Below are 54,013 nucleotides of genomic sequence, written 5' to 3' on the forward strand. Positions count from 1 at the left end.
CCCTCACCGCACCACCTTGATCCCGAAGTGCCCCCCGAACTCCTGCCCCAGCCCGAAGCCGATCGCCGAGTGCATGTGTGCGTACATCTCCATGCCCCGGGCGCAGACCAGCGGGCCCAGGTCGAGGACGTCCGTCCAGCCGTACGCCTTCAGTAGGTCGGTGACCTGCTGCTTCGCCTCGGTGTCGTCGCCCGCGACGAACATCGTGTGGTCGCCGCCGCCGACCGCGGCGGGGTTGACGACGGTGCTCTGCTCCTGCGTGACGAAGCTCTTGACCACCTTCGTGTCGGGCAGGGCGCGCTGGATCTGCTCGCCGAGGCTGTCCGTGTCGCAGGGGTCGAGCTTCGGCATGACGCCCCACGGCGTGGGCCACGGGTGCTCGATGTCGGGGTTGTAGACGAACGGGACGGCGTAGTCGACCAGCGTCTTGCCGGCGAGCCGGTCCGCGATGGCGGAGAGGGCGGCGACCGCGTTGTGGCCGTCGATGCCGTTGACGACCAGGTCGTCGGCGGCGGCCGCAGCGTCGCCGAAGGTCAGCAGGGTGATGCCGGGGTGGTCGGCGAGCCACCGGCCGTACGGGGCGTTGCCCATCATGTCGGGCTCGGTGCGGGCGAGCGTCGCCTCGGGGTCGCGGGTGCCGACGTACACCTCGTGCCCGAGTTCGACCAGCTTCGCCGCGTGCTCGCGCGCGCCGCCGCCCGTACCCAGAATTGCGATTTTCATGGTGGTTCCTTCTGGTTTGTCTGCAATGGACGAGTCCACGGTAGGTCCCTTTCAGGACAGGGGATGTCCTTTGACCAGGCCATAGTGGAGAGCATGACGAGCGACATGACCGGCCGGATGCTGCGCCTGCTGTCCCTGCTCCAGACGCGCCGCGAGTGGTCCGGGGCCGAGCTCGCCGGGCGGTTGCAGGTCACCGTGCGTACTGTCCGACGGGACATCGACCGGCTGCGCGAGCTGGGGTATCCGGTGGACAGTGCGCGCGGGCACGCCGGTGGGTACCGGCTGGCTTCGGGTTCCGATCTGCCGCCGCTGCTGCTCGACGACGAGGAGGCGGTGGCCATCGCCGTGGCGCTGCGGACCGCGGCCGGCGGGCTGACGGGCATCGAGGAGACCGCGCTGCGGGCCCTGGCCAAGCTCGAGCAGGTGCTGCCCCGCCGGCTGCGCGGCCAGGTCACGGCGTTGCAGTCCGCGGTCGCCGGGATCACGTGGGAGTCGCGCGGGCCGCGTGCCGACCCCGCCCTGTTCTCGCCGCTGGCCGTCGCCTGCCGGGACCGCGAGGTCGTCACCTTCGACTACACCACCCGTACGGGCGAGGCCGCCCCGCGCCGGGTCGAGCCGCAGCACCTGGTCGCCTCGAACGCCCTCTGGTACCTGCTGGCCCATGACACCGAGCGGGACGACTGGCGCATCTTCCGCCTCGACCGCATCACCGGCCTCACGCTCACCGGCCGGCGGGTCCCCGTCCGCCGCCTGCCCGGCGGCGATCCGGCGGCGTTCGTGGCGGCCCGCCTCGCCGCCGCGCCGACCCGCCACCGGGCCGTGGCCACCGTGCACGCACCGGCGGACGAGGTACGCGCCCTCTCCCCCGGCCTGGGCACCCGGCTCCGCCCGGTCGACGCGAGCAGTTGCCTCGTCGACGCCTCGGACGACTCCCTCCCCCGCATCGCCCGGATGCTGGCCACCCTTCCCGCCGACTACGGCCTCGACGCGGATCCGGCGGTCCTCGCCCACCTCCGCGCCGCCGCCCGCCGCACCCTCCGCGCATGCGGTGACTGACGGCGGACGGTGCGTCACCTCCGTTGTCAGTGGGGCCGGGCAGAATTTCCGCAGGCGCAATCGAGTACGACGGAACGGCTGGGCAGGGGTGGACATGGACGGCGTGTACACGCTGCGGAACGCGGCGAGCGGGCTGGTGCTGGCGACGGAGGGCGGCCGCAGCGGCAGTGGTGCCCGGCTGCGGCTGGTGCCGGAGTCGGAGACCGAGCAGCGGTGGCAGGTCGTCCCGGTGCACCCGGGCGCGGGGATGTTCCACATCGTGCATCCGGACAGCGGCAAGCGCTTCGACGTCGCCGGCGCGTCCACGGAGGGCGGAGCGCGGGTCCAGCTGTGGTCGGCGAACGGTTACGGCGCGCAGGAGTGGCTGGTCGAGGAGCACGTGGACCAGCCGGGGGTGGTGACGCTGGTCGCCTGCATCAGCGGCCTGCCGCTGGACGTGGACGAGGAGGGGCGGGCCCGGCAGTGGGAGGAGACGGACTCGCCGACGCAGGGGTGGCGCCTGGAGCGGGCGGCGGGCCGGGGAAAGTAGGGGGCGAGGGACGCGGGTGCCGCGCGCGGCGGACAGCGAAATTCCCTTTCACCGCCCCGAAGCGGCAGGTCAGGGCACGTTTCAGCGGAAGATTCGATTCAGCACCGCGCGGCGGGATCGGCTCGTACGATCACGTGCCGAGTACAGCCATCTACGCCACAGTCACAACGGAGGGGAAGACATGTCAGGCATTTCACGGCGCTCACTACTGGGTTACTCGGGCACGGCCGCGGCCGGGGCCGCCCTCGGCAGCGCCGGATCCGCGCAGGCGGCGGAGGGCGAGGCCGCCGAGGCGAGCCAGGCGGCGGCGCAGGCGAGCGCGTCCGGGTCGGCGGCCCAGAGCACGACCACGTTCCCGCCCAACACGCAGTTCAAGGGCCGGACTTCGCTGCCGAGCTTCGAGGGCGAGCTGACGATCACGTTCAGCGTCGCCATGGTGGACGCGCCGAGCCAGCACAGCGTCCCGCCGATCGAGATAGCCAACGCGCTGAACGAGCTGGCGCAGCAGCGCGGCTGGAACCCCATCACGTTCTACGGCACTCCCGCCCCGGTTCCGCTCACCTCCTGAGCAGTTACCGGGGCCCCGGCCGGACCTCAGGTCCTGCCGGGGCTCCGGTGCGAGTGCGGCCCAGCCGCCGCTGACGTACGCCCCCGGGTCGAGCCGCGCCGGCTCCCCGCAGCACGGGCACGCGGGCACGGGCATAGCGTTCACCTTCACTTCGTTGCAACGAACCATGCCCCGCGCGTTGCGTTAAACCTGAAACCGTTGCAACGATTTCAAGCCTTTCACCTGCACAAACAGTCCGGCAGCGCAATAAATGAGTTGCCGAGACTTTGAATGCAACGTAGCGTTTCCATCATCAGAAAGAACGTGGAGTGAGCGATCAGGGGGGTCCGATCATGGAGACTGCGCAGAACACGCAGCAGCAGGCCGCGACCGGCGCCTTCGCTTCCTTCGCCCGCTTCGTGGTCTGCGGCGGCGGGGTGGGGGTCGCCTCCAGCTTCGCCGTCGTGGCGCTCGCCGCGTGGATGCCCTGGGGCCTGGCCAACGCCCTGATCACCGTGGCCTCCACGCTCCTCGCCACCGAGCTGCACGCCCGCTTCACCTTCGGCGCAGGCGGGCGCGCGACCTGGCGCCAGCACGCTCAGTCGGCCGGGTCCGCGGCGGCCGGATACGTGGTCACCTGCGCGGCGGTGTTCGTGCTGCACCTGCTGGTGGCAGCGCCCGGCGCGGTCCTGGAGCAGGTCGTCTACCTGTCCGCCTCCGCCCTCACCGGCGTCGCCCGCTTCGTGGTCCTCCGCCTGGTCGTCTTCGCCCGCAACCGCGGCCAGTCCCCGGCCACCCCGGCGGCCTCGGCCGCCCCGGCCGCCCCGGCCGCCACCGTGGTCACGCTGCACCCCGCCACGACCCGCCCCGCCGAACTCTGCCGCGCCGCCTGATCCAGCCCGATCCGGCCCGACCCACGGTCCGCCCGCGACGGGCTCCCGTACGCACCCCGCACCCCACCCCGTATGGGTTCCGTCAAAGCCCGCCCCCGCCCCGTATGGACGGCGTCAAGATCCGCCGCCACCCCCGCGCCCGTGCGGTGAGATCGGTCCAGGCCACCCGGGCCGAAAAGAACCTCCCCAGCATCGGACCGAACGGATCATGGGACGCGGAAAGCTTCGGATCTACCTCGGCGCGGCACCGGGCGTCGGCAAGACGTACGCGATGCTGTCCGAGGCCCACCGCCGCATCGAGCGCGGCACGGACTGCGTCGTCGGCTTCGTGGAGCACCACGGGCGGCCGCGGACCGAGGTGATGCTGCACGGCCTGGAGACGACCCCGCGGCGCACGATCGAGTACCGCGGTACGTCGTTCACGGAAATGGACGTCGACGCGCTGCTCGCCCGCCGTCCGGCCGTGGCCCTGGTGGACGAGCTGGCGCACACCAACGTGCCCGGCTCCCGGAACACCAAGCGCTGGCAGGACGTGGAGGAACTGCTGCAGGCCGGCATCGACGTGGTCTCCACCGTCAACATCCAGCACCTGGAGTCCCTGGGCGACGTCGTCGAGACCATCACCGGCGTCCGGCAGCGCGAGACCGTGCCCGACGAGGTGGTGCGGCGGGCCGACCAGATCGAGCTGGTCGACATGTCCCCGCAGGCCCTGCGCCGCCGGATGGCGCACGGCAACATCTACCAGCCCGACAAGGTCGACGCGGCCTTGTCCAACTACTTCCGCCCCGGCAACCTCACCGCCCTGCGCGAACTCGCCCTGCTGTGGGTCGCCGACCGGGTGGACGAATACCTCCAGCAGTACCGCGGCGAGCACAACATCCGTACCACCTGGCAGGCCCGCGAGCGGATCGTCGTCGGGCTCACCGGCGGACCGGAGGGCCGTACGCTCATCCGGCGCGCGGCGCGGCTGGCCGAGAAGGGCGCCGGCGGTGAGGTGCTGGCCGTGTACATCGCGGCCGGGGACGGTCTGACGTCCGCCTCCCCCAAGGAGCTGGCCGTCCAGCGGACCCTGGTCGAGGACCTGGGGGGAACGTTCCACCACGTCATAGGCGACGACGTGCCCAACGCCCTGCTGGAGTTCGCCCGCGGGGTGAACGCCACCCAGATCGTGCTCGGCGTCAGCCGGCGCAAGCCGTGGCAGTACGTGCTGGGGCCCGGGGTGAGTGCCACCGTGGCGCGCGACTCCGGGCCGGACATCGACGTCCACCTCGTCACGCACGACGCCGTCGCCAAGGGCCGCGGCCTGCCGATGGCGCACGGGGCGCGGCTGGGCCGGACACGGATCGTGTGGGGGTGGCTGACCGGCATCGTCGGCCCGGCGCTGCTGACGCTGCTGCTCAGCCAGGTCGTTCCCGACCTGGGGCTCGCGAACGACATGCTGCTGTTCCTCACGTTCACGGTCGCGGCCGCGCTGCTGGGCGGGCTGGTGCCGGCGCTGGCGTCGGCGGCGTTCGGGTCGCTGCTGCTGAACTACTTCTTCACGCCTCCGCTGTACCAGCTGACGGTCTCCGACCCGCGGAACATCGTCGCCATCTCCATCTTCGTGGGCGTGGCCGTGTCCGTGGCGTCGGTGGTGGACCTGGCGGCCCGCCGCACCCACCAGGCGGCGCGGCTGCGGGCCGAGTCGGAGACGCTGGCGTTCCTCGCCGGCAGCGTGCTGCGCGGCGAGGACTCGCTCCAGGAGCTGCTGGACCGGCTGCGCGAGACGTTCGCGATGGACTGGGCGGCCCTGCTGGAGCGGGCGAGCGAGGTGGACGCCTGGACCACGGCGGCGGCCGTCGGCTCCGGTCCGGTGACCCGCCCGGAGGACGCCGATGTCGACATGCCGATAAGTGACCACATGGCACTGGCCCTGTCGGGGCGGGTGCTGCCGGCCGAGGACCGGCGGGTGCTGGGGGCGTTCGCCGCGCAGGCCGCGGTGGTGCTCGACCGGCAGCGGCTGGTGGACGCGGCCGGCAGGGCGCGCGAGCTGGAGGAGGCGGGACGGATCCGTACGGCGCTGCTCGCCGCCGTCAGCCACGATCTGCGGACGCCACTCGCCGGCATCAAGGCCTCCGTCACTTCGCTGCGGTCCGACGACGTCGAATGGTCCGAGGAGGACCGGGCCGAACTCCTCGAAGGGATCGAGGAGGGCGCCGACCGACTCGCCCACCTCATCGGCAACCTCCTCGACATGTCCCGCCTCAACACCGGCACGGTCGTCCCCCTCATCCGCGAGACCGACCTCGACGAAGTGGTGCCGATGGCGCTGGGCGGCGTACCCGAGGACAGCGTCGAGCTGGACATCCCCGAGGTCCTGCCCATGGTCGCCGTCGACCGCGGGCTCCTCGAACGGGCCGTCGCCAACATCGTCGAGAACGCCGTCAAGTACAGCCCCGAGCACACGCGCGTCCTCATCACCGCGAGCGCCCTGCACGACCGGGTCGAACTCCGGGTCGTCGACCGCGGCCCCGGCGTCCCCGACGAGGCGAAGGAACGCATCTTCGAGCCGTTCCAGCGGCACGGCGACGCCCCGCGCGGCGCCGGAGTGGGCCTCGGCCTGGCCGTCGCCCGCGGGTTCACCACCGCGCTCGCCGGCACCCTCGCCGCCGAGGACACCCCCGGCGGCGGCCTGACCATGGTCCTGACCCTCCCGGTCGCCGACGCGCCGGCCCAGGTCCGCCGGGGGAAGTAGCGGGCGACGACTCGTACGACGTCGTCTTCCGCCGGGAGGCCGGAACGACGTCAGCCGACGCTGCCGCGTCGGCAGCGGGTGGCCCAGTTGCCCGGGTGGCGCACGCGGGTTCCGCCGGCGCGGGTGACGACGAGGGCCGTCTCCTCGAACGCGAGCCGGTCGCCCGGCAGGAGCAGGACCGGGGAGACGAGCTCGAAGGCGTGGCCGTCGTCCGTCACCAGGTCGTCGGCCCACACCGGCTTCGTGAGCGGAGTCGTGCCGCCGGCCATCAGGTGCATGACCTGATGCTCGCACGTCGGTAGGCTGCGCGGCATGATCAACTCAGGGGGTTCTGTGGGTGCTTACGGGGATGCCGAGGTCGCGATAGCGGGGGCGCGGGCCGGGGCGGACGTGGTGCGCGGGCTGTACGGGCAGCGGCTGGAGCGGATCGAGAAGGGCGGCGGGGACTTCGCGACCGCCGCCGACGTGGCCGCCGAGAAGGCGATCCTCGCGGTCATCCGGGACGCGCGGCCCGACGACGCGGTCCTCGGCGAGGAGGGCGGGCAGCAGGGTGCGGCCGCCGCCGTGCGCCAGTGGCTGGTGGATCCGCTGTGCGGGACGCTCAACTACGCCGTCGGGAACATGCTGGTGGCCGTCAACGTGGCGCTGCGCGAGGGTCCGGCGGCGGTGGCGGACCCGTTCGGCGACGAGGTCTTCTACACCGACGGCACGACCGCCCGGCTCCGGCAGGACGGCGTCGCCGACACACCGCTGACGCCCACGCCTGCCACGCGGCTGGTGGACGTCAACCTGGACCCGCCGTTCCCGAGCGCGCCCGGCTTCCGTGCCGTGGACCTGCTGGCGCACCCCGAGTTCGTGGCACGGTTCCGGCCGCGGGTCGTGTCCACGACGCTGGCGCTGGCCTGGGTCGCCGCCGGCCGGCGCGCCGCGTACGTCACCGACGGCGGCGACCTGTCCGCCAGCGTGCACTTCGCGGCCGGCATCGCCCTGTGCCAGGCCGCCGGCTGCGTGGTCACCGGCATCGACGGTGCCCCGCTGGGCGAGACGGGCCGCGGGCTCGTGGCCGCCGCGGACGAGGAGACGCACGACCTGCTGATGTCGATGATCCGCGGGCGGGGGTAGGGCCGCGGCGGGGGTAGGGCCGCGGCGCGGGCACGTCCGTGCAGCGCCTTCATGGTTGACGGGGGAACCGAACCCGCGCGGCCCGAACACACCGCCCCCGCCCGTTGGTTGAAGCCGACACCAGCCGCCGCCGCGCCGGATGCAGTCCCGCCACCGCGGTGGTTCAGTGGAAGGAGAAGGCCGCCGGAACCGGCGCTCGGGGGCGAGGGAGACCATCGAACGGAGGCCGTGATCATGAACGGCTTCAAGCTCGGCGAACCGCTGGACCAGACCCTGGACGGCTTCGCCAAGACCGCCCCGCCCGTGGTGTTCAGCACCCAGGCGACCGGATTCATCGAGCTGAAGACCCCGGAGGAGCTGCGGGCCTGGGAGGTGGCGCTCCGGACCACCACCGGCCTGGAGATCTCCGCCGAGACCCTGGCCGGGCACGCCTGTGAGACCGGGTGCGGGCCGAACTGCTGTTCCGACATGTGCGACGCGGCATGATCCTGGCCCTGTCGTTCCGGGAGGACCTGCACGCCATCGCCGTCCGGCGCGCCGTCCGCGCCCGCGGTGTGGACTGCCACATCGTGGAGTGCGACGCGGTGAGCGGCCGGCCGGGCCTGAGCTGGCAGCTGACCGGGGCGCCGGACGGATCCGGCGCCCCCGCGGCCGTACCGACGTCGGAGGGCCGTACGGTGGCGCCCGCGGAGGCGGAGGTGCTGTGGTGGCGCCGCGCCCGGGCGGACCAGCAGCTCACCATGGCCGCGATGGCCACCGCCCGCACCACGGCGTCCACAAGGTCCGCCGCGTCCGCCGCCTCCGCCACGTCCGCCGCCTCCACCGCGTCCACCGCCTCCACCGCGTCGTCGGACGGCGAGGGCCTCGGCGCGCAGCAGGTCAGCCTGGTCAACAACGACTGCCGGGGCGCGCTGGCGGGCATCCTGGCCGCCTCGTTCCACGGCACCTGGATCTCGCCGCCGGCGGCGACCGACCGGGCGTCGGACAAGATCTACCAGCTGTGGGTGGCCCGGCAGGCCGGCTTCCGGGTACCGAGGACGCTGATCACGCAGTCCCGCGACGAGGTGCTCGACTTCGTCCGCGAGGTGGGGCGGGTCATCGTGAAGCCCGTCGTGGGCGCGCCCGGGCCGTCCTTGCTCACCCGGTGGATCGAGAACCCGCTGGCCCTGCCCGCGGAGTCGTACGCGGTGTGTCCGGCGACGTACCAGGAGTACGTGCCGGGCCGGCACCACATCCGGCTCAACTGCTTCGGCGAGCGGATGTTCGCCGCGCGGATCGAGACCGACGAACTGGACTGGCGCCCCGACCTGCGCGTCCCGATCACCCGCTGGCCGGTCCCCGCTGACCTGGCCCGCCTGGTCCGCACGACCCTCGACCGCCTGGGCCTGCCGATGGGCGTGATCGACCTCAAACTCACTCCGTCGGGCGAACCCGTCTGGCTGGAGGTGAACCCCCAGGGCCAGTTCCTCTTCCTCGAACCGATCACCGGCGAACCCCTGACGGAACACTTCGCCGACTACCTGATCAGCGCGACGACCGCGGGGACGGACGCAGGCGTGGTGACGCCGGCCCTTCGGGGCGCTTAGGCCCTGCGGCGGGCCGTCAGAACGGGTACCCGATCTCCTCGAGGTCGTCCGCCAGACCGGTGAAGGGCAGGTCCGGGTTGAGGACGGCGGCGACCTCCGGGGTGAGGGGGAGGCCGGCCAGGACGTGGCGTACGGCGGCGACGTCGACCGGGGTCTCGTAGTACTCGCTCGCCCACCGCGCGTACGCCTCGGGCGAGCGGTCGACGAGGAGCTCGAAGAGGACCTCGGCGCCGTCCGGGTCGCCGTCGCCCTCGGTGGGGAAGCCGATGGAGCGGCCGGTGCGCCAGGCGGGGTCGGCGTCGGTGCGGCGCCACAGGCAGCAGGTCACGACGGGTACGCCGTCCGGGGCGCAGAAGGCCGGCTCCGTCACGTACGGACGGAACACCTCCGGTACGTCGTCCAGTACGCCGGGCCACACCACCGGCACGTCCATGCGGGCCCAGGGGCTCATCAGCGACTCGTGGTCGAAGCCGCGGACGTACGCGCCTGCGGCCGAGAAGACGATCGCGTAGTCCGACCCCATCCCGTCCCGCATCGACGCCATCTGCTCCCCCCGCCCGACGTCCCAGCGCGCGTCGTACGAGTGGAAGCGCGCGTCCCACTCCGGACTGAGCACGGCGTCCAGCATCGCGAGCCCACGGCAGTGCTCACGCAGTTCCTCAACACCCGGCAACGCACGGGCCACGTCATGTGCGGTCACCGGGCCATTTCAGCGCATGCGGCGGGCGAGCGGGAGGTCGGGTGTGCCGACGGGGTGGGCGGGGCCGTACGCGCCGGGCCGGTGCGTGGCCCGGGAGGCCGGTCCGTGACGCGTACGTGACAGGATGTCCCCCGTTGACCCGTAGGGCCCCGCCCCCGCGGCCACGGGCCCCCGCGCCGGGTCGGGATGTCGGGATGTCGGGATGTCGGAATGCGGAACTTCGGGAGATGCCGGGACGTGGTTGCCTTCTACTCCTCCGCGCTCGACGGGATCGGCGCCAATCCGGCGCTGCCCGCCCCGCTGCTGCTGCGGCTGGTCGCGTTCGACGACGCGGGCGGGGGGCCGCCGTTCCAGGTGCTGCACCGGCCGGGGCTGCCGGAGGCGGCGGTGGCGGTGGTCATCGCCCACCCGTCGCGGGACGCCCGGGTGAACTTCGCGTCGAGCGGTCAGGCGGAGCCCGAGCAGCGGGCCCGGCTCGCGGACGATCCCGCGCCCGAGGTGCGGGCGGCCGTCGCCCACGGGCCGGAATTCACGCACGACCGCCGCAGGACGGTCCGGCCGCTGCCGGACGCCGTGTGCCGGCGGCTCCTCGACGACCCCGAACCCTCCGTACGCGATGCCCTCCTGTACTCGCCGTACCTGTCCGCGTCCTTCCGCGCCTCCCTCGCGGACCACCCCGACCCGGCCGCCCGGCGCACCGCCCTGCACGTCTGGGACGAGCTGCCGCCCGCCGCCCGTACCGCCCTCCTGGCCGATCCGGACCCGGACGTCCGGCGCTCCGCCGCGCTGTGCGCGTGCCCCGGGGACGCGCGGCTCACCGCGCGGCTGCTCGACGACCCCGCCGCCCTGCCGGAGGCGCTGCGCCGGGGGCTCCTGGACCGTGCGGAGGCCGAACGCCGGCTCACCGCCGGTATCCACCTGGACGCCCTCGCCGCCAACCCCGCCCTGCCCGCCGACCTCGTGGACCGGCTGGCCGCCGACCGCGACGACGCCGTCCGGATGGCCGTCTCGCTGCGGCCGGAGCTGAGCCCGGCCCGGCGCGCGGCCATCGACGTGACCGTGGCGCCGTGGGCACGCGTCGCCGTGGACTGGGTGGACGCCGGCCTCGCCGATCAGGACGTCCTGCGCCGGGCGGTGACCTCGGGCCATCCCCTGCTGCGCCGGGCGGCGGCCTGCAGCCCGCACCTGCCGCCCGACCTGCTGCGGCTGCTGGCCGCCGACCCGGACGACGTCGTGCGCACCCACCTGGCGATCCACCACCCGGACACCCCCGAGGAGGTGCTGATGAGCGTCTACGCACGGCTCGGCGGAACGTTCTCCGCCTGGATGGCGACCGGCCACCCCCGCTTCCCGCGCGAGGGTCTCGCGGCCCGGTTCGCGGACCATCCGGAAGCGATCTACCGGCAGCTGGCCGTCCGCGACCCCGCCGCCTCCCCGGCCCTGATCGAGCGCCTCAGCCACGACCCGGACGTCCACACCCGCCAGGCCGCCTGCGCCGACCCCCGCCTCCCCCTCCCCCGCCTCCTCGACGCCCTCACCACCCCCGAACTGGCCCGCACCGCAGGCGCCAACCCGGCCCTGCCACACGGGGACATGGCCCGGGTGATGGACGAGGCGGGAGTTCCGACGTAGCGGAGCCGCTGCGCATCGAGCGGTCAGTGAAACCAGACGACCAGGCGGACGTTCTCCCCGCCGTGGAGCGTGGCGAGGGTGCGCATGACGCTCCAGACCGGCCCCCAGCGCGTTTCGGGTCCTGCCGCCGAGGCGCGGGTGCGCGTGCCGGTGGCGTCCGTCTCCCGCCAGTCGGTGGCGGCTACGTCGGACCAGGTCAGCCAGGTGGTGCTGTGCACGTACCGTGGGCCGCCGCAGGCCTCGAACTCGCGGCGCACCGCCTCCGACGCGTCATCCGGGAAGCCGCGGCCCTCGGCCAGTGGCCGGAAGCCGAAGTGGTTGCGGACTCCGAAGAGGCAGGCCAGCCCGTCGTACGCGTTGCCACCGTTCAGGAGGCCGAGGTCGATGCCCGGTTCCCACACGGTGTCCTCGTCGTCGAGGCCCCACAGGCGGGCCCCCGGCCGGCATTCGATCATTCCCGTCACTTCGGTGGACATACGGGGATGATGCCGGGCCGGGCCCGGCGCCGGCATCTGCTTCAGGCCGCCCCCGCCGGCCAGCCGTACTCCACGCCCGTAAGCCGCTCCGAGAGGGTCCACAGGGCCTCGGCCGTGGTGGTGTCGTGGAGGGCGCGTTCGGCGGTGCGGAGCACCGGTTCGCCGCGGAGTTGGAGGGGGCCGTGCGGGACGACGTAGCTGCCTCCGCGCAGGTCGGGGACGGTTGCCGCGTACAGGGAGGTCTTGGCGCCCTCGGGCGTCGGGCGGAACGCGGTGCGTTGGAGGAGGCGTACGAGTGCGCCGTACGCGCGGCCGCGGCGGGCGGCACCCGCCAGGACGTTGGTACGGGTCAGCCCGGGCGCGACGGCCATGCTGCGCAAGGGCAGACGGGCGGCGTCGGCCCGCCGCTGGAGCTCGGCGGCGAAATACAGGTTCGCCCGCTTCGACTGCACGTACGCGAACGCAGCCCGGTAACCGCGCTCGGCGTTGAGGTTGGCCAGGTCGAAGCGGGCGAAGCGCTGGCCTTCGCTGCTGACGGTGACCACGCGCGGATCCGGCGCAGCCAGCAGGGACGGCAGGAGGAGCCCGGTCAGCGCGAACGTGCCGAGGTGGTTGACACCGAACTGCGACTCGAACCCGTCGGCCGTCCGGGCGAACGGCACCATGGCGATGCCGGCGTTGTTGACCAGGAGGTCGAGCCGGCCGTGGTCCCATTGCGCCGCGAACCTGCGTACGGACCGCAGATCGGCCAGGTCGAGGATCCGCAACTCGGCCCGGGCGTAGGTGACTTCGGACTTCAGGAGGGCCAACGCCTCCGCACCACGGCCCTGGTCGCGGCAGGCGAGTACGACATCGGCACCGTGGCGGGCGAGTTCGCGGGCGGTGACGTACCCGATGCCGCTGTTGGCGCCGGTGACCACGACCCGGCGCCCGGACTGGGCGGGGATGCCGTCCGGCCGCCAACGGCCCTTCAATAAAGGGACGTTGGGAGCGACGAACGTCGACGTCGATTGGTGACGATCCACAGCGGGACCTCACTTCCGTGAGCGCGGCAAAGGGCGAGAGGATCGGGGGACGGCACCAGAGCCACCACATCGCAACTCCGAGTCGCGATAACGTGATGCTGCCGCACTCGCCGCCGATAACGCAACCAGGAGTTGCAATGGAGTCTGTTACGTCGTCGACCGCCCACCGGGGCCCCGCCGTCGGCCGCGGCGCCAAGATGCGCGCCGCCGTGCTGGCGGCGACCGTCGCCGAGCTCACCGAGACCGGGTACGCGGCCCTGACCGTCGAGGGCGTCGCCCAGCGCGCCGGTGTGCACAAGACGACGATCTACCGGAACTGGAAGACCCCCGACGCCCTCGTCATCGACGCGCTGACCGGCCACTTCGCCACCGACATCCCGATCCCCGACACCGGCGCGGTGGACGACGACCTGCGCGTGCTGGCCCGTTCCCTGATCGCCACCATGACCACCCCCGCGGGACGCGCCCTGCTGACCACCGTCCTCTCGGACGCCGTCCGCCTGCCCGCACTCGCCGCGATGAAGAGCGCGCTGTTCGAGGACCGCTTCCGCCGCGCGGCCCCCGTCGTCACCCGGGCCGTCGCGCGCGGCGAACTCCCCGCCGCCACCGACCCCGCCGAGTTCCTCACCACCCTCGCCGCCCCGATCTACTTCCGCCTCGTCTTCACCGCCGAGCCGGTCGACGAGGCCACCGCGGACCGCGCCGTCGCCGTAGCCCTGGCGGCAGCGAGGGCGGGCACGCTGACCGCGTTGTGACGGGTACGAGTTGGTGACGGGTGCGGCCGGACGCGCGCGTCGCCCTCCTCCAGGGCGGCGACGCCCAGAGCACGTGGCGCCGCCTCCTCAAAGGGCACCCCGAGTTCGACGCACCCCAGTTCCTTCGAGGTGGAGGGACGTCGGCGACCACCGGTCGGCATGGCGGTTCTCGCATGAATCAGAGACCTCCGGTACGCCGGTAACAGGGCCGTACGGGGCCTCGGTGCAGGGTTCGGGCGCCCGGGGGCAGGGGTGTGCGCCTGCCGGCCAAGCAGGCGGTGGTGGACGGGCAGGAGAGCGCTCGGCGCTTCGCCTCACGGCCTCTGACCTGGCGCTTTATGCGAAAACGCCTACGCTTTGGGGGTCTGCTGGAGCTGTCGGAGGGGGACTTCGTGAGTGAGGACCGTGCCGGGTACGACGCGACGCACATCGAGCTGCTGGGAGAGGCGGAGGCCGTTCGGCTGCGGCCCGGGATGTGGCTCGGGTCGGTGGGTGAACGCGGCTTGCACCAGGCGGTGTTCGGGGTGGTCGAGTGGGCGGTTAACGAGGTGCTCGGCGGCCGGGGCGAGCGCCTCGCCGTGACGTTGCACGGCGGCGGCTCGGTAAGGGTGGCCGTCAGCGGGGCGTCCGGGGTGCCGTGTGCGGATGACGGGACCGGGCTGGAGGAACTGCTTACCTCGCACCACCCGGGTGCCCGCCGCTGTGACCGGCGCAGGGTGGGTGTCGGGGTATTCGGCAACGGCCCGTTCCTCACCAACGCCCTGTCGAGCCGGCTGACGGCAGAGGTGCGGCGCGGTGGCACCGGCTGGGTGCGCACGTTCGAGCGCGGTGTCGCGGTCGGGGAGCGTGCGCCGGTGACGGGCACGGACGGGGGCGGGGACGCGACCGTCATCGACTTCCGGCCCGACGGCGACATCTTCGAGACCGTCGTGTGTTCCTACGACGCACTGGCCGAGCGCTTCCGGGAGCTGGCCTTCCTCTACGGCGGCCTCGACCTCACCCTCACCGATGCACGCCGGCCGGACGCACCCCGCTCCAACCGGTTCCACTTCCCCGCCGGAGCGGCGGACTTCGTCGCCTTCCTCGCCGGGACGGCAACCGCCCCGGCTCCCTTCCACTTCGTGCACGACGACCCCCGCATGAACGGCTCCGTGGAAGTGGCCCTCAAGTGGCGCCACGCTCCGGGCGGCGACCACATCCGTACGTTCGTCAACGGCTGGGCGACCACCGACGGCGGCGCCCACCTGACCGGATTCCACGAGGGCCTGCGAACCGCCGTCGCAGCGCTCGCCGACGAGCACCGGTTCACGCCCGCCGTCACCGCCGTCGTCTCCGTCAAGCTCGACCACCCCGACCTGACCGGCGCCACCCGCCGCACCTTGTCCGGCCCCGCCGTCCACACCTGTGTCGCCGACGCAGTGGCCGAACACCTCCGGTCATGGGACGGTCCCGGTCAGGACCAGGGCCGAGGTCAGCGGGATGCGTAGGGAAGGAGGGCCATTTCTCGGGCGTTCTTGATGGCGGTGGCGAGGGCGCGCTGCTGCTGGGAGGTGACGCGGGTGGTGCGGCGGCTGCGGATCTTGCCGCGGTCCGAGACGAACTTCCGGAGCAGGTCCGTGTCCTTGTAGTCGATGTACGTGATGCCGGCCGCGTCGAGGGGGTTGGGGCGGGGCTTGACCGGCTTGCCGGGGGCGGGGCGTCGGGGCATGGCGGGGGACTCCTTGGGGGTATGGGGGTCGGAACAGTGGCCGGGTCGTCCGTCAGGGGTTACGTCACGTCGGGTCGAGGAGGGTGTCGAAGGCGGGCGGGAGGTGCTGCCAGGCCTCGGGGCCCGGGGTGTACTCCTCGTCGGTCAGGAGGCAGGAGTCGAGGAGGTGTTCCAGGCCTTCGCGGTCGAGGCCCGGGGACGTGAAGACGAGGTGCTGGCAGCAGTCGCCGTGCTCGGGGTGCCAGTCGAGGGCGGCCGCGGCCCGGCGCACGGGCGGGACGAGGTCCCAGGCAGCGTCGGGGAGTGCGGCCAGCCAGGGGCCGGCGCTCTCCATGCACAGGGCACCGCCGGCCGCGTCCCAGGACAGCAGCGTGTCGGGCCGGTCGGCGAGCCAGAACCGGCCGCGGCTGCGGGCGGCGGCGCACGACAGGTCCTCCAGTGCCCGGTAGAGGCGTTCGGGGTGGAAGGGCCGGCGGCGGTGCCAGACGAGGGTGGCGACGCCGGCCTCCTCGGCGTCGTGGGGCAGGAGTGCGCACGCGGGGTGCTGGGCGGCCGCGGCGGCCTCGACGTCGAAGCCGGCGAAGGCGGCCCGGACGAGGTCGGGTGAACCGGCCGGCACCCGGCGGGCGGTGGGGTGCAGCTGGGCGAGCAGGGCGTGGTCCGACGCGTCGGCCTCGTGGCTGTCGACGACCGCGAGGACGGGCGCGTACTCCAGCTGCCGGGCCCAGGTGTCGCCGACCGTCCGCCCGTCGGTGGGGGCGGCCGCGAGGCCGACGTCGGCCAGGTCGTCGCCGTTGGCGAGGCACGGCAGGACGAGTGCGGGGTCCACGGCGGTGATCACCCCGGTCAGGTCGAGGCGGCCGCCGCCGTGGGCGGTGATCACCTCGGCCATGGCCTTGGGTTCGACCGAGTCCCACAGTTCGACCACGGCGAGCCGGGTGAGGCCGCCGTCCGCCAGCCGTTCCAGTTCGGGGACGAGGTCCTCGCGCAGGGCGCAGCAGGCGCAGTCGTTGACCAGGGGTGCCTCCCCCTCGGTGAGGGTGCCGGTGGCGTCGCGGAGGCGGCGCAGGACCCGGCCGTCGGCGGCCCGGGCAAGGTCGTGGTGGAGGGCCACGCTGCCCGGGACCGCCGCCAGGAGCCGGTCGACGACCTCGGTGCGGGCGTCGGTGTGGATCCCGGCGACGATCACGACGGGCAGGTGGCGGGCGTGCTGCATCAACGGGTCCCGTAGCGGCGCTCGAACTTCTCGACGCGGCCGGCGGTGTCGAGGACGCGGGCGGTGCCCGTGTAGAAGGGGTGGCTCGCGGAGGAGATCTCCACGTCGACCACGGGGTAGGTGTTGCCGTCCTCCCAGTCGACGGTCTTGTCGCTGGTCATGGTGGACCGGGTGAGGAACGCGGTGCCGGTGGCCGTGTCACGGAAGACGACGGGCGCGTAGGCGGGGTGGATGCCGGGCTTCACTGCAGGGGCCTCTCTCTCGGAGTACGAGCGGGTACGGACGGTTCGGATGGTTCGGACGGGTACGGGCGGATGCCGCAGGTCGGCGTCAGCGCTCTTCGCGGAAGTCGACGTGACGCCGGACGACGGGGTCGAACTTGCGCAGGACCATGCGGTCGGGGTCGTTGCGGCGGTTCTTGCGGGTGACGTAGGTGAACCCGGTGCCTGCCGTGGAACGGAGCTTGATGACCGGGCGGATCTCGTTGCGTGCCATGCGGCTAGTATACGACAACGGTTTTCATTACCAATAGTGTCTGCGTCACATCGCGACGCAGCACAGGAAGGCGGCTCCCGACATGTCGGCCCACTGCCAGCTCACCGGCGCCAAGCCGGGCTTCGGCCACCACATCTCCCACTCCCACCGGCGCACCCCGCGCCGCTTCGACCCCAACATCCAGCGCAAGCGCTACTGGCTGGCCGGCGAAGGCCGCCACGTCCGCCTGACCCTCAGCGCACGGGCGGTCAAGACGGTGGACGTCATCGGCATCGAGGCGGCCGTCGCCCGGATCCGCGCCCGCGGCGGGAAGGTCTGATGGCGAAGCGCAGCAAGACCGCACGCAACGAGCAGCGCAAGCGGACCGTCGCGCGGTACGCCGCCCGGCGGGCCGAGCTGAAGGAGGTCATCCGCCGCCCGTCGAGCACCACCGCCGACCGCGAAGCGGCCCGTGCGGAACTGCGCCGGCAGCCGCGCGACGCCAGCGCCACCCGGGTCCGCAACCGCGACGGTGTGGACGGCCGGCCCCGCGGCCACCTGCGGAAGTTCGGCCTCTCCCGGATCCGGTTCCGGCAGCAGGCGCACGCCGGATTCCTGCCGGGCGTGACCAAGGCCTCCTGGTGACCCCGGGCCGCCCGGCCCCGTGAAACGCATCAGGGGCCGTTCCGGATCTCTCCGGAACGGCCCCTGATCGGGATGCGGCGGCCTCAGACCAGCTCGGCCTGGGTCTCGCGGCGCTGCTTCGGCAGCCTCGGCGCGGCCGGGCCCGAGCCCGACTCCGCCTCGCGGTCCCACGCGCGCGTGGTGCGTACGTACGCGTAGATCACCGAGGTCATCGACAGCAGGACCAGCGGGCCGAACAGCCACGGCAGGTCGGCCATCCGGACCGGCAGGAAGCGGTACGCGAGCAGGAGCGCGGTGAAGACCGCCGCGCCGTAGCCGGTGAGCAGGAGGCCCCGGCGGTCACGGCCGCGGTCGAGGGTGCGCAGGCCCGCCTCGATGGTGAGGGTGAACACGACGCCCGCGACCAGGTCGGCACCGTAGTGGTAGCCGAAGCCGAGGGTCGCGCCGAGCGTGGTGAGCAGCCAGAACACACCGAGCAGCCGGAGCGCGAGCGGGCCCTTGCGTGAGTGGATGAAGATCGCGGTGGCCCACGCGGTGTGCAGGCTGGGCATGCAGTTGCGCGGGGTGAACCCGTCGAACGGCATCGGGACCGGGGTGCCGACCGCCGGCGCGGTCGCCGGCCACAGGTCGGCCACCGCCCACCGGCCGCCGTCGGCGCCGAACGCGAAGATCGGCCCGACCACCGGGTAGATCATGTAGAACGCCGGCCCCAGCAGGCCGATCACCAGGAACGTGCGCACCAGGTGGTGGCGGGGGAAGCGGCGCTCCGCGGCCACGTTCCGGAACTGGTACAGCGCGACGATCACGGCCGCCACGGCCAGCTGGATGTAGACCCACTCCAGGATCCACGGACCGATCTCGCCGGTCTTCGCGACCAGCCGGCCGACCACCCAGGACGGGTTGCCGAGCGCGTGGTCGGCGGTGGCCACGTACTGGTCGAGGACCATCGGCCGGGTCTTCGCCGTGATCAGCAGCCAGGTGTAGCCGGTCTTGCGGCCGGCGACCAGCAGCAGGGCCAGGCCGACGCCGGTCAGCAGCAGCTTCCGCTCCCGGCCGGTGCGGCGGGTGACCGCGATCACCGCGCAGGCCAGGGTGACGATGAGCGCCCCGTTGCCGTACATCATCTCGGCGCCGGCGGCCCAGCGGACCAGCCAGAAGACGAGGTCGATGCCGATCGCGGTGCCCAGGGCGATGAATCTCTGCCGCCAGGTGAAGACGACCATCATCAGCGCCATGCCCGCGTACAGCACCGTGCCGGACTTGGGGGCGAAGACGACCTCGCGGGCCTGGTCGGTGATCGGCCCGTGCTGCCCGTACCGGCGCGCGGCGATCTCCAGTCCGACGAGGAACGCGAGAGTCACCACGCCCGCCGCGGCCCACAGCAGGACCCGCGGCCGACGCAGCGCGGCGGGATCGAGGCCGGCTATTCCCGCACGCACTTTCGACAGCGTAGATATCAATGTTCTCAGCCGATTGGTTCGATTGTTGATTTGAGGACGATCGTTGTTGGTCGCAGCATGCTACCCGTCAGGCGAAGACCCCGGCGGCCGCGAGCAGCGCGCAGACCGCGAGGTTCACCGCGCGGTGCTCCCAGAAGACGGCGACGAACTCCCGGATGGTGGCCGACGGCCAGAAGTAGCGGGCGGTCGGTGACCCCAGCACCTGTCCGTTGACGCCGGCCCGGCGGGCTGTCATCGCCGCGCGGAAGGCGTGGAAGTTGTTCGTGACGACCACGCAACGGTAGCCGGGGTCCGCATCGGCCATGATCGCCCGGCTGAAGGCGAGGTTCTCGGCGGTGGTCCGGGAACGGTCCTCCACCCGGACGTGCTCGGCGGGCACGCCCCGTTCGATCAGCCAGTCGGCCATCGCCCGGCCTTCGGGCAGCAGTTCGTCCGGCCCCTGCCCGCCGGAGGTGAGGAGCAGCGGGGCGGGCCCGCCGCGGGCGATCTGCGCCTCGTAGATGCGCAGCCCCCGGTCGAGGCGGGAGGCCAGCAGCGGCGGCACCCGGTGGCCGCCGATGAGGCCGGAGCCGAGCATGACGACGTAGTCGACGTTCCCGCGCACGGCGATCCGGCCGTAGAGGAAGGCGTAGCCGAGGAAGCACTGGAAGATGAAGGAGACGTAGCCGCCGACCAGCAGGATCGCGACGCCCGCCCGGTAGCCGCCCGTGCTCGATCCGCCCAGCAGGAAGGCGAGGAGCACGGCCGTCCCGGCGATCGCCAGCCCGGCCAGCAAGGACAGCAGGTTGCCGATGCGGCGCCCCTCCTTGCGGACCATGGTCACGCCGTTGGCGATCAGGAAGGCGCTGAGTACGAAGGTCCCCGCGATCGGGGTCAGCAGGGCCAGGGCCAGGACCCACTCGGCCAGGGGGCCGGAGATGCGCGCCAGGGTGACGACGAGGGCCAGGAGGAAGGTGATGAGGGTGAGGCCGAAGAGGACGGCGTTGCGGAAGAGCCGCCGGTCCTGGCGGACGCTCAGCAGGAAGAGGAGGAACAGGGCGCAGGACAGGACGTAGAGCACCGGTTCGCCGTTCGGTCGGGTCTCGGCGGGGCCCGCCCGTGGTGGGTGCGGGACCGCGGCCGATGGGGACGGGGGGTATCCGTGCGGCGGGCAGCTACTGCTTGTTCTTGAGGTTCCTGAGCGCGTCGTCGGCGGTCAGCCAGGCGGTGAGCGTCCTGCCGTCGAGGTAGGCGTGGTACCCGCCCTCGCAGCGGGCGGTCGCCCGGCGCGCCGCGTCCTCGGGGAACCAGTCCGACTTGACCTTCGGGACGTCCGGGGTGACGGCCGGCCGCTCCGTGCGGCAGCCCGCGGGCAGCGCGGCGGTCGGGAGCTGCGCCTTCAGCAGGCGCTCGTCGCCGGTGGTCTTCCAGTTCCAGGTGACGTCCGTGGCGTTGTCCGGCAGCCAGCGGGGCATCGTCTTCCGCTCCTCCTTGGCCTCCCGGCCCGTCTCGAACGTGTCCGCCATGTCGTGCCGGCCGTCGAGCCAGCTCCGCGCGACCGTGACGGCCACGGGTACGGACACGGCCAGGACGACGACGGTGCCGACGAGCGTGAGGACGAGGGTGCGGGCGCGATGGGCCATGGTGACTGCCTTCGGGGGCGGAGCGGGGGGCACCTCCATTCTGGAAGCGGCACCCCCCACCGGACATGCACCGACGGACGGAACCTGAACTCCGACCTGAGGACGACCCGTGGGACGGGTCCCCTACGTGGGGCTTAGGGGACAGCAGCCTCTGCGTACGTACGACCCGGGAGCGAACGGACACCCGGCGCCGGTCACCAGCGGGCGCGCAGGGTGCCGTCCTCGTCGGGGAGGGTGGCCGCGTGCAAGGGGTGGCGGTCGTCGTCGTGGAAGGGGAGGGCGCGGGCCGCGCGGGCGTCGGTGAGGGCGGCGGCGAGTCCGCGGTACTCGGTGTCGTCGACGATCGCGCTGCGGATCGTCCCGTCCGGTGTCTCCCACACGAGCTCGACGGTGCCGTCCGCGGGCAGCCCGGCGAGCACGGCGGCGACGTCCGGGCTGAGGTCGGGCCAGACCGTCAGCCGGGCGCGCGGGGTGAGAAGGGCGCGGACCGCGTCGAGGCCGTCCGGGGTCAGGCGGTGCCAGCGTGCCGCGTTGTGGACGTGGCCCTCCTCCAGGAGGGCAGTCCGCCGGGTGGCCAGGTCGGTGCGCAGGCGTGCCCAGAACGCGTCGTCGGCGGGCTCCGCCGGTTCCGGTTCCGCTGCGTAGGGCGAGGCGGGCAGTGGTTCGGCGAAGAGGCCGAGTTCCCGGGTCCGGGCCACGGCCTCCGGGAAGGGCCGCGCGGTGCCCACGTACACGTACTGGTCCCATCCGACGTGCACGGTGAAGGTGTCCTCCGCTTCCAGCCGGCACCATGCACCCTGGTCCCGCAGCATGACTCTGACCAGCTCCAGCGCGACCGGCAGGGAGACCTCGGCGCCGTCGTGGTAGCCGGTGAGGTCGGGTGGGAAGAGCCCGGCGAGGCCGTGTCCGTCGGCCGCGGGCCCGGCGCCGAAGTGGACGAAGGCGGCCACCGCGGGCTCGCGGATCTCCAGCCGGTCGATGCCCGCGGCCGCCGCGAAGGACCCGACGGCCGCCAGGTACGCCGCCTCGACCGGCCCGTGGTCGCTGACCGTGTCCTCGGTGCCGGTGTAGCGACCCCGTTCGTCGCGGTCGGCGGGGTCGTACTTGGTGATGCGGTGGACGAAGACCGGCGGCACGGTGCTCCCGGGACGGGCGGAGGGGGTGGCGCGGCAGCGCCGGTGGTTAGGGTGTCGAGAAGCCTAGAGGTACCGATCCGGGGGAACCAGTGGGTCGCAACAGCACGCCGATACAGAACCAGGGCGACACGGAGCTCTGTCTCTTCATCGAGCCGTACTGCGAGGACTACTGGATGAAGCCGGGGGAAGCGTTCACCGTGCGTTCCGAGGCAGAGGGCGTCGACGTCTGGTTCGACACCTACGTCTCGAAGGGGTGCCTCACCGTCTGGCTGTACCAGGACGGCGACCCGTACAAGATCGTCGGCGACTACGCGGTCGTCGACGAGAGCGGCGCCCGGCTGGATTCCGGGCACCAGAGGCCCAGCCGTCAGCGCTGGTCGGCTGCCGGGCCGATCATCGACTGAGGTGTTCCGGGCAGCGCTCGGCCCACGGCCGTGGGCTCCGTAAACCTGTTCGGGGCCGGCGTGCGGAGCATTACGGTGGCGCCATGGTGCATGTGCGGGAGATGGGTGCGGCGGACGTCGAGGCCGTGTCGGGGATTCGGGTGCGGGGGTGGCAGGCCGCGTATGCGGGGATCGTTCCGCAGACGTATCTGGATGCCATGACCGTCGAGGAGGACGCGGCCGGGCGGCGGGAGTTCTTCGCACGGCCCGGGCGGACGGCGCGCGATCTGGTGGCGGTCGACGACGGCGGTCCGGTGGGGTGGATCTGCTTCGGGCCGTGGCGCGGTGAGATCGGTGAGATGCCCGGTGCCGGACGGACGGGCGAGGTGTACGCCCTGTACGTCGCGCCGGAGCGGATCGGCGAGGGCATCGGCCACCGGCTCCTGACCGAGGCGCACGCCCGGATGAAGGACGCGGGCTTCGACGCGTCGGCCCTGTGGGTCCTCGACGACAACCGCCCGGCCCGCCGCTTCTACGAACGGGCCGGCTACGCACCCGACGGCACGACCCAGGACGACGTGTACGACGATCTCACCCTCACCGAGCGCGGCTACCGGCGCATGCTCTGACCGGAGCCCGGCCCCGCTTCACCGGTGCTGATCGCGCAGGCGCCGCGCCTCCGCAGTCCGCCCCAGGGCCTCGTACACGGCGGCGAGTTCGGCGCGGGCCCGCACGGTGTCCGGGTCGTCCGGGCCCAGGTCCCGCTCCCATGCCCGCAGTACGTCCTCGCCGAGCGCGCGCGCTTCGCGGAACCGGCCGACGCGCCGGTAGGCGGTGACGAGTGCGACGCGGGCGCGGCGGGTGTCGGGATGGTCCGGGCCGAGGAGCCGCTCCCGGCCGACCAGGACCCGCTCGCGGAGCTCCACCGCCTCTTGGTACCGCCCCATGTCCCCCAAGGTGGAACCCAGGTTGGCGTAGGAGATCAGCGTGTGCGGGTGGTCCGGGCCGAGCACGCGTTCCCGGTCCGCAACCACCGCCTGACCCAGGGCCAGTGCCTGCTCGTACCGGCCCAGGATGGCGTACGTGGCGGCCAGGTTCGACCGGGCGCCCAACGTGGCGGGGTGGTCCCGGCCGAGGAGGCGTTCGCGGTCCGCGAGCACCTGCTCGTCCAGTTCGACGGCCTCCTCGTACCGGCCCAGTAGGGCGTACACCACCGCGAGGTCCGCCCGGGCGCGGAGGGTGTCCGGGTGCTCGGGGCCGAGGATCCGCTCCCGGTCTGCGACGACGCCCTCCGCCAGCGCGCGCCCCTCCTCGTTCCGGCCGAGGTCGGCATAGGTGTGGGCGAGATCGGCGCGGGCGGCGACGACCTGGGGGTGGTCCGCGCCGAGCACCTGTTCCCCGGATGCGACGGCCTGCTCCTGCAGGGCCACCGCCTGTTCGTGGTGCCCGAGTTCGCGGAGGGTGACGGCGAGGCTGGTATGGGTGAGCAGGACGTCGGGGTGGCCGGGGCCGAGGAGGCGGAGCCGGTCTTCCAGGACGCGTTCCGTGAGGGCGCGGGCCTCGTGGTGGCGGCCCAGGTGGCTGTAGGTGTTGGCGAGGTTGCTGCGGGCCCGGAGGGTGTCGGGGTGGTCGGGGCCGAGGAGCCGTTCACTTTCGGACAGCACCTGCTCGTGGAGGTCGAGGGCCTGGTCGTGGCGGCCCATGGTGTCGAGGCAGGCGGCGAGGTTCGCGCGGGCCGTCACGGTGTCGGGGTGGTCCGGGCCGAGTTCGCGGGCGGCACGCTCGGCCAGTTCCCGCCACGCGGCCAGGGCCTCGGCGCCCAGACCGCCGTCGAGCAGGCTCGTACCGGCACGGAACAGCAGCCGGCGGCCGTGCCCGCGCCCGTGCCACAGGAGGTGTCCCGCATGCGCGTGGAGGGCGTCGGTGGCGGCGCGCAGGACCGCCGCGAGGGCGCTCTGCGGTTGGTCGAAATCCGGCCACAGCTCCATGAGGGCGTCGGCGGTGACGTCGACGAGCCGTTCGGTGAGCGGGGCGGGCGTGGACTCCCGCACGGCACGCGCGACGAGCAGGTGGATGCGCACCTCGCGGTGGGGCGTACGGGCGTCGTACGTGAGGAGGTTGAAGCGGTGCAGCACGCGCAGTGCGGAGCGGGCGTCCATTGGGGTGACGGGGCCGGGACCGCCGTCGCTGCGCAGGCGCGCGAGGTGCTCCAGCAGCGGTGCCGTCCGCCAGAGGTCGGCCGGCTGGCCCGAGGCGTCCAGGAGGGCCACGACCTGCAGGATCGGGCGGGCGAGGCCGGCCGTGGCGGCGTCGGCGGCGCGGAGGGACAGCAGCAGCGCGCCGGCCACGGGCCGGCCGTAGCCCTCGGCGTCCGCCGCCGGGGGGAGGAGCCGGTCGATGGTCACGTAGCGGTCGGCGAGCCGGTGCAGGTACTCGCCGGCCGGCAGGTCTTCGTTGATCATGTACGCGGCGGCGTGCCCGAGGGCCAGCGGCAAGTACCCCAGTGCGTCGGCGAGTTCGGCCGCCCGGTCTTCGAGGAGATGACCGCTGCCCGCCCCCGTCAGCCGGCTCTCCAGGAAGCCGACGGCCTCGGACGGAGTGAACAGCCCCACGTCCACGAGGGTGCGGCCGCCGGCGGTGAGCCGGGCGTCGTGCCGCCGGGTCGTGGCGAGGACCTGCCCGTGCGGGCCGGACGGCCACCAGGAATCGAGCGCCGCGGGGTCGACGACGTCGTCGAGGACGACGAGCCAGCTCCGCGAGGTCGTCGCCGCCCAGTCGAGGAAGGCCCGCGCATCGGCCTCGGCGCCGGCGCCCGTCCGGTCCGCTCCGGGCGCCCGGACCCGGCGGGCGGCCTCGGCGTAGGTCGCGATGACCTGCCGGACCTCGGTGGCCTGGACCCAGACGACGAGGTCGGTGCGCGCGGCCAGTGCCTCCTGGGCGTAGGCGGCGGCGAGTTGGGTCTTCCCCATGCCGCCCGCTCCGGAGAGCACCTGGACGACCCCGGGTGCGGGGCGTACGGCCCGTCGGCTCGATCCCTGGTACGCGGCGGCCAGCAGGGGCACGTTGCCGACGCGCAGTGGCCATTCGACGGGGGCGGGGTGGGTGTCGTGGATCCCCACGGCCATGATGGACGTGTTGTGGCCGGTGACCGACCCGGTGTTCGCCGTCTGCCACACACGCGACGATGCGTGCACGTCACCACCGAAGCGCGGCCCGTCGCTGCCGCCGCCACTCGGCCCGTCGATGCGTCCCCCGGCCGATCCCAATGTGCCGCTCCTCGTCTCTGGCGCCCCGCGGTTGGTATGTGACACCCGGCTGTCCGAACCTAGCGCGCGATCGGATCGGCCGTACGCCGAACGCGGTGATGGCGTCCCGGGGGCGGCAGGGGTGTCACGGGGCGGGCGGGACGTGCTGCCGCAGGGTGTCGGTGTTGGCGCGGAGCACGGCCGTGAGGTTCTGGTCCGGCTCGGCGTCGGGGCGGTCGTCGGCCGGGGCGAGGGCGGTGAGGGCGGCCGCGGCCACGGCGCTCAGTTCGGCGAGGAGGCCGGCGGGGGTGGCCTCGCGGGTGGCGCGGGCGGTCAGGGCGTGGATGCGGATCTCGCGGTGCGTGGAGCGGCTGTCGAAGGTGATCAGGTTGTAGCGGTGCAGGATGCGGAGGGCACTGCGGGCTTCGTCGGGGGTGACGGGGGTGACGGGGGTGATCGAGGTAACCGGAATGACCGCGGTGGCGGCGCCGGCCTCCCGGCCGGTATGCCGGTGCCTCCCGAGGAACTCCAGCAGGACGGGCGTCCGCCAGAGCGCGAGGGGATGGCCGGCCGCGTCCAGCAGCGCGACGATGCGCAGGACGGGGTCGGCGAGACCGGCGGGGCCGGCGGCGTTCGCCGCGGCCGTCGACAGCAGCAGGGCGGCGGCGACCCCGCGCCCGTACCCCTCGCTGTCCGCGTCGCTGGGCAGGGCCCGGTCCAGGGTCCCGGTACGGAGCAGGCCGAGGTACTCCTCGGCTCCGAGGTCCTCATTGATCATGTAGGTGGCGGCGTGCCCCAGGGCGAGGGGCAACCGGCCGAGCAGTTCGGCGAGTTCGGCCGCCCGGCCTTCGAGGAGGTGGGCACTGGCCTCGCCGGCGAGCCGGGTCTCGAGGAACGCGATGCATTCGTCCGACGCGTACAGCTCGACGGTGACGCGGACCCGCCCGCCGCCGGAGAACCGGGCGTCCTGGCTGCGGCTGGTCGCCAGGACCCGTCCGCCTGAGCCCGTCGGCCACCAGGGGGCCATGGCCTCGGGGTCGCCGACGTTGTCGAGGACGACCAGCCAGCTGCGGTCGGTGGTCGCCGTCCAGCCCAGGAAGGCCTCGGCGTCCGCCTCCGGGTCGGTCCCCGTCGTACCGGCGGCGCCGACGAGGCGGGCTGCCTGCGCGTACGAGGCGATGACCTGGCCGGCTTCGGCGGCCGGTACCCACAGCACCAGGTCGACGGCGTCGGCGACGGCTTCGTTGGCGTAGACGGCGGCCAGCTGGGACTTGCCTACTCCGGCGCCGCCCGACAGGACGTGGGTACGGGTGGCGGGTGCGGCGGCGTCGGGAGGCGCCGCGTCGATGGCGGCGCGTAACCGGGGGCGGGGCTGGAACGCGGAGGCGGGCAACGGGATCGCGCCGAGGCGCAGGGGCCAGACGACGGACGGCTGGTCGGCCGGCGCCGGCGGGTGGATGTGGACTGCGTCGATCTTGTACTGGTCACCTTTGTACTGGTCGCCGGTGACGTTGTCCCCGTTGAGCGTGGTCTTGTTGTTGTCGCCGGTGGTGGTGAGTCCGGCTGCGCCGGCGGAGACGGCCCGGTTTCCGGGGAGGGCGGTCGCGCCGTCCTGCTTGGTCTGACGCCGGAACGCGTCGCCGAGCGTGCTCACCGGGCTGCGCGGGCCGGCGGCGCGGTGCGTGACCGTGCTGTCCGACTGGCCACGCCACCCCTTCTGGTCACCGCGGTTCCGGTACGCCGCGCAGGCGGCCGGGTTGCCTGCCCCGAACGCGGCCGATCGTGTCCGAACCTAGAGGGCGCACGGCCGGCCCGCCGCCGGAACCGGGAATTTCGTACGGGATGGCATGCTGGCCGGCATGGCAGAGCTCAATGGGGAACCGGTCGGCACGGCGCAGCTGCAGAGTCTGGCGCTGACCAACTACGGGCACTTCACGACCATGCGTGTGGACGACGGCCGGGTCCGCGGGCTGTCCCTGCACATGGACCGGCTCCGGCGGGACTGCCGGACGCTGTTCGGGGTGGACCTGGACACCGGGCGGGTGCGCGAACTGGCCCGGCGGGCCGTCCCCGTGGCTGGTTCGACCACGATCCGCATCACGGTCTACGACCCGCACCTCGACCTCGGTCACCCGGCCGCGGCGCAGGACCCGCAGGTGCTGGTCACGTCCCGGCCGGCCGGTGCGCTGCCCGTGCCCCCGCTGCGCGTGCGGTCGGTGCCGTACGTGCGGGACGTACCGGCCGTGAAGAGCGTCGGCCTCTTCGGCGGCCTGCACCACCGCCGCCAGGCCCAGCTGCACGGCTACGACGACGCCCTGTTCACCGACCCGGACCGGGCGGTCTCGGAGGGCGCCACCTGGAACATCGGCTTCTACGACGGCACCCGCATCATCTGGCCGGACTCCCCCTGCCTCCCCGGCGTGACGATGGCCCTCCTCCGGTCCGCGCTCCCCCACGCCTCCCGGCCCGTCCCCCTCTCCGCCCTCCCTGACATGCAGGCCGCCTTCGCCACGAACGCCGCGGTGGGCGTCCGCCCGATCACCACGATCGACACCGCCGCCTTCCCGTCCTCGCACCCGGTCGTCGAGACCTTGCAGACGGCGTACGGGGAGATCGCGGGCGAGGTGCTCTGACTGCTCCGGTGCGGAGGTCGGCGCCGGCACCCGGGTGGCCGGGATCCGGGTGGCCGGGATCCGGGTGGCCGGGATCCGCAAGCCTGCGTCGGGGGGACCGTGACCTGTTCGAGCGAGTTTGGATGCCTGTCGGGCCGGTGTGACAAGCCCAGCGGGGCGGGATGGAACTTCTGTTCGCCAATCGGTCTCGATTCGGGCGTTACCCGGCCGATCGGGAGGCGTTCTTGGAGCACCAGTACCAGTCGTGCGCCCGTCCGGAGGAATTGATGGATCAGGCCGTAGCAGCCGCCTTATTCGAACAGGTCCGAGTTCGGAGGGGCGTATGACCAGCAAGGGGCCGGGGCGCCCGGCCGGTGACGCGGGGGTGTCGGAGTCCGAGCGGCTGCTGTTCGGCGGGGAGCTCGCCTACGACATCGGCTGGGAGCGGCACGAGGGCGCCTGGCTGAAGCTCGGGCTGTGGGCGATGGGCCGGGAGCTGCCGCGGCTGGTGGGGACCGGCGTACGGCTGGCGCACCTGGCCGACGCCCGGGCCCTGCGCGTGGTCCTGGCGTCCGAGGCCGGACGCGGCATCGCCCAGGCGATCGGCCTGGTCGCCGTCAACAGCGTGCTCGGCCACCTCCTCGCGGGCGGCAGCACCAACGAGCGCCTCGTCCAGGCCGTGCCCGCCCTCGTGGTCGTGGCCGTCACCGCGTTCGCGGGGTCCCTGCTGCGCTCGGCGTCGACGGCGGCCACCGGTGCCCTGGAGCCGAAGGTGCAGCGGGTGGCGACCGAGCAGTACCTGGGGCTGGTCCACCGTACGGAGCTGGCTGCGATCGAGGACGACGAGTTCCACCGGCTCCTCGACGCGGCCCGGTACGGCGCGGACTCCGCCCGGCGCATGATCCCCTACTGCACCAACACCCTCAACGCCGCGGTGTCGTTGACCGCCGCGGGCGGTGTGCTGACCGTCCTGCACCCGGCCCTGCTGCCGCTGCTCGCCCTGATGACCCTGCCGAGCGCGTGGAGTTCGCTGATGATCTCCCGCCAGCGGTACATCTCCTTCCACGCCTTCGTGCAGCACGCCCGGGCCGGGCACCTGCTGGGGCAGCTGCTCACCCAGAAGGAGGCGGCGGCTGAGGTACGGGTCCACGGCGTCGGCCCGTTCCTGCTGGGCCACTTCCGGACCATGGCCGAGACCAGCGAACGCGAACAGACCCGGCTGGCCCGCCGGGCCGCACGCATCGGGCTCGTCGCGGACGGCGCCGGCGGCCTCGCCACCCTCCTCACGTACGGCGCGCTCGGGCTGCTCCTGTGGGGCGGCGCCATGGACCTCGCCGTCGCGGGTACGGCCGTCCTCGCCATCCGGAGCGGCGCCGCCAGCCTGGACACGCTCGTGCTGCAGATCACCGAACTGCACCAGGAGTCCCTGTTCGTCGCCGACTTCGAGCGGCTGTGCCGGGAGGCCGAGGCGCGCGCCATCCCCACCGGCGGGCGGCCGCTGCCCGAGCGGCTCGCGGAGGTCCGCTTCGAGAAGGTCACCTTCACCTACCCCGGCAGCAGCGGCACGACGCCGGAGCCGACCCTGCGCGAGGTCAGCCTGTCGTTCCCCACGGGCAAGATCATCGCACTGGTGGGTGAGAACGGCGCCGGGAAGTCCACCCTGGTCAAGCTGCTCGCCGGCCTGTACCTGCCCGACGACGGCAGCGGCACGATCTGGTGGGACGACGTGGACGCCCGCACCGCCGACCGCGACCAGGTCTTCGGCCGGGTCGCGCTGATGTCGCAGGACTTCTACCACTGGCCTTTCACCTTCCGGGTGAACGTCGGCATCGGCCGGCCCGGCCGGCCCATCGACGACCGGGCGGTCGGGGACGCCGCCGGATTCTCCGGAGCCGACCGGGTCCTCGCGGAGCTGCCGCGCGGTCTCGGCACCCTGCTGGCCCGCGGCTACCGCGGCGGCCACCAGATCTCCGGCGGCCAGTGGCAGCGCATCGGGATCGCGCGGGCCAAGTACCGGCAGGCCGAGATCCTGATCGTGGACGAGCCCACCAGCGCCCTGGACGCGGTCGCCGAGCAGCGGGTCTTCGACCGGATCAGGGCCCTGGCCGCCACCAGCGGCCAGACGATCGTCCTCATCACCCACCGCCTGCACTCCGTACGCCACGCCGACCTCATCCACGTCCTCAAGGACGGCCGGGTCGCCGAGTCGGGGAACTTCGAGGAGCTGATGGACACGGCGACCGGCACCGGCGACTTCCGCGAGGCCTACCTGGTCCAGGCGGCCGCCTTCGACGCCGCGATCCCGGCCCAGCAGGCCGGCGACCACGACACCGCACGCGCCGAGGACCCCGCATGACCCGGCACACGGTCCCCGTCGACGTGCACCTCGTGCTGCGGCGCAACGGCGCCGGCGGGCCGGAGGTGTTGCTGTCGCGGCGGGCCGGGGCGGTGTACGCGACGGGGATGTGGCATCTTCCGTCCGGGCATCTGGAGGCCGGCGAGGACATGGCCGTGGCCGTGGTCCGGGAGGCGCGCGAGGAGACCGGGGTGCTGATCGAGGCGGCGGACGTGACCGCCGCCGTCACCGTCCACCACCACCCGCCCACCGGGGGCCGCTCGCGGTTCGGCGTCTTCTTCGAGGTGCGCCGGTGGTCGGGCCGGCCCCGGATCATGGAGCCGGACCGCTGCGACGGGATGGGCTGGTACCCGCTGGACGCCCTGCCCGGGCCGATGGTGGCGTACTGCCGGGCCGGTCTGGACGCCTACCGCGCCGGGCTGCCGGCCGCCGTCCACTTCCAGCGGCCGGGGGACGCGGTCGAGTACGTCCCGGGCGCGCCCGACCGCACCCGGCTGCTGTCCGGGCCGCCGGCCAACGGCGGGGCGGAACTCCCTCACGGGCTGGTGGAGTTCGCCGAGCAGGCGGTCGGCCGGATCGCGCGGGCGACGGAGGTGTCCTGGGTGCGCACCGGCAGCCGGGTGTGGCGGCTCACCGGGGCCGACGGCGGCACCTGGTACCTGAAGCGGCACCGCGGGGCGAAGTTCCACGACCGCGAAGTGGCCGCGTACCGCTCCTGGGTGCCGGCGCTCGGGTCCCGCGCGCCCCGGCTCGTCGCGGCCGACACCGCGGCGCGGGCCGTCGTCGTCAGCGCACTGGCCGGACGTGCGCTGCACGGCGCGGTGCTGAGCGCCGCCGAGGAAGCCCGCGTCCAGCACGGCCTGGGCGGTCTCGTACGCGCCCTCCACCGCAGCGCGCCCGAGCAGCGGCCGACCGGTTCCGCGACGGCCGCGGACAAGGTGGGGCGGCACCTGGAGAGGGCCCGGCCGTACCTGGCCGACGGCGACGAGGACCTGGTCCGCGCCCTGGCCGGCTGCTACGCGGACCTGCCGGAGCCCGTGCTCGTGCCCACGCACGGCGACCTCCAGTACCGCAACGTCCTGCTCGCCGACGACGGCCGGCCGCAGCTGATCGACTTCGAGCGGTCCGAGTACGGGACGGTGACCCGGGACCTGGCACGGCTGAGCGACACGTGGACCGGCCGTCCGGAGCTGCGCGCCGCGTTCTTCGAGGGCTACGGCAGACCGCTCGCGCCCGTCGAGGAGGTCCGCCTGGACTGCGAGGCCGCGTTCGACGCCGTCTCCGGCATCGCGTACGGCACGAGCCACGACGATCCCGAAGTGACCGAGCGCGGCCGCCGAACCCTGCGCCGGCTGCACGCCGCACGGCGCCCGTAGAAGGGAAACACCATGCCCGCACCCCACCCCGCCGCCGCCGGAGGAGACGCCCCATGAGCAGGAAGTGGCTCCCCCCGGAGGAGTTCGCCGCGACCCTGCCGAAGGCCTCGGTGTTCGGGGCGGTGTTCTTCACCGACGAGGACGACCGGCCCGTCCAGCTGCGCGCCACCTACTCCCGCGTCCACCCCTGGCAGTGGCCGGGCGGCGTTGCCGAACCGGGCGAGCGCCCCTGGGAGACCGCCGTACGCGAGTGCCGCGAGGAGACCGGCCTCCACGTGCCGGGTCCGCCGAGGCTCCTGGCCAGCGTGTTCGGACTGCCGGGGAAGGACTGGCCACTGGCCACCGTCGGCTTCGTGTTCGACGGCGGCCGCCTCTCCGCCCGGCAGCTCGCCGCGATCGAGCTGGACCCCGACGAACACGACCGCGTACGCGCCCTGTCCGTCCCCGACTGGCAGCCCCTGATGCCGGACCGGGACCACGCCCGCCTCCGCGCCGTGATGACCGCCCGCCACACCGGCGTTCCGGCCTACTTCGACACGTGGGACTGGGAGGTCTAGAGCAGCACCACGCCGGACGGCAACGGGCCGGACGGTAACGGGCCTCAGCACGCCCGGAGCCGCCCGGGCCGTGTGAGCCGTTCCCGCGGTGTCAGATGGCGGCAGGTGCCGGTGGCCGGGTCGACGAAGATGGGGACGTTCCCACCGATTCGCCTCTCCCGGCCCTGCTCGTCCCGGGCGGTGGGGTACCACGTGAAGGCGAATCCCCGGCTGCCGGCCGGGAGGGCCAACCGTCCGAGGACGAAGCCCCACTCGTCCCACTTGTCGGTCAGACCCCGCCCGAACTCCTCCGCGAGCCTTCTCGCCTCGTTCTCCTCCACCGTGCGCCCCCTCCCGGCGGCCCGCTGCCGCGACCACCGGATCCTATGCAGCCCCGTGGGGCGGAACCGGTCCGCCCCACGGGGTTGTGCGTACGTCAGGACAGCGGAGCCGGCTCTTCCGGGGCCAGGGAGTTGCCCGCGGGGATGCGGCCGCAGTCGGAGGGGGCCGGCTTGGCGGCGAAGCGGTCGTTGAGCCAGCCGAGGGCGACCGGGGCCCAGGCCACGGCGGCGGTGGTGTGGCTGAGGAGTTCGTGCTGGGTGTACTTGACCGGGGCGTAACCGGTGGCGCAGTACTGGCGGGCCAGGGTGCGGACGTCGCCGGAGACCATGACGCCGTCCCCCGTGCCGATGCCCCGGTGGTTGCTGAACGTGCCCTCCAGGACGCCCGCGTCGCCCTGGGCGATGAAGCCGGGCACGGTCGGGGTGGCGGCCGAGCCGAGGTTGAGCTTGTTCATGGCCTCGACGAACGCCGGGATCGAGTTGGGGTTGGCGTACTCCGCCTTGGCCATCTTCTTCCAGGTCAGGCCCGGGTACCGGCCCAGCGCGTTGATGATCGAGCCGCGCTCCAGCTCCTTGTACACCTTCTGGCCGTAGTCGTTGAGGTAGGCGCCGAGGTTGATGCCGTACGAGCGGGAGACGCCGATGACGGCCATCGGGATGACCCCGGACCAGGCGAGCGAGCCGTCGACGTACTTGAGGTTGTGGGCGGGGTTGACGAGCAGGCCGCCCTCGGCGTAGCCGACGAGCTTGCGGTTGACGTCCGGGGCGTAGCTCGGGGCGAGGGCGGCCGCCCAGTTGGTGGCGATGGCGCCGCCGGAGTAGCCGATGAGGCCGAAGGAGGTTCCGGAGTTCAGACGGGTCTCCGGGGAGCGGGTGGCAGCGCGGATCGAGTCCAGGGTGTTGGTGCCGTACTCGGGGCCGGCGGCGAAGTTCGCCTGCTGGCCCTCGGTGTCGGGGATGACGACGTCGTAGCCCTTGGCGAGCAGCGGCACCAGGAGGAGGGACTCGGCGTTGGGGATGAGCCCGCCGAGGGTGACGTCACCGGCGATGGCGCGGGACGGGCCGTCCTCCGGGCTGAGGGAGTCGTAGAACGACTGGTAGGACACCGCCTTGGTGCCGTCGCCGGTCAGGCTGCGCACCACGGTGGTCACGTTGGCGGCGGGCCGGCCCTGGGCGTCGGTGGTGCGGTAGAGGAGCTGGACGGCCTTGACGGGCGTCGGGATGCCGATGAGGTGGTACTGCAGCGTCCGCGTCTTCAGCACGGTGCCCGGCGCGAACGCGGACAGCGGCTCGCTGCCGTCGTACGAGTAGAACGGGTCGCTCGCGGCCGCGGCCGGCGCCGCGGCCGGTGCGGACTCGGCGGCGGTGGCCAGGGGTGCGCCGGTCATGACGGCGGCGGTGGCGACGGCGAGGGCGAGCAGGCGAACGGCTGCCTTGGACATGGATTCCTCGATTCGTGGTGGGGGGCTGCCGCGCGGCGTGCGGTCCCACGCAGCGGCGGCACGACAGGCCGGGGGGAACGGCCTCCGGTACGGCGCCCTCCGGGGCAGGAGCGAGGGGTGCGTACGGGGTGGGGATGGGGATCGGGAGGCCGAGCAGGTACGAGACGGGGAGCGGATGTGGAGGCAGAGCGGTCGGAGCGGGGACGGCGGCGGGGACGGGGACGGGGACGGGGACGGACGGCAGCTGGTGCGGGGACCGGGTCGTGCGGACAGCGGCCGGTACGTGCAACGGCTGGAACGGACAACGGCTGGTACGGACACGCAAAGGTCTGGTGAGCAATGTGACCGGGTCCGTCACATTTCTGGTCATCCACCAGCCGGTCGTGTTACCAACCAGTAGGAGAACTCCCGGAAACATCATGGACGCGTCGGGCGCCCACGTCGCCGGGCCGGGGAACAGAGATTTGCGAGGTGGATTGTGACCGCATCCAACGCCGCGACGCCCGACGCGGTGCCGCACTTCGGCGGCGTCCCGGTCCACAAGCGGCTCCAGGCGGCCGTCGGGGCGCTGGAACGGGCCGTGATGGCCCGGCTCGTCGAGCGCCTCCCGGTATACGGAACACTCCCGTCCGAGCATCTCGGCGGCGACATCGCCAAGCAGGTGGTCCGCGGCATCCGCAGCTTCGCCGAGGTGCTGCGCACGGGCGAGCTGCCCGGGCGGGCCGAACAGGCCGCGATCCGCGAATCGTCGGCCCGGCGCGCCGACGAGGGCGTGCCGCTGGAGGCCGTGGTCAGCGCCTACCACCTCGGCGCGGAGGAGTGCGCCGCCCAGGTCTTCCCGGCGGCCGAGCCGGCCGACCTGGGCGACGTCCTGCTCGTGCAGCGCCAACTCCTCGCGTACCTGCGGATGGTGAGCTGCGAGGTCGCGGCCGGCTACGTCCAGGAGCGGCAGACGGCGCTGAGCGACGAGCAGGTGGCGCTCCAGTCGCTGCTGTCCCGGCTGCTGGAGGGGGGCAGTCCGCAGGCCGCGGCGGACCGCGCCGGCATCCGGCTGCCGCCCTGCTACCTGGTGCTGAGCCTGGCCGTCGGACCGCACCCGGACGAGCTGGTGCCCGGCGTGGACCACGGCATCGCCGCCCGCCGCAAGCTCCGCCGGCTGCGCAACGAGCTCCAGCGGCGGACCGTCGGCGTCCCGCTGTCCGTGCTGTCCGGCGACGGCGGGCTGGTCCTCCTCCCGTACGAGACTCCGCCCGCGGAGTTCGGTCCGGCCGGCCGGGACCGGCTGGCGCGGCTGGTCGAGGAACTGGGCCGGACCTGCGGCGCCGAGGTGCTGGCCGCGGCCGCGGTCGCCGCACCGGAGGGGGTGGCGGAGGCCGCCCGGCTGGCCGCCGAGGTACGGGCGGTGGCGGCGGCATCGGGCCGCGGACCCGGCGCGTACCTGCTGGACGACGTACTGCTCGAATACCAGCTGAGCCGTCCCAGCCCGGCCCGCGAGGGCCTGGCCGCGCTGCTCGGCCCGCTGGACACACGCCCGGAACTCATCGACACCCTGCGCGTGTTCCTCGCGTGCAGCCTCGACCGGCGGCGGGCCGCCGCCCGCCTCCAGGTCCACCCCAACACGGTGGACTACCGGCTGCGCAAGGCCACGGAGTTCACCGGACTCGACGCGTCCCGCGGCGCCGACGTCCTGACCCTGCGGGCGGCCCTGGCCGCACGGGACGCGGTACGGCAGGGGCGGGCGGAGGGAGGCTGAGCGGGGGCCGGGGGGGGCCGCCGCTCCGTTCGGGGCCCGCCCGGTACGGTCCCTGCATGGAGAACTGGACGGGTGCCGCCGCCGACGTACGCGCGCGGCTGCGGGAGCTGGCCGAGGAGGATCCGGAGCTGAGGCGCTTCGGCGCCGCCACGCACCGGTACGAGCTGGCGCCGCCGCTGCCGGAGGCGGAGATCAGGGCGTTCGAGGAGGCGCACGGGGTCGTGCTGCCGGCGGACTACCGCTCGTTCGTCACGGAGATCGGCGACGGCCCGGCCGGGCCCGCGTACGGTCTGATGCCGCTGACCCGCCCCCGGCCCGGCGCCGAGGAGGGCGACTGGGCCGCGGACGGCGAGTGGGCGGAGGACCGGCTCCCCGGCCGGCTCGCCACCCCGTTCCCCCTCACGGAACCCCGTCCCGGCCCCATCGGCGCACCGACCGACGGCCTCACCCCAGGCACCCTGATGCTCTCCGAGGAGGGCTGCGGGATGTACGTCCGGCTCGTCGTGACGGGCCCGTACGCGGGGCAGGTCTGGCGACTCGACCCGGACTGGGGCGGGTTCGTACCGGCGAGCCCGGACTTCCGGACGTGGTACGCGGCGTGGCTGGGGTGGTGACGGACCGGCAGGCGCTTTCCGGCGGGGCTGTGGACAACCCGGCCGTTGTCGGCGGGGCAGCGTACCGTCGGATCATGAAGAACCACACGTCGTCCGTTCCGTCCCCGTCGTCCCCGTCGTCCACGCCCTCCACGCCGTCGATCCACGACTTCGCGACCTGGGAGCCCGTGCTGCGGCTGCTGCTCGCCTCCCGCAGCGACCGGACGGCCGGGAAGCCGATGCGGGTTGCGGGGCGGATCGGGCGGAGCGGGTGGAGCCTGGCGCTGAAGCGGCCGGTGCCGTCCGGCAGGGCGATGCTGACGGACGACATACGCGAGGAACTCGACGCCGTGGAGCGGGTGCAGAGCGCGATGTCCGTCGCGAAGGTCGAGGACATATCGTTCACGGCGGTCGTCGAACCGTCCGGCAAGACTGCGCTGAGCCTGCTCGGACCCAGCCCTGCGGTGGAACCCGGGCTCGGCAACCCGCATCCGGGGGCGCTCCTCCTGGTCGAGGATGCCGTGCCCGAGCCGTGGCGCCGGCTGCCCGAGCCCACGCCCGCCGCGGTGCCGGCTCCGTCGGCCGATCCCGGGCTGCTGGAGCGCACGCTCCGCGAGCGGCTGCCCGGTGCCATCGGTGCGACGGACGAGGAGATCGCGGCCGTCGAAGCGCGCCTGGGGATACCGCTGCCGGACGAACTCCGCGCGCTGTACCGGGTGGTCCGGGCCCGCTGGACGGACTGGGCGGAGGACGACCACGACGGCCCGGAGATCCTGTGCAGGGCGGTGAACTGCGAACTCTCCGCCGTCGACGACCTGCACATCGCGGACGCCGCGAGCCGTCACTTCCGGTGGGAGCACGCGGCCATGCAGACGGTCGACACCCCGCCGGACGCGGCCGTGCAGGGGCTCGTCGGCTCGCCCGGGTGGATCGTGTTCGGCGACAACGGCGGCGGCGACCGGCTGGCGGTCGACCTGACGCCGGGGCCGGGCGGCCACCTCGGGCAGGTCATCATGATTGGTCACGAGGAGAGCACCGGCGCCGCCCTGCTGGCCGATTCCCTCACCGACTTCGTCCTCGGCCGGCCGGCCGAGGAGCGCCGGGCGCCGCGCACCGGGCCGTCCGGCACGGCCTGGGTCAACCGGGCGAGCACCAGGAGCATCGAGGAGGCCGCCCATCCCGGCCTGGAGGCGCTGTCCCTAGGCGTCTGGGACGAGGCACCGTTCAGCCTCGCGCCGCTCGCCGGCCTGCCCCGCCTGCGCACCCTGACCGCCTACGCCGACACCCTCGCCGACCCGCTGGAGATATCCGCCCTCCCCCACCTGGAGTTCCTCAGCCTCAGCCCGGACGACTGGCGCACCCTCCTCGCCGCGGACGCGGTCCCCCGCACCCTGCTGGCCGCCGCGATCACGACGTACGGCAGCGAGGACACCCTGACCATCGTCTCGGTGGCCAACGACCTCCTCGCCCTCTGGGGACGGCCGCAGATCATACGGACGACCCTGGACGGCGACCTGGGGCCGCAGGCGTAGATCCGGGAGCAGGACTGCGCCTCACTTGCGCCAGAACAAGTGGTGCGTCACCCCGCTCGGGCTCGGTACGACGTCCCGGTGGAAGCGGTCGAGGAGGTCTTCGGGGGAGTTCCAGAGCCGCAGCCCCGAGCCGAGTTCCACCGGGGAGACGGCCACGTGCAGGGTGTCGACAAGGTCCGCGTCGAGGAACTCGCGGATGGTGGTGACACCGCCGCCGAGGCGCACGTCCTTGCCCTGCGCCGCCTCGCGGGCCTGCGCGAGCACGGTGGCGGCGTCGGCGTCGACGAAGTGGAAGGTGGTGTCGGAGAGCGTGAACGACGGGCGGGGGTGGTGGGTCAGGACGAACACCGGAGTGTGGAAGGGCGGTTCGTCACCCCACCAGCCGCGCCACTCCTCGTCCTGCCAGGGCCCGCGCAGGGGGCCGAACTTGTTGCGGCCCATGATCTCGGCGCCGATGTTGTGCGCGAAGTCGCGCGTGAGGTAGTCGTCCAGGCCCCGGCTGCCACCCGGGGCGGTCCGCATGGGCCAGCTGGCCGTGGCCCCGGCCCACGCGAACAGCATCCCGGGATCGACGTGCCCGAACGGTCTCTCCAGACTCTGGTCCTCACCGGCTGCGATGCCATCGCTCGACACGTTGAAGTTCTGCACCCTGAGCAGTTGCACCACGTGTTCCTCCTCTGCCGTCGGCACCGCCGCCCGACCCGGACGTCCGGAACGGGCGGGACGTCCGAAACGGGTGAAACCGGCATAGGGCACCGTACGCGGGGCAGGAGCCTCGTACCAGGAGGTGGCCATGTCCAGCGGCAAGGAGTACGAGCATCCGGCGACCGAAGGCCCGGGCCCCCGGCCCTACGTGCTCCGGGTGACCGGTGACATGGACTTCGATCACGCAGCGCAGCTGGCCGAGTCGCTGCGCAACGCCCTCGGGCGGGCACCCAGCGGTGCGGAGATCGTGGTCGACCTGCGGAACTCGTCGTTCTGCGACTCTGCCGGCCTCAGCGTCCTGCTGGCGGCCAGAGAGCGGGCCCGCAACGTCGGGCACGACCTCGTGCTGGCGGCCCCGAGCCACCAGATGGTGCGGGTACTGGAGCTCACCGGCGCGGACGGCCTCTTCCCGCTGCGTGCGGCGGTGCCGGACCGCCCCCGACCGGAGAACTGATCATGAACGAGGACAGGCCGGAGAGCGAGCAGGCCGCCAGGCTGCGGGCCCGGGCCGAGCAGCTGGAACTGGAGGCCCAGCGCACCGGCGACGCGGCGGAGCGGCAGCGGCTGACCGAGACGGCGGTCCGCATCCGCGAACAGGTCGACCGGATGGACGGCCCGGAGAGCGCGACGATGGACCCGATGTAGGCAGGATCGTCGCCAGTCGCCAGTCGCCGGACGGCGTCGGATCCACTCACCCGCCGGGCAGCGCGGCATCGGCGAGGTACGCATAGAGCAGCACGAACGAAGGGCGCAGCGCGGAAACGAACCGCCCTTGCCGACAGGAAGCAGTGCAGTGAACACACAGGCGGCCCGGAGCATCCCGGCGGACGGAGGGCCCGCCACAGCGCAGGCCGGACCGGACACGCCGCAGCGCAACCGCGTCCCCGGACGCGGCGCCACGCCTTCGGCGACCGGTCCGGAACCGCCCGGCACGGCCCCGGCCGACGAGCCGGACGGCCCGGACCCGGCGCACATCGTCCGCAGCATCAACTGAGGCGGCGGCCGTGCCCATCGTTCCCGGCCGCGCCACGCGCCGCCCGGCGGCCGGACCACCGCAGCGACCGCGCGAGATCAGGGTCGCCTCCGTGCCCGCGGGCCATGTCTACGTACGCCACATCCACGCGCCCGACGGCTCCGACGGGGTACGGCTGCTGCCGGACCCGCGCCCCAACGGTGCTCCGAGCACCTCGCAGCAGTGGTGGCCGCCGGTGATGCTCGACCCCGCCTGGATCGACGCGCACCACACCGCCTTCGACGTCTACCACCTGCACTTCGGGTTCGACGCCCAGACGCCGCAGCAACTCGCCGCGCTGGTGGGCCGGTTGCGTCGGTACGGCAAGCCGCTCGTGCAGACCGTGCACGACCTCCGCAACCCGCACCACCCCGACCGCCGCGCCCACGACGCGGCCCTCGACGTCCTGATTCCCGCAGCCGACTGCCTGATCACCCTCACCCCGGGTGCGGCGGCGGAGATCTCCTCCCGGTGGGGCCGCACCGCCCATGTGCTGCCCCACCCCCACGTCGTAGACGAGCCCGCCCTGTCGCGCCCCCGCGGGCACCGGGCAGGCTTCGTCGTCGGCGTGCACGCCAAGAGCCTGCGGCCCAACATGGCGCCCCTCCAGGTGGTGACGGCCCTGACCCGCGTCGTGCCCGACCTGCCCGGCGCCGTGCTGCAGGTCGACATCCACCGCGACACCCACGACCCCGCCGCCGGCGCCTACGCCCCCGAGGTGGTGGCCGGACTGCGGGCGCTCGCCGGGCGGCGGCTGATCGACCTGCGGGTGCACGACTACTTCGACGACGACGCGCTGTGGACGTACCTCCAGTCCCTGGACCTGTCCGTGCTGCCCTACACCTTCGGCACCCATTCGGGCTGGCTGGAAGCGTGCCACGACCTCGGCACGGCGGTGGCGGCCCCCGACTGCGGCTTCTACGCCCAGCAGCGCCCCTGCCACACCTACGGCCACGGCCACCGGGCGGACCTCGACGGCACCGGCCCCGGCGAGGCCCTGCTCGACGAGGCCTCCCTGCACGCCGCCGTCCGGCAGGCGTACGCGCACCGGCCGGCCTGGCGCGCCCACCCGCCCGTACGGGCGGCCGAGCGGCAGAACCTGGCCGCCGCCCACCGGGCGCTCTACGAAGCGTGCCTGTCATGAGCCGGCCGCTGCGCATCGCCCTCATCGCGTCCGCCCGCTTCCCGATCCGGGAGCCGTTCGCCGGTGGTCTGGAGGCGCACACGTGGGCCCTGGCCACCGCGCTGCGGCGGCGCGGCCACCGGATCGCGCTGTTCGCGGCCCCCGGCTCCGATCCCGCCCTGGACGTGCAGGAACTCCCCGTGCACCTGCCGCGGTTCAGCGATGCGGCGCGCGCCGACCTGAGCATGACGGAGCCGAGTGCACTGGCCGAGCACCACGCCTACCTGCGTCTGATGCTCGACCTGTCGGTCGGCCGCAGCCGGCTGCCGTACGACCTGGTGCACAACAACAGCCTCCACTACCTGCCGATCGCCATGGCCCCGGCCGTCCCGGCACCCGTCGTGACCACCCTGCACACCCCGCCCACGCCCTGGCTGGAGTCGGCGATCCAGGCGGACCCCACGCGTTCGGCCGTCTTCACCGCCGTCAGCGACCACACCGCACGGGTCTGGCGGCCCCTGGTGCCGTCCGCGTACGTGGTCCGCAACGGGGTCGACCTGCTGCGCTGGCCCGCCGGGCCGGGCGGGGGGCCACTCGTCTGGTTCGGGCGGATCGTGCCCGAGAAGGGGCCGGCTCTGGCCATCGCCGCAGCCGGGGCAGCCGGGCTGCCGCTGACGCTGGCCGGGCCGGTCGGTGACCGCGCCTATTTCCGCGACAGCATCCTGCCGCGCCTCGGCGGGCGGATCCGCTACGCCGGCCACCTCGGCGGCCATGAACTCGCCGCCCTCGTCGGATCGGCCTCGGCCGCCCTGGTGACCCCCTGCTGGGACGAGCCGTACGGGCTGGTGGTCGCCGAGGCCCTGGCCTGCGGCACGCCCGTGTGCGGCTTCGACCGCGGTGCCCTCGCGGAGATCCTCACCCCGGACTGCGGCCGGCTGGTGCCCTACCCCGACGTGGCCGCCATGGCCGCCGCGATCGACGGAGTGCTCCGGCTGGACCGCGGCGCCTGCCGGGCCCGCGCCGAGGCCTTCTGCTCGGTCACCGCCATGACCGACCGCTACGAGTCCCTCTACCGGGAGCTGCTGTCGTGATCGGCTACTACGTCCACCACCACGGCGTCGGCCACCTGCACCGCGCCCTCTGCATCGCAGAGCAGATGCGCACCCCCGTCACGGGCCTGTCCAGCCTCGACGCCCCGCCGGACTGGCCCGGCCCTTGGGTACGGCTGCCGTGGGACAACGGGCCGGGTGCCATGGCGGACGTCCGCGCCCAGGGTCGGCTGCACTGGGCGCCTCTCCAGCACCCCGGCTACCGGGACCGCATGGCGGCGATCGCCGACTGGATCGGCAGGGCCCGTCCGGCTCTCCTCGTCAGTGACGTGTCGGTCGAAGTGACATGCCTGGCAAGGCTGTTCGGCATACCGGTGGTGGTGGCCGCCATGCGTGGCCGGCGCCGCGACCCGGCGCACCGCCTCGGCTACGACCTCGCGCTGCGGCTCCTCGCACCCTGGCCGGCCGCCTACCCCGAGCCGGGGTGGCCCGCGCACTGGTACCGCAAGACCGTCCACACCGGCGCGTTCTCGCGGGCCGACCGGCTGCCGTGCCCACCGCCCCCCGGGGAGGGGCCGCGCCGCGTCGTGCTGATGCTGGGGGCCGGCGGCAACCGGATCACCGACGAAGAGGTGGCCGCGGCCCGCGCCGCCACCCCCGACTGGCAGTGGGACGTCCTCGGCGGTCCCGGTCGCTGGTCGGACGACCCGTGGCCGCACCTGTGCGCCGCGCACGTGGTCGTCACGCACGCCGGCCAGAACGCCGTGGCCGAGTGCGCCGCAGCCCGCCGCCCCGCCGTCGTCCTGCCCCAGCCGCGCCCGTTCGACGAACAGCACGGCACCGCCCGCGCCCTCGGCATCGGGCGGCTGGCCGTCGTCCGCTCCCGCTGGCCGGAGCCGGACGAGTGGCCGGCCGTGCTGGCGGAGGCCACGGCCCTCGACGGCGCCGGGTGGGCTCGGTGGGCGCCCGGAGACGGTGCCCGGCGCGCGGCCCTCGCCCTGGACCGCCTGGCAGGTGCGCCATGGGACGACGCGTAGCCGCCGGCGCATCCGCCGCGGGCGCCCGGCGGGTTGCCGTGATCACTCCGGTGTCGGGCCGGCACGCGCACCTCGCGTTCCAGCAGGCCGGTCTCGCCCGCGGCACCCGGCGCCCCGACCACTACGTCGTGGTCACCATGGCCGATGCCGCCGCCGGACAGCTGGCCGCACGGGGCGACCCGCCCGCCGACCCCGTGTCCGTTCCGGTGCCGCGGCCCGGCCGTCTGCCCCTGGCGGCAGCGCGCAACGCCGGCGCCCGCCGCGCCCTGGCCGCCGGTGCCGACGTCCTCGTCTTCCTCGACGTGGACTGCGTACCCGGCACGGCCGCCGTCGAGCGGTACGTGCAGGCCTCGCACGACGGGGCGCTGTGGTGCGGCACGGTCACGTATCTGCCGCCCCCGCCGCCGGCCGGCTACCGCCTGGCGGACCTGCCCGCTACGGCCGCCCCGCACCCGGCGCGGCCCGATCCGGCGCCCGGCGAGTCGGTGCCCGGAACGGACCCGGACCTGTTCTGGTCGCTGTCCTTCGCCGTGACCGCTGCCACCTGGCGGCGGATCGGCGGCTTCTGCGAGCTGTACAGCGGCTACGGCGGCGAGGACACCGACTTCGCCCGCCTCGCCCGGCGCGCCGGCGTCGGGATCCGCTGGCTGGGCGGTGCCCCGGCCTACCACCAGCACCATCCCGTGGAAGACCCGCCCGTCCGGCACCTGCACGACATCCTGCGCAACGGGGCCCTGTTCCACAGCCGTTGGGGCTCGTGGCCGATGGGCGGCTGGCTGCAGGCGTTCGAACGCCTGGGGCTGGCCGGCCTCGACCCGGTCACCGGGCAGTGGGTGGCCATGTGACCGAGCACCAGGCGGCCGGTCCGGGCCGCTGTCCGACCGGAGGGAGAGCACCATGCGCGCACTGACCTGGCAGGGGATCCGGGACGTCCGGGTGGAGTCCGTACCCGACCCGCGGATCGAGGATCCGACGGACGTCGTGGTCCGCGTGACCAGCACCGGCATCTGCGGATCCGACCTGCACCTGTACGAGGTGCTGGGACCGTATCTGGACCCCGGCGACATCCTGGGCCACGAGGCGATGGGGACCGTGGCGGCCACGGGGGCGGAGGTGCGCACCCTGTCCGAGGGGGACCGCGTCGTCGTCCCGTTCAACATCTCCTGCGGCACCTGCCACATGTGCCGGGCCGGTCTGCACTCGCAGTGCGAGACCACGCAGGTGCGCGAACACGGCAAGGGCGCGGCACTGTTCGGCTACACCAAGCTGTACGGGCAGGTGCCCGGCGGCCAGGCCGAGTACCTGCGGGTGCCGTTCGGCGACACGCTGCCCGTGCCGGTGCCGGAGGGGCCGCCCGACGAGCGGTACGTCTACCTCTCCGACGTGCTGCCGACGGCGTGGCAGGCGGTGGCGTACGCGGAGGTGCCGCCGGACGGCAGCCTGACCGTCCTCGGGCTGGGCCCGATCGGCCAGATGTGCGTCCGGATCGCCCTGCACCGCGGGGCGGGCACGGTGATCGGCGTGGACCTCGTACCCGAGCGGCTGGAGCGGGCGGCCGCATCGGGGGCCCGGACCATCGATCTGAGGGCGGACGCAGACCCCGTGGAGACCATCCGGGGCATGACGCACGGCCGCGGGACCGATGCGGTGATCGACGCGGTCGGCATGGAGGCCCACGGCGCACCGCTGGTCACCGCCGCCCAGAAGATGACCGGACACCTGCCCGGACCCGCCGCCCGGGCCGTGATGGAACATCTGGGGGTCGACCGGCTCGGTGCTCTGTCCCTGGCCGTCGACGCCGTCCGCCGCGGCGGCACGATCTCGATCTCGGGCGTGTACGGCGGTGCCGTCGACCCGCTGCCGCTGCTGACCCTGTTCGACAAGCAGGTCCAGCTGCGCATGGGGCAGGCGAACGTACGCCGCTGGATCCCGGACCTGCTGCCGCTGCTGGAGGACGGCGACCCGCTCGGCGTCGAGGGCTTCGCCACGCACGTCCTGCCCCTGGAGGACGGGCCGGATGCGTACGCCCGCTTCCAGGCGAAGCAGGACGGCATGATCAAGGCGCTGCTGCGGCCCTGAGGGCTGCGGCCCTGAGGCGGATGCCGGCCGGCACGGAGGCGGACCGGGCGCCCCCTGGCCCGGCCCGCCTCCGGCAGCGGTACGGCGGTGCCGCTCACTCCCGGGCGCTGGGCACCGCGAGCGGGTCGCGGGGGGCGTCCGGCCTGGCCGCCTCCATCCGCTCGCCGAGTTCGACGAGCCGCTTGCGGCCCATGGCCGCGCGGACGTCGGGGAACCAGTCGTCCTCTTCCTCCTCGACGTGGTGGCGGACGTTCTCCATCAGTACGGTCATCTTGGCCTTGAAGCGTTCGTCGGCCGCGTCCATGTCCTTGAGTTCGGAGAGCATCCACACCACGGCGTGGTGCTCCTCGACGCTCTCCAGGACGTGGTCGACGGTGTCGGGGGCGGCCTCGCGGGCGGCCGGGTAGAAGATCTGCTCCTCGATCCAGGCGTGGGCGGTGAGTTCACCGATCACCTCGTCGGCGATGTCGCGGCGCTCGGCCACGTCCCCGTCGTCCGTCTTCTCGAACCGCTTGAACAGCCGCTCGACCGTCTTGTGGTCCTCGCGCAGCATCACGATGCCGTCCATCGTCGCCTCCTCCGGTCCTGCTCCGTACGGATGTCGCCCCGCGTCTTCCCGGTCGGCGCGAGGTCACGCGGGTTCCTCACAGGTGCGTGCCAGGCGGGCCAGCAGCAGGCGGTGCCGCAGCTGTGCCAGGGCGTCGATGGCCGCGTTGTGGAACGTCCAGCCGCGGCCGCGCAGCGGATGCTCGTCCAGGATGACGAGGGTGTCCGCGCCCCAGGGGCGCACTTCGATGGCGATCCGCGCTCCGGCTGCGCCGCCGCCCGCCATGGCTTCCATTTCCAGCCGGTCCGGCGGCTCGTGCACCCGCACCACGGTCCGGCCCCGGTACGAGAACGGCCCGAGCCTGAGCCGGTAGCGCAGCGCCGATCCCACCTCCGGCCAGCGGTCGTCCTCCGGTTGCGAGGCGTACGTCCCCACGACCCACGTGGCGTAGCTGCTGCCGTCGCGGAGGACTTCCCAGACCCGTTCCGGCCGGCACCGCACCAGCCGGTGCTGCACTGCCATGACCGCCTCCTGCCCGTCGGCTGCCGGGCGTACGTTCGCCCTCCCCGCAGCTACCCGCACCGCCTCCCGGCACACCGGGCCGTGCGGAAAACGCCGCGCCCCGCCCCGCACCCCGCGGCGATTTCATGCGGCAGCCGGAACGTTTGAAGCCGGAATGATTGCGCAGACGAATGTCAGACCGAATTCCACAGATCCGAGAAGTGAATTCCCGGAGCGACGAGAGGTGGCCATGAGCATCATCGGCTGGATCCTTCTGGGCCTGCTCGCCGGCATCATCGCGAAGGCCGTGATGCCGGGCAGGGACCCGGGCGGAATCATCATCACCATGCTGATCGGAATAGCCGGCGCCCTGCTGGGCGGATGGCTCGGCAAGGTCATGTTCGACGTCGAATCCATCGACGGGTTCTTCGAACTCTCCACGTGGATAGCGGCCATTGTCGGCTCGCTCATTCTGCTCTTGCTCTATCGTCTGGTCGCCGGCCGGAGGTCCTGATGAGGAGCCGGGTGCGACGGCGCGGGCGCCGGCTGCGGCGCAGGGTCCGCCGGGCCCCCCGCGTCGCGGCCCGCCGCGCCGCCCTGCGGGCGACCGGATGGGGCACCCGGCTCGCGTTCGCGGCCGGGTGCCTGGCCGTGCGGCACGTCCTGCGCGGCGGCGTCCGGACGGTGGTGCCCCGCAAGTCCCGCTGGACGGGCCGGCGTTGGCTGTAGTCAGACCGGGACCGGCCCTGCGGGTGCGCCGCCGCGGGTGCGGAAGGTGCGGCGGTAGGTGTCCGGGGGGACGCCGACCGTGCGCTGGAAGTGGCGGCGCAGGGTGGTGGCCGTGCCCATGCCGGTCGCGGTGGCGACGGAGTCCACGGTGTCGTCGGTGGTTTCCAGCAGCGCCTGGGCGCGGCGGATCCGCTGGGTGTGCAGCCACTGGAGCGGGGTGGTGCCGGTCACGGCGCGGAAGTGGCGGGCGAGGTGGCGTGAGCTCATCCCGGCGTGCCGGGCGAGGTCTTCGACGGTGAGGGGCCGGTCGAGGCGTTCGAGGACCCAGGGGAGGACGTCGGCGAGCGGGTGGTTGTCGGGTTCGGGCAGCGGGGTGGCCACGAACTGGGCCTGGCCGCCCTCCCGGTGCGGCGGTACGACCAGCCGGCGGGCGAGCGTGTTGGCGACCGCCGCGCCGTGGTCCCGGCGTACGAGGTGGAGGCAGAGGTCCATGGCGGCGGCCTTGCCGGCGGAGGTGAGGACGCTGCCGTTGTCGACGTAGAGGACGTCCGGGTCCACGGTCACCCGCGGGTGGCGGGCGGCCAGGTCCTCGGCGTGGGCCCAGTGCGTGGTGGCCCGCAGTCCGTCGAGCAGCCCGGCCGCGGCCAGTACGAAGGCGCCCGTGCACAGCGAGACGATGCGGGCGCCGGCCTGGTGCGCGGCCCTTACGGCGTCGACGAGTTCGACGGGTGGCGCGACGCCGGTGTCGGCCCAGCCGGGCACGATGACGGTGTCGGCGCGGGCGAGGAAGCCGAGCCCTTCGTCGGGCTCCAGGCGGAACCGGTCGACGCGCACGGGCGCGGATCCGCACAGGACGAGCCGGTACCAGGGGTCCGCGATGTGCCGCAGGTCCGAGCCGAAGACCTCCATGGCCAGGGACATCTCGAAGTGGAGCATGCCGTCGGTGAGCGCGAGGGCCACGGTCGTCGTCATGTCGGAAATTGTACGGGTGCTGTCGTTCCGGACACTCACGGAGTGGGGGCGGCGCTCGCCAGGATGGTCCTGTCAGCAGGCGACGAGCAGGCGACAAGCACCAACCGGCAGGCGGCCGTCCGACCGACGGCGCGCCGTACGAGAACGGGGACGGGAACGATGGCAGCAGCGACGCAGAAGACGGCGACGGTCACGGTGTTCGGCGCGTACGGGCACACCGGCCGCTTCGTGGTGGCGGAACTCCGCGAGCGCGGGTTCGTGCCGGTGCTGTCGGGCCGGGACGCGGACAAACTGGCCGCGCTGGCCGCGGAGACGGGCTTCGCGTCCCGCCCGGCCGCGGTGGACGACCCCGCCGCCCTCGACCGGGCGCTCGCCGGCGCCGCAGCCGTGATCAACTGCGCGGGCCCGTTCGCCCACACGGCCGCCCCCGTGGTCGAAGCCGCGCTGCGGGCCGGGATCCCGTACGTGGACGTGGCCGCCGAGATCGAGGCGAACGCCGACACGTTCGCCGACTTCGCCGACCGGGCCCGGGAGGCCGGGACGGTCGTGCTCCCGGCGATGGCCTTCTACGGCGCCCTCGGCGACCTGCTCGCCACCGCCGCCCTCGACGGACGCACCACCGCGGACGAGGCACACATCGCCTACGCCCTGAGCAGCTGGCACCCCACCGAGGGCACCCGCAAGGCCGGTGCCGTCTCCCGGGACCGCAGGGGCGGCGGCCGCGTCGTCTTCACCGAGGGCCGCCTCCAGTACCGCCACGACTCCCCCGCCACCGTGACCTGGCCCTTCCCCGAGCCGGTGGGCCCGAAGGACGTGATCGCCGAGTTCACGATGGCCGACGTGGTCACCGTCCCCAGCCACCTGGACATCCCGGAGGTCCGCACGTACATGACGACGACAGCCGCCCACGACGTCCTTTCCCCGACCTCCCCGGCCTCCCCGGCCCCGGACGCCCACTCCGACCAGACCTTCCTGATCGACGTCCTCCTGCGCACCGGCGACGAGGAGCACCGCGCCACGGCCCGGGGCAAGGACATCTACGCGGTCACGGCCCCCCTGGCCGTGGAGGCCACCGCCCGCATCCTCACCGGCCGCACCCACCCGGCGACGGGCGTCACTTCGGCCGGCCGGCTCTTCGACGCCCGCGACTTCCTGGAGGCACTGTCCGGGCACCTCGATGTGCAGCTGCCCGGGTGAGACAAGGTCAACAACCACTGCCCGGCTGAGTACCCGAGCAACCCGACCGGCCGCCACGCCCCGGCCGGCCCACTGCGCGCGGTAATCGAGGCCACGCCGCTGCGGACCCAGTGGTGGATCGACGAGGCGTACCTGGGCTACGTCGATCCGGCGGACTCGCTCGCCGGGCTCGCCTCGACCGACCCGCGGGTGGTGGTCTGCACCTCGCTGGATCGTGGCGGCCTGCCGGAGCGCCCTGGACGCGCTGCGCGCGTCGGAGCGGGTCGCCCGGTGACGGCGGTCGCGGGCCTCGTGCCGTACCTCGGCGGGGCGCCGGCGGCCGGCGGCGTGGTGGTGGCGGCGACCCGGCGCCGTGAACTGATGGTCCGCTGGTGCATGTGGGCGCTCGGAGTGCCCCTGGTGACGGCCGCGTTCTGGCCGGGCCGGCGGGGACCGCGGTGCTCGCGGCCGTGGTCGGGGTGGTCGCGGTGGCGGAGTACGGCGGGCTGTTGCGGCTGGGGCGGGTGGACCGGGCGGTGCTGGGCGCGGCGGTCGGCGGGCTCGTGGTGACCGCCTGACTGGCCCCCGGCGAGGTGCTGCGGCTGGCGGCGGTCGGGGCGCTCGCCATCGCCGGGGTGCCGTCGCTGTCGGGCAATGCGGAACACGGCCTCCGGCGGGTGTCGGCGGGCCTGCTGGGGCTCGTGTGGCTGGGCGTGCTGGCCGGTCTCGTCACGACCGGCGCGCTCGGCCTCGCCCTGTTCGTGGCCGTGCCGATCGCCGACATCGTGGCGTACGCGGCGGGCCGGCGCTTCGGCGGCTCCCGGCTGTCCCCGCTGTCGCCCGCCAAGCGGTGGAGCGGCACGTTGGCCGGGTCCGCGGCCGGTCCCCTCACCCTGGCCGTGCTGTCCTCCCTGACCTGGCAGACGGCGGTGGCCGTGGCAGTCGGCGGCCCGCTCGGGGACCTGCTGGAGTCGATGGTCAAGCGGGGCGCCCACGCCAGGACGCCGCAAGCTGGCTCCCCGGCTCCGGCGGCCTCCTCGACCGCATCGACTCGCTCCTCATCGCCTTGGCGGTGCTGCTGGTACTGGGGTGAGCGAGGGGGCGACTCCCCCTTCGCCGGACGGCAGCTCGGATGCTGCTGCCGACCGGGCACATCGCCGAATCGCGGCGGCATGCGGCGGGCTGGGCCATACCGGTCCGGCACCGCCACCGGCCCGCCGCCCGGGCACCCGACCGGCTCACCCCTCCCCCTGCCCGGAAGCCCCCACCGACCCCGTTACCCCCGCCCCCAGCTGCAGCGCCGGCAGCAGCACGGCCGCCGCATCGCAGCGGGTGCAGGCCTCCGCGCCGGGCCGGAGCATCGCGTCGAGGGCCTGGTCGATGCCCAGCTCCGGACCGGCGCCCGCCGCGAGCGGGCAGTCGTGGTCGTGGACGACGACGCCGCGGCGGCCCGCCGGCCCGCGTGCGGGGCGTACCACCCAGGCCCACCGGGACGGCTCCGGGACCGGGCTGTCGTGCGCGGCCCGGTGGGTGACCACGGCCGACAGGTCCACGCCGTCGATCGGCTCCAGCACCCCGGCCGTCACCCAGGTCCGGAACTCCACCGGCTCGACGTCCCCGCCGCCGGCGTGCTGCCACAGCGGTATGCCGATCCGGTACATCCAGGGCCCTCGGTCATCCTGCCGCCGTTCGTAGAGCCGCACCTCCAGCCGCTGCCGCCCGTCCGGGAGCCGCAGCACGATCGGCGCCCACTCCTCGGGCCCGGGGCCCGTCACCGGTCCGGCCACTCACGCCGCCTCCACCCACACGCGGGCCCGGGCCTCCCGGCGCAGCTCGACGAGGTCGGCGTACGAGTGCAGGCCGTCGGTCCAGTACGGATGGGAGTACAGCGCGCGCAGCTCGCGGATCAGTGCACGCCGAAGCGTCGTGCAGCCGGTCCGGGACGGCCGCGCCAGAGCCTCGTAGGCCAGGAGCACCCTGAGCTGGGTGAGCACAAGATCGTCGGGGAATGGTGTTCGCGCCATGACTGAATTAGGCCACCTGTTCGATTTCCGGAGCAAGCCGAATCCACCCCTGGGCGCGATAGAACATCCGTACGAGTGAACGCACCGCGACCGAGCGTGACAGGTCAGGGCCGTACTCGGGTGGCGCTCCGCCGCGCGCCGATGGGCTGCAGCCTCATGGATTTCTCGTCACTTCACAGCGCGGCCGACGAGTCTGCGGCTCCCGGCCAGTCCAAGCTCATGACACCCCAGGAAAGGACGCACCATGTCGGAGCTTCTCGTCGACTTCATCACCTCGCTCGACGGCTACGCATCGGGAGAGGGGTGGCCCGGGTTCTGGGGCCTCGAGGGCCCGGAGTACCTCGCATGGCTGGGCGAGCAGCCCGAGGTCACCTACCTGATGGGAGCGAACACCTACCGCCTCATGTCGGGCTTCGCCGCGGGCGAGGTCCCGGCCGGCCAGGACGAGTTCAGGCCGGAGGAAGAGGCGTCCGTCGACGAGCTCACACGGGCGTCCAAGGTGGTGTTCTCCTCCTCCCTCGAAGAGCCGCTGACGTGGGCCAACTCCACGCTCGTCCGGGGCGACGCCGTCAAGGCGGTCCGCGCGATGAAGTCGAGCGGCTCGGGCCTCTTGAGCACCATCGGCAGCCTCAGCCTGTGCCGGTCCCTGCTGCGCGCCGGCCTGGTCGACCGCTTCCGGGTGGTGATGTTCCCCGTGATCACCGGGGCCACCGGCCAGGAACGCATCTACGACGGCTATCCCGACGTCGCCCTCGACATGACCGGGCACCGCACCTTCGACGGCCGCATCCAGCTGGTCGAGTACAAGCCCCGCGTGCTCGAGCACCCGCCGCTCGGCGCCCCTGCGTGACGCCGTTCCGTCCGCCGGGCCGGACAACCGCCGGCCCGGACAACCGTCGGCCCGGAGAGCCGCCGGGCCGGCGCCGACGGGTGCGGAGCAAGCCCACCGGGGGCCCGGCCGACATCAGAACGCCCATGCCCCCCACCCACCGCTGATTCCCGATCCGGGACCCGGGGTATGGGCTGGAAATGGCCGATCAACAACTGACCTGGCAGGGACGTGCCGCCCGGTGGGACCGGGCGCTCTTCGACGTGGTCGCGCGGCGCCACTGGCCCGCGGCCGAACGAGTGCTGCCGCGGCTCGGCAAGGCCGCCAACCACGGCGTGCTGTGGGGCGGCACCGCCCTCGCCATCTGCGCCTTCGGCCCGGCCGCCGCGCGCAAGGCGGCCGTCCGCGGCGCCGCCTCCCTCGCCCTGGCCTCCGCGACGATCAACACCGTCGGCAAGTGGTCCGTACGCCGGCCCCGGCCGCTCCTGGAGGGCGTACCACCCGAGCGGTGGCTGCCGACGCAGCCGCGCACCACCTCCTTCCCGTCCGGGCACTCCGCGTCCGCGTTCGCCTTCGCCACCGGGCTGGCGCTGCACGCCCCCGCCTGGGGCGCCGCGGTGGCCCCGCTCGCCGCGTCCGTCGCCTTCTCCCGCGTCTACACGGGCGTCCACTACCCCTCCGACGTGGCCGCCGGTGCGGCGCTGGGCGTCGCAGCCGGTTTCGCCGTACGCGGCATCGCCCGCCGGGTCGAGGAATCCCGGCTGGTCCCGGGCGGCGAACCCGTGGCCGCCGGCGCCCCCGCACTGCCCGACGGGGCCGGCCTCGTGGTCGTGGCCAACACCGGCTCCGGCACCGCCGAGGCGGCCGGCCTGGACGTGCTGCGCGCCGCCCTCCCCAAGGCCGAGATCGTCGAATGCGAAGGCCCGGACCTCCCGGACCAGCTGGCCGCAGCCGCCTCCCGGGCCACCGTCCTCGGAGCCTGCGGCGGCGACGGCACCATCAACGCCGCCGCCACAGCAGCCCTCCGCGCCTCCGTCCCGCTGGCCGTCTTCCCCGCCGGCACCCTCAACCACTTCGCCCAGGACCTGGGCCTCACCGGCCCCGCCGACACCTGCCACGCGGTCGCCACGGGACGCGCGGTCCGCGTGGGCGTCGGCCGCTTCACACCGGGCGCAGGTGCGACTGCAGCGCCGGGCGCACCCCGGCCGGAACCCCGCTACTTCCTCAACACGTTCAGCATCGGCGCGTACCCCGAACTGCTGCGCCACCGCCTCCACTGGGCACCCCGCATCGGGAGCGGGCCCGCCGCCGTGCTCGCGGCGTGGCGGGTGCTGCGCTCCGAGCGGCCCGTACGGCTGCGGATCGGCGGGCGGAACCGGAGCGTGTGGCTGCTGTTCGCCGGGAACGGCACGTACCACGGCACCGGCCCGATGCCCCGCCGCCGGGACAGCCTCGACGAGACGATCCTGGACGTCCGGCTCGTGCACGGCGGCGGCCGGCCCGGCCCCCGCCTCCTCGCCGCGGCCTTCGCGGGCCCGCTGTCCCGCTCCCCGTTCCACGTCGCGACCCGGATGCACCGCCTGCGCATCGACGCGATCCCGCCGGGCACCCCGCTGGCGTACGACGGCGAGTACGCCCCGGCCCCGACCAGCCTCGTCCTCGACAAACTCCCGGGCGCCCTGACCGTCTACCGCAACGGCTGACGGACCGTCCGTGCCCCGACATGGGTCGGCCTTCGGGCGCTGCCTGTCTTCAGCGCCCGAAGGCCGAAAGCACCGGTACGTCTCGGCTCGGGGTTCGAGACGCCCGGAGTAGCGATCCCCACCACAGAACTCCGCGCGGGGCCGTCACTGCGATCATGCACGCCCACCCCCGCCCCCGCATCCCGGCCCGAGCACGCACTAACCCGAACGGCCCTTGCCCACCCCCGGAGGGCGGCGGAGCCGGCCCGGGACAACGGCGACCCGCCGGGCACCTTCCGGTTGCGCGGGGCAGTTGCGCGACCGATCCCGAGTCCTGGGG

The 54,013-nt window shown here is 73.7% G+C and carries 58 protein-coding genes and 2 pseudogenes; 37 read left to right on the forward strand and 23 right to left on the reverse strand.

Annotation, left to right across the window (positions count from 1 at the left end):
* Window positions 1-3 precede the first annotated feature (3 nt).
* The gene (locus LG634_RS16615) at window positions 4-723 is read right to left on the reverse strand and encodes an NADPH-dependent F420 reductase (protein WP_226734604.1); all 720 of its coding nucleotides are present in this window, start codon (window positions 721-723) and stop codon (window positions 4-6) included.
* Window positions 724-816: 93 nt separating this feature from the next.
* On the opposite strand from LG634_RS16615, the gene LG634_RS16620 reads away from it, so the two are divergent.
* From LG634_RS16620 to LG634_RS16640, 5 genes are all read left to right on the forward strand, one after another.
* Window positions 817-1,779, forward strand: a complete 963-nt coding sequence (locus LG634_RS16620) for a helix-turn-helix transcriptional regulator (RefSeq protein WP_226734605.1) — start codon at window positions 817-819, stop codon at window positions 1,777-1,779.
* A 94-nt stretch (window positions 1,780-1,873) separates the two neighbouring features.
* Entirely contained in the window at window positions 1,874-2,308 is a 435-nt protein-coding gene (locus LG634_RS16625) for an RICIN domain-containing protein (RefSeq protein WP_226734606.1), read from the forward strand.
* Window positions 2,309-2,489: 181 nt separating this feature from the next.
* Window positions 2,490-2,876 (forward strand): hypothetical protein, encoded by a 387-nt coding sequence (locus tag LG634_RS16630; RefSeq protein ID WP_226734607.1) that lies wholly within the window; start codon window positions 2,490-2,492, stop codon window positions 2,874-2,876.
* Window positions 2,877-3,208: 332 nt separating this feature from the next.
* Window positions 3,209-3,748 (forward strand): GtrA domain-containing protein, encoded by a 540-nt coding sequence (locus LG634_RS16635; RefSeq protein WP_226734608.1) that lies wholly within the window; start codon window positions 3,209-3,211, stop codon window positions 3,746-3,748.
* Window positions 3,749-3,956: 208 nt separating this feature from the next.
* Window positions 3,957-6,482 (forward strand): DUF4118 domain-containing protein, encoded by a 2,526-nt coding sequence (locus LG634_RS16640; protein ID WP_226734609.1) that lies wholly within the window; start codon window positions 3,957-3,959, stop codon window positions 6,480-6,482.
* 50 nt (window positions 6,483-6,532) lie between these two features.
* On the opposite strand, the gene LG634_RS16645 is transcribed toward LG634_RS16640, so the two are convergent.
* Window positions 6,533-6,760 carry a hypothetical protein gene (locus tag LG634_RS16645; protein ID WP_226734610.1) on the reverse strand — a complete coding sequence of 76 codons (228 nt, stop codon included), beginning with the start codon at window positions 6,758-6,760 and terminating at the stop codon, window positions 6,533-6,535.
* Between the two features lie 34 nt (window positions 6,761-6,794).
* Here LG634_RS16645 and LG634_RS16650 point away from each other — a divergent pair, with 34 nt between their 5' ends.
* From LG634_RS16650 to LG634_RS16660, 3 genes are all read left to right on the forward strand, one after another.
* Window positions 6,795-7,604, forward strand: coding sequence for an inositol monophosphatase family protein (locus LG634_RS16650; RefSeq protein ID WP_226734611.1), 810 nt, complete (start codon window positions 6,795-6,797; stop codon window positions 7,602-7,604).
* Between the two features lie 234 nt (window positions 7,605-7,838).
* Complete coding sequence (locus LG634_RS16655; RefSeq protein ID WP_226734612.1) at window positions 7,839-8,090, forward strand: hypothetical protein; 252 nt, start codon at window positions 7,839-7,841, stop codon at window positions 8,088-8,090.
* Window positions 8,087-9,190 carry an ATP-grasp domain-containing protein gene (locus tag LG634_RS16660; protein ID WP_226734613.1) on the forward strand — a complete coding sequence of 368 codons (1,104 nt, stop codon included), beginning with the start codon at window positions 8,087-8,089 and terminating at the stop codon, window positions 9,188-9,190. Before LG634_RS16655 ends, LG634_RS16660 begins: the two co-directional genes overlap by 4 nt.
* 16 nt (window positions 9,191-9,206) lie before the next feature.
* Here the strand turns inward: LG634_RS16660 and LG634_RS16665 are convergent, their stop codons facing one another.
* Complete coding sequence (locus tag LG634_RS16665) at window positions 9,207-9,890, reverse strand: hypothetical protein (protein ID WP_226734614.1); 684 nt, start codon at window positions 9,888-9,890, stop codon at window positions 9,207-9,209.
* A gap of 237 nt (window positions 9,891-10,127) precedes the next feature.
* Between LG634_RS16665 and LG634_RS16670 the strand changes: the two genes are divergently transcribed.
* Entirely contained in the window at window positions 10,128-11,522 is a 1,395-nt protein-coding gene (locus tag LG634_RS16670) for a Mucin-2 (RefSeq protein WP_226734615.1), read from the forward strand.
* A 23-nt stretch (window positions 11,523-11,545) separates the two neighbouring features.
* Here LG634_RS16670 and LG634_RS16675 read toward each other — a convergent pair whose 3' ends face one another.
* Window positions 11,546-11,998 (reverse strand): hypothetical protein, encoded by a 453-nt coding sequence (locus LG634_RS16675; RefSeq protein WP_226734616.1) that lies wholly within the window; start codon window positions 11,996-11,998, stop codon window positions 11,546-11,548.
* Between the two features lie 41 nt (window positions 11,999-12,039).
* Window positions 12,040-13,023: an oxidoreductase gene (locus LG634_RS16680; RefSeq protein WP_226734617.1), complete on the reverse strand. Its 984-nt coding sequence runs from the start codon at window positions 13,021-13,023 to the stop codon at window positions 12,040-12,042.
* Between the two features lie 137 nt (window positions 13,024-13,160).
* Here LG634_RS16680 and LG634_RS16685 point away from each other — a divergent pair, with 137 nt between their 5' ends.
* Together LG634_RS16685 and LG634_RS16690 are read left to right on the forward strand one after the other, a co-directional pair.
* Window positions 13,161-13,778 (forward strand): TetR/AcrR family transcriptional regulator, encoded by a 618-nt coding sequence (locus tag LG634_RS16685; RefSeq protein ID WP_226734618.1) that lies wholly within the window; start codon window positions 13,161-13,163, stop codon window positions 13,776-13,778.
* Between the two features lie 392 nt (window positions 13,779-14,170).
* On the forward strand, window positions 14,171-15,265 hold the full coding sequence (locus LG634_RS16690) for a DNA topoisomerase subunit B (RefSeq protein WP_226734619.1): 1,095 nt from the start codon (window positions 14,171-14,173) through the stop codon (window positions 15,263-15,265).
* On the opposite strand, the gene rpsR is transcribed toward LG634_RS16690, so the two are convergent.
* From rpsR to rpmG, 4 genes are all read right to left on the reverse strand, one after another.
* Window positions 15,250-15,486: a 30S ribosomal protein S18 gene (gene rpsR, locus LG634_RS16695; protein WP_226734620.1), complete on the reverse strand. Its 237-nt coding sequence runs from the start codon at window positions 15,484-15,486 to the stop codon at window positions 15,250-15,252. The two genes, LG634_RS16690 and rpsR, sit on opposite strands and share 16 nt — an antisense overlap.
* A 64-nt stretch (window positions 15,487-15,550) precedes the next feature.
* Window positions 15,551-16,702 carry a CobW family GTP-binding protein gene (locus tag LG634_RS16700; RefSeq protein ID WP_226734621.1) on the reverse strand — a complete coding sequence of 384 codons (1,152 nt, stop codon included), beginning with the start codon at window positions 16,700-16,702 and terminating at the stop codon, window positions 15,551-15,553.
* Entirely contained in the window at window positions 16,702-16,947 is a 246-nt protein-coding gene (locus tag LG634_RS16705; RefSeq protein ID WP_226734622.1) for a type B 50S ribosomal protein L31, read from the reverse strand. Before LG634_RS16705 ends, LG634_RS16700 begins: the two co-directional genes overlap by 1 nt.
* 85 nt (window positions 16,948-17,032) lie before the next feature.
* On the reverse strand, window positions 17,033-17,197 hold the full coding sequence (rpmG, locus tag LG634_RS16710; RefSeq protein ID WP_226734623.1) for a 50S ribosomal protein L33: 165 nt from the start codon (window positions 17,195-17,197) through the stop codon (window positions 17,033-17,035).
* 82 nt (window positions 17,198-17,279) lie between these two features.
* On the opposite strand from rpmG, the gene rpmB reads away from it, so the two are divergent.
* Window positions 17,280-17,516, forward strand: a complete 237-nt coding sequence (rpmB, locus tag LG634_RS16715) for a 50S ribosomal protein L28 (RefSeq protein ID WP_226734624.1) — start codon at window positions 17,280-17,282, stop codon at window positions 17,514-17,516.
* Complete coding sequence (gene rpsN / locus LG634_RS16720) at window positions 17,516-17,821, forward strand: 30S ribosomal protein S14 (RefSeq protein WP_226734625.1); 306 nt, start codon at window positions 17,516-17,518, stop codon at window positions 17,819-17,821. The genes rpmB and rpsN overlap by 1 nt, the downstream gene beginning before the upstream one ends.
* A gap of 83 nt (window positions 17,822-17,904) precedes the next feature.
* On the opposite strand, the gene LG634_RS16725 is transcribed toward rpsN, so the two are convergent.
* The 4 genes from LG634_RS16725 to LG634_RS16740 all read right to left on the reverse strand — a co-directional run bounded on the left by LG634_RS16725 (window position 17,905) and on the right by LG634_RS16740 (window position 22,039).
* Window positions 17,905-19,206 (reverse strand): phosphatase PAP2 family protein, encoded by a 1,302-nt coding sequence (locus LG634_RS16725; RefSeq protein WP_226734719.1) that lies wholly within the window; start codon window positions 19,204-19,206, stop codon window positions 17,905-17,907.
* A gap of 142 nt (window positions 19,207-19,348) precedes the next feature.
* A complete protein-coding gene (locus LG634_RS16730) occupies window positions 19,349-20,341 on the reverse strand; it encodes a YdcF family protein (protein ID WP_226734626.1) in 993 nt (330 codons plus the stop codon).
* A 94-nt stretch (window positions 20,342-20,435) separates the two neighbouring features.
* The gene (locus LG634_RS16735) at window positions 20,436-20,903 is read right to left on the reverse strand and encodes a hypothetical protein (RefSeq protein WP_226734627.1); all 468 of its coding nucleotides are present in this window, start codon (window positions 20,901-20,903) and stop codon (window positions 20,436-20,438) included.
* Window positions 20,904-21,097: 194 nt separating this feature from the next.
* Entirely contained in the window at window positions 21,098-22,039 is a 942-nt protein-coding gene (locus LG634_RS16740; protein ID WP_226734628.1) for an RNA-binding protein, read from the reverse strand.
* A gap of 89 nt (window positions 22,040-22,128) precedes the next feature.
* On the opposite strand from LG634_RS16740, the gene LG634_RS16745 reads away from it, so the two are divergent.
* Together LG634_RS16745 and LG634_RS16750 are read left to right on the forward strand one after the other, a co-directional pair.
* Entirely contained in the window at window positions 22,129-22,443 is a 315-nt protein-coding gene (locus tag LG634_RS16745) for a hypothetical protein (RefSeq protein ID WP_226734629.1), read from the forward strand.
* Window positions 22,444-22,526: 83 nt separating this feature from the next.
* Window positions 22,527-23,051, forward strand: coding sequence for a GNAT family N-acetyltransferase (locus tag LG634_RS16750; RefSeq protein WP_226734630.1), 525 nt, complete (start codon window positions 22,527-22,529; stop codon window positions 23,049-23,051).
* Between the two features lie 18 nt (window positions 23,052-23,069).
* On the opposite strand, the gene LG634_RS16755 is transcribed toward LG634_RS16750, so the two are convergent.
* Both LG634_RS16755 and LG634_RS16760 read right to left on the reverse strand, forming a co-directional pair.
* Window positions 23,070-25,616 (reverse strand): tetratricopeptide repeat protein, encoded by a 2,547-nt coding sequence (locus LG634_RS16755; RefSeq protein ID WP_226734631.1) that lies wholly within the window; start codon window positions 25,614-25,616, stop codon window positions 23,070-23,072.
* Between the two features lie 196 nt (window positions 25,617-25,812).
* Window positions 25,813-27,321: an NB-ARC domain-containing protein gene (locus LG634_RS16760; RefSeq protein ID WP_226734632.1), complete on the reverse strand. Its 1,509-nt coding sequence runs from the start codon at window positions 27,319-27,321 to the stop codon at window positions 25,813-25,815.
* 205 nt (window positions 27,322-27,526) lie between these two features.
* On the opposite strand from LG634_RS16760, the gene LG634_RS16765 reads away from it, so the two are divergent.
* The 4 genes from LG634_RS16765 (at window position 27,527) to LG634_RS16780 (ending at window position 32,568) form a co-directional block, all read left to right on the forward strand.
* Window positions 27,527-28,300, forward strand: coding sequence for an aminotransferase class IV family protein (locus LG634_RS16765; RefSeq protein WP_226734633.1), 774 nt, complete (start codon window positions 27,527-27,529; stop codon window positions 28,298-28,300).
* A gap of 322 nt (window positions 28,301-28,622) precedes the next feature.
* Window positions 28,623-30,635 (forward strand): ATP-binding cassette domain-containing protein, encoded by a 2,013-nt coding sequence (locus LG634_RS16770; protein WP_226734634.1) that lies wholly within the window; start codon window positions 28,623-28,625, stop codon window positions 30,633-30,635.
* Complete coding sequence (locus LG634_RS16775; protein WP_226734635.1) at window positions 30,632-32,011, forward strand: phosphotransferase; 1,380 nt, start codon at window positions 30,632-30,634, stop codon at window positions 32,009-32,011. Before LG634_RS16770 ends, LG634_RS16775 begins: the two co-directional genes overlap by 4 nt.
* Before the next feature lie 53 nt (window positions 32,012-32,064).
* Complete coding sequence (locus LG634_RS16780; RefSeq protein WP_226734636.1) at window positions 32,065-32,568, forward strand: NUDIX domain-containing protein; 504 nt, start codon at window positions 32,065-32,067, stop codon at window positions 32,566-32,568.
* A 44-nt stretch (window positions 32,569-32,612) separates the two neighbouring features.
* Here the strand turns inward: LG634_RS16780 and LG634_RS16785 are convergent, their stop codons facing one another.
* Entirely contained in the window at window positions 32,613-32,888 is a 276-nt protein-coding gene (locus LG634_RS16785) for a hypothetical protein (protein ID WP_226734637.1), read from the reverse strand.
* Between the two features lie 95 nt (window positions 32,889-32,983).
* Complete coding sequence (locus LG634_RS16790; protein WP_226734638.1) at window positions 32,984-34,330, reverse strand: lipase family protein; 1,347 nt, start codon at window positions 34,328-34,330, stop codon at window positions 32,984-32,986.
* Between the two features lie 478 nt (window positions 34,331-34,808).
* On the opposite strand from LG634_RS16790, the gene LG634_RS16795 reads away from it, so the two are divergent.
* The 3 genes from LG634_RS16795 (at window position 34,809) to LG634_RS16805 (ending at window position 38,208) form a co-directional block, all read left to right on the forward strand.
* The gene (locus tag LG634_RS16795) at window positions 34,809-36,083 is read left to right on the forward strand and encodes a PucR family transcriptional regulator (RefSeq protein ID WP_226734639.1); all 1,275 of its coding nucleotides are present in this window, start codon (window positions 34,809-34,811) and stop codon (window positions 36,081-36,083) included.
* A 56-nt stretch (window positions 36,084-36,139) separates the two neighbouring features.
* Window positions 36,140-36,697 (forward strand): SMI1/KNR4 family protein, encoded by a 558-nt coding sequence (locus LG634_RS16800; protein WP_226734640.1) that lies wholly within the window; start codon window positions 36,140-36,142, stop codon window positions 36,695-36,697.
* A 74-nt stretch (window positions 36,698-36,771) separates the two neighbouring features.
* Window positions 36,772-38,208: an SMI1/KNR4 family protein gene (locus LG634_RS16805; RefSeq protein ID WP_226734641.1), complete on the forward strand. Its 1,437-nt coding sequence runs from the start codon at window positions 36,772-36,774 to the stop codon at window positions 38,206-38,208.
* Window positions 38,209-38,229: 21 nt separating this feature from the next.
* Here LG634_RS16805 and LG634_RS16810 read toward each other — a convergent pair whose 3' ends face one another.
* Complete coding sequence (locus LG634_RS16810; RefSeq protein WP_226734642.1) at window positions 38,230-38,874, reverse strand: dihydrofolate reductase family protein; 645 nt, start codon at window positions 38,872-38,874, stop codon at window positions 38,230-38,232.
* Window positions 38,875-39,001: 127 nt separating this feature from the next.
* On the opposite strand from LG634_RS16810, the gene LG634_RS16815 reads away from it, so the two are divergent.
* From LG634_RS16815 to LG634_RS16850, 8 genes are all read left to right on the forward strand, one after another.
* Entirely contained in the window at window positions 39,002-39,367 is a 366-nt protein-coding gene (locus tag LG634_RS16815; RefSeq protein ID WP_226734643.1) for an STAS domain-containing protein, read from the forward strand.
* Between the two features lie 2 nt (window positions 39,368-39,369).
* On the forward strand, window positions 39,370-39,558 hold the full coding sequence (locus LG634_RS16820; protein WP_226734644.1) for a DUF6381 family protein: 189 nt from the start codon (window positions 39,370-39,372) through the stop codon (window positions 39,556-39,558).
* A 148-nt stretch (window positions 39,559-39,706) separates the two neighbouring features.
* Window positions 39,707-39,907, forward strand: coding sequence for a hypothetical protein (locus LG634_RS16825; protein WP_226734645.1), 201 nt, complete (start codon window positions 39,707-39,709; stop codon window positions 39,905-39,907).
* A 91-nt stretch (window positions 39,908-39,998) separates the two neighbouring features.
* Window positions 39,999-41,069 (forward strand): glycosyltransferase family protein, encoded by a 1,071-nt coding sequence (locus tag LG634_RS16830; protein WP_226734646.1) that lies wholly within the window; start codon window positions 39,999-40,001, stop codon window positions 41,067-41,069.
* The gene (locus LG634_RS16835) at window positions 41,066-42,139 is read left to right on the forward strand and encodes a glycosyltransferase (RefSeq protein WP_226734647.1); all 1,074 of its coding nucleotides are present in this window, start codon (window positions 41,066-41,068) and stop codon (window positions 42,137-42,139) included. The genes LG634_RS16830 and LG634_RS16835 overlap by 4 nt, the downstream gene beginning before the upstream one ends.
* Complete coding sequence (locus LG634_RS38225) at window positions 42,136-43,134, forward strand: glycosyltransferase (protein ID WP_226734648.1); 999 nt, start codon at window positions 42,136-42,138, stop codon at window positions 43,132-43,134. The genes LG634_RS16835 and LG634_RS38225 overlap by 4 nt, the downstream gene beginning before the upstream one ends.
* Window positions 43,119-43,979: a glycosyltransferase family 2 protein gene (locus tag LG634_RS16845; RefSeq protein ID WP_226734649.1), complete on the forward strand. Its 861-nt coding sequence runs from the start codon at window positions 43,119-43,121 to the stop codon at window positions 43,977-43,979. Before LG634_RS38225 ends, LG634_RS16845 begins: the two co-directional genes overlap by 16 nt.
* Before the next feature lie 52 nt (window positions 43,980-44,031).
* Window positions 44,032-45,213 carry a zinc-dependent alcohol dehydrogenase gene (locus tag LG634_RS16850; protein WP_226734650.1) on the forward strand — a complete coding sequence of 394 codons (1,182 nt, stop codon included), beginning with the start codon at window positions 44,032-44,034 and terminating at the stop codon, window positions 45,211-45,213.
* Window positions 45,214-45,307: 94 nt separating this feature from the next.
* On the opposite strand, the gene LG634_RS16855 is transcribed toward LG634_RS16850, so the two are convergent.
* Together LG634_RS16855 and LG634_RS16860 are read right to left on the reverse strand one after the other, a co-directional pair.
* Window positions 45,308-45,781, reverse strand: coding sequence for a hemerythrin domain-containing protein (locus LG634_RS16855; protein ID WP_226734651.1), 474 nt, complete (start codon window positions 45,779-45,781; stop codon window positions 45,308-45,310).
* 63 nt (window positions 45,782-45,844) lie between these two features.
* Window positions 45,845-46,282 carry an SRPBCC family protein gene (locus LG634_RS16860; protein ID WP_226734652.1) on the reverse strand — a complete coding sequence of 146 codons (438 nt, stop codon included), beginning with the start codon at window positions 46,280-46,282 and terminating at the stop codon, window positions 45,845-45,847.
* 229 nt (window positions 46,283-46,511) lie between these two features.
* Here LG634_RS16860 and LG634_RS16865 point away from each other — a divergent pair, with 229 nt between their 5' ends.
* Window positions 46,512-46,775 carry a GlsB/YeaQ/YmgE family stress response membrane protein gene (locus tag LG634_RS16865; protein WP_226734653.1) on the forward strand — a complete coding sequence of 88 codons (264 nt, stop codon included), beginning with the start codon at window positions 46,512-46,514 and terminating at the stop codon, window positions 46,773-46,775.
* Window positions 46,776-46,786: 11 nt separating this feature from the next.
* Window positions 46,787-46,990, forward strand: coding sequence for a hypothetical protein (locus tag LG634_RS16870; RefSeq protein WP_226734654.1), 204 nt, complete (start codon window positions 46,787-46,789; stop codon window positions 46,988-46,990).
* On the opposite strand, the gene LG634_RS16875 is transcribed toward LG634_RS16870, so the two are convergent.
* Window positions 46,991-47,962, reverse strand: coding sequence for a helix-turn-helix domain-containing protein (locus LG634_RS16875; RefSeq protein WP_226734655.1), 972 nt, complete (start codon window positions 47,960-47,962; stop codon window positions 46,991-46,993). It abuts the gene before it with no gap.
* Window positions 47,963-48,121: 159 nt separating this feature from the next.
* On the opposite strand from LG634_RS16875, the gene LG634_RS16880 reads away from it, so the two are divergent.
* The 3 genes and pseudogenes from LG634_RS16880 (at window position 48,122) to LG634_RS16885 (ending at window position 50,231) form a co-directional block, all read left to right on the forward strand.
* Window positions 48,122-49,159, forward strand: a complete 1,038-nt coding sequence (locus tag LG634_RS16880) for a saccharopine dehydrogenase NADP-binding domain-containing protein (RefSeq protein WP_226734656.1) — start codon at window positions 48,122-48,124, stop codon at window positions 49,157-49,159.
* 33 nt (window positions 49,160-49,192) lie between these two features.
* Window positions 49,193-49,375, forward strand: a pseudogene (locus tag LG634_RS38230) (histidinol-phosphate aminotransferase family protein); the annotation flags it as partial.
* Between the two features lie 54 nt (window positions 49,376-49,429).
* Window positions 49,430-50,231, forward strand: a pseudogene (locus LG634_RS16885) (phosphatidate cytidylyltransferase).
* Window positions 50,232-50,376: 145 nt separating this feature from the next.
* Here the strand turns inward: LG634_RS16885 and LG634_RS16890 are convergent.
* The gene (locus LG634_RS16890) at window positions 50,377-50,925 is read right to left on the reverse strand and encodes a DUF6233 domain-containing protein (RefSeq protein WP_226734657.1); all 549 of its coding nucleotides are present in this window, start codon (window positions 50,923-50,925) and stop codon (window positions 50,377-50,379) included.
* Window positions 50,926-51,162, reverse strand: coding sequence for a hypothetical protein (locus LG634_RS16895; RefSeq protein ID WP_226734658.1), 237 nt, complete (start codon window positions 51,160-51,162; stop codon window positions 50,926-50,928).
* A gap of 244 nt (window positions 51,163-51,406) precedes the next feature.
* Between LG634_RS16895 and LG634_RS16900 the strand changes: the two genes are divergently transcribed.
* Both LG634_RS16900 and LG634_RS16905 read left to right on the forward strand, forming a co-directional pair.
* A complete protein-coding gene (locus LG634_RS16900) occupies window positions 51,407-52,012 on the forward strand; it encodes a dihydrofolate reductase family protein (protein WP_226734659.1) in 606 nt (201 codons plus the stop codon).
* 179 nt (window positions 52,013-52,191) lie between these two features.
* A complete protein-coding gene (locus LG634_RS16905) occupies window positions 52,192-53,694 on the forward strand; it encodes a bifunctional phosphatase PAP2/diacylglycerol kinase family protein (protein WP_226734660.1) in 1,503 nt (500 codons plus the stop codon).
* Window positions 53,695-54,013: the final 319 nt, after the last annotated feature.

The sequence above is a fragment of the Streptomyces bambusae genome, assembly GCF_020532645.1.
In the GTDB taxonomy this organism is placed as follows: domain Bacteria; phylum Actinomycetota; class Actinomycetes; order Streptomycetales; family Streptomycetaceae; genus Streptomyces; species Streptomyces bambusae.

Excerpts from the sequence above, each read along its gene's own strand:
- LG634_RS16700 (WP_226734621.1), bottom strand. The coding sequence starts at position 16,702 with ATGCAGCACGCCCGCCACCTGCCCGTCGTGATCGTCGCCGGGATCCAC.
- LG634_RS16860 (WP_226734652.1), bottom strand. The coding sequence starts at position 46,282 with ATGGCAGTGCAGCACCGGCTGGTGCGGTGCCGGCCGGAACGGGTCTGG.
- LG634_RS16645 (WP_226734610.1), bottom strand. The coding sequence starts at position 6,760 with ATGCACCTGATGGCCGGCGGCACGACTCCGCTCACGAAGCCGGTGTGG.
- rpsR (WP_226734620.1), bottom strand. The coding sequence starts at position 15,486 with ATGCCCCGACGCCCCGCCCCCGGCAAGCCGGTCAAGCCCCGCCCCAAC.
- LG634_RS16650 (WP_226734611.1), top strand. The coding sequence starts at position 6,795 with ATGATCAACTCAGGGGGTTCTGTGGGTGCTTACGGGGATGCCGAGGTC.
- LG634_RS16685 (WP_226734618.1), top strand. The coding sequence starts at position 13,161 with ATGGAGTCTGTTACGTCGTCGACCGCCCACCGGGGCCCCGCCGTCGGC.
- LG634_RS16880 (WP_226734656.1), top strand. The coding sequence starts at position 48,122 with ATGGCAGCAGCGACGCAGAAGACGGCGACGGTCACGGTGTTCGGCGCG.
- rpmG (WP_226734623.1), bottom strand. The coding sequence starts at position 17,197 with ATGGCACGCAACGAGATCCGCCCGGTCATCAAGCTCCGTTCCACGGCA.
- LG634_RS16820 (WP_226734644.1), top strand. The coding sequence starts at position 39,370 with ATGAACGAGGACAGGCCGGAGAGCGAGCAGGCCGCCAGGCTGCGGGCC.
- LG634_RS16850 (WP_226734650.1), top strand. The coding sequence starts at position 44,032 with ATGCGCGCACTGACCTGGCAGGGGATCCGGGACGTCCGGGTGGAGTCC.
- LG634_RS16765 (WP_226734633.1), top strand. The coding sequence starts at position 27,527 with ATGGCAGAGCTCAATGGGGAACCGGTCGGCACGGCGCAGCTGCAGAGT.
- LG634_RS16790 (WP_226734638.1), bottom strand. The coding sequence starts at position 34,330 with ATGTCCAAGGCAGCCGTTCGCCTGCTCGCCCTCGCCGTCGCCACCGCC.
- LG634_RS16775 (WP_226734635.1), top strand. The coding sequence starts at position 30,632 with ATGACCCGGCACACGGTCCCCGTCGACGTGCACCTCGTGCTGCGGCGC.
- LG634_RS16800 (WP_226734640.1), top strand. The coding sequence starts at position 36,140 with ATGGAGAACTGGACGGGTGCCGCCGCCGACGTACGCGCGCGGCTGCGG.
- LG634_RS16640 (WP_226734609.1), top strand. The coding sequence starts at position 3,957 with ATGGGACGCGGAAAGCTTCGGATCTACCTCGGCGCGGCACCGGGCGTC.
- LG634_RS16905 (WP_226734660.1), top strand. The coding sequence starts at position 52,192 with ATGGCCGATCAACAACTGACCTGGCAGGGACGTGCCGCCCGGTGGGAC.
- LG634_RS16855 (WP_226734651.1), bottom strand. The coding sequence starts at position 45,781 with ATGGACGGCATCGTGATGCTGCGCGAGGACCACAAGACGGTCGAGCGG.
- LG634_RS16900 (WP_226734659.1), top strand. The coding sequence starts at position 51,407 with ATGTCGGAGCTTCTCGTCGACTTCATCACCTCGCTCGACGGCTACGCA.
- LG634_RS16835 (WP_226734647.1), top strand. The coding sequence starts at position 41,066 with ATGAGCCGGCCGCTGCGCATCGCCCTCATCGCGTCCGCCCGCTTCCCG.
- rpsN (WP_226734625.1), top strand. The coding sequence starts at position 17,516 with ATGGCGAAGCGCAGCAAGACCGCACGCAACGAGCAGCGCAAGCGGACC.
- LG634_RS16620 (WP_226734605.1), top strand. The coding sequence starts at position 817 with ATGACGAGCGACATGACCGGCCGGATGCTGCGCCTGCTGTCCCTGCTC.
- LG634_RS16625 (WP_226734606.1), top strand. The coding sequence starts at position 1,874 with ATGGACGGCGTGTACACGCTGCGGAACGCGGCGAGCGGGCTGGTGCTG.
- LG634_RS16615 (WP_226734604.1), bottom strand. The coding sequence starts at position 723 with ATGAAAATCGCAATTCTGGGTACGGGCGGCGGCGCGCGCGAGCACGCG.
- LG634_RS16895 (WP_226734658.1), bottom strand. The coding sequence starts at position 51,162 with ATGGCGCGAACACCATTCCCCGACGATCTTGTGCTCACCCAGCTCAGG.
- LG634_RS16655 (WP_226734612.1), top strand. The coding sequence starts at position 7,839 with ATGAACGGCTTCAAGCTCGGCGAACCGCTGGACCAGACCCTGGACGGC.
- LG634_RS16635 (WP_226734608.1), top strand. The coding sequence starts at position 3,209 with ATGGAGACTGCGCAGAACACGCAGCAGCAGGCCGCGACCGGCGCCTTC.
- LG634_RS16815 (WP_226734643.1), top strand. The coding sequence starts at position 39,002 with ATGTCCAGCGGCAAGGAGTACGAGCATCCGGCGACCGAAGGCCCGGGC.
- LG634_RS16780 (WP_226734636.1), top strand. The coding sequence starts at position 32,065 with ATGAGCAGGAAGTGGCTCCCCCCGGAGGAGTTCGCCGCGACCCTGCCG.
- LG634_RS16865 (WP_226734653.1), top strand. The coding sequence starts at position 46,512 with ATGAGCATCATCGGCTGGATCCTTCTGGGCCTGCTCGCCGGCATCATC.
- LG634_RS16660 (WP_226734613.1), top strand. The coding sequence starts at position 8,087 with ATGATCCTGGCCCTGTCGTTCCGGGAGGACCTGCACGCCATCGCCGTC.
- LG634_RS16750 (WP_226734630.1), top strand. The coding sequence starts at position 22,527 with ATGGTGCATGTGCGGGAGATGGGTGCGGCGGACGTCGAGGCCGTGTCG.
- LG634_RS16735 (WP_226734627.1), bottom strand. The coding sequence starts at position 20,903 with ATGGCCCATCGCGCCCGCACCCTCGTCCTCACGCTCGTCGGCACCGTC.
- LG634_RS16675 (WP_226734616.1), bottom strand. The coding sequence starts at position 11,998 with ATGTCCACCGAAGTGACGGGAATGATCGAATGCCGGCCGGGGGCCCGC.
- LG634_RS16875 (WP_226734655.1), bottom strand. The coding sequence starts at position 47,962 with ATGACGACGACCGTGGCCCTCGCGCTCACCGACGGCATGCTCCACTTC.
- rpmB (WP_226734624.1), top strand. The coding sequence starts at position 17,280 with ATGTCGGCCCACTGCCAGCTCACCGGCGCCAAGCCGGGCTTCGGCCAC.
- LG634_RS16845 (WP_226734649.1), top strand. The coding sequence starts at position 43,119 with ATGGGACGACGCGTAGCCGCCGGCGCATCCGCCGCGGGCGCCCGGCGG.
- LG634_RS16630 (WP_226734607.1), top strand. The coding sequence starts at position 2,490 with ATGTCAGGCATTTCACGGCGCTCACTACTGGGTTACTCGGGCACGGCC.
- LG634_RS16805 (WP_226734641.1), top strand. The coding sequence starts at position 36,772 with ATGAAGAACCACACGTCGTCCGTTCCGTCCCCGTCGTCCCCGTCGTCC.
- LG634_RS16770 (WP_226734634.1), top strand. The coding sequence starts at position 28,623 with ATGACCAGCAAGGGGCCGGGGCGCCCGGCCGGTGACGCGGGGGTGTCG.